This window comes from Fulvivirga sp. M361 (genome assembly GCF_007097395.1).
GTDB lineage: Bacteria > Bacteroidota > Bacteroidia > Cytophagales > Cyclobacteriaceae > Fulvivirga.
The window spans coordinates 1-57,671 of the sequence record NZ_VKDC01000038.1 but is presented as its reverse complement, the minus strand read 5'-3'; the positions used below and the strand labels follow the sequence as shown (position 1 = coordinate 57,671).

Below are 57,671 nucleotides of genomic sequence, written 5' to 3'. Positions count from 1 at the left end.
AATCATGTCCGGCAAATGGGAGGCAAACTACATGCGGACTGTATAGGCCTGAGCCTGAAATTATTTCGGCTTACCCTTACCCTGGACTTTGGCTGCAACGGAAACAGGAGAAAGCCTTCACATAGCGGTTAATATAGTGCCATGCACTTGTCTGTGTCCATTCATCGTTTTTGTAGCATGGCGGCTATTGCCACAAGCAGCAACGCTATACAAAATGGGACAAAGTGCCTTTAGAAGAGTATTATGAAGTCGGATTGGAGTTTTTCATTCTTTAATAATAAAATGACCGTGGTATAACCAGTACCAACGATAATTTGGGTTCAGGAGGGCCTACTACGATAGAAGTCGCTAATTCTGAAGTAGACGTGAGCTACCAGCTAAGAAATGATGCTGATGATTCAACTATTGGCTCAGCAGTGGTTGGTACGGGTGGCACCATATTACTGCCCACAGGGAGTTTAACTTCTACTACAACTTTTAATGTGCCGGGCACCGACACCGACCCTATTACATGCTCAGTTGAGCAATTACAAACAGCTACTGTCAGCGTTGCTCCCCTGCCCGTGGAACTGGTAAGTTTTGAGGCCAAAGTGGCATCGGATAAAAACAGTGTTGAATTGAAATGGGTAACGGCCACCGAACTTTTCAATGACTTTTTTACCATTGAAAAAAGTATGGATGCCGGCGACTTCCAGGCATTGGGAGTTGTCAATGGTGCGGGTACAGCTTTTAAACTATACGTACACAGATCAGTTCCCTGTTCATGGAGTATCTTACTATCGCCTTAAACAAACAGATTTTGATGGTGCTTTTGAATATTCCAAGACTATTGCAGTATCCTATCAAAACTTTATGGCGCAGATGACGGTTCACCCTAATCCTTTCTCTTCTTTTACCACGTTCCGTTTGAATAGTTCCATCGAAGCTAATGAAAGACTACAGGTATTACTTTTTGATGCCCTGGGCAATGAAGTAAGACATCTGGAAGGAACACAAGAAACTATTCTATATCGTAATGACCTGCCTCAGGGCATGTATTGGTACAAAGTATTTGTCAACGCCAGGATGCTCGAAGCGGGGAAGCTATTGATCAGTGACGACTAAAAACCAAAGGAAGTTCGTCATAATCTGATCAATCACAGCCCGGTGATTATGACTCATTGAATGTAAAGATCAATCGCTGGCCAACGTCTTTCCTGACCTTACGGTAGCTACTTCTTCCTTAGTAATGGCTGATGCTTCGTTACCAAAGCTATTTCGAACATAGGTAAGAATGTCAGCCACTTGTTTATCGCTCAGATAGGACATAGGCGGCATAACGCCATTATATAAGGTGCCATTCACTTCTATTTCACCCTGAATGCCGTTAATGACGACCCCTATCAGCCGTTCTTTACCTCCTGTCACCCAATCCGTAGCAGCTAGTGGCGGATAGGTACCCGGAAGCCCTTGTCCTTCCGACTGATGGCATGTCATACAAGCCCGTTTATAGGCAGATTCGCCAACATCTACCGTGGACACGTTAGACTGAACAACGGATTCAGGGGTGCTTTTTGGATTATTGCAACTTTGTGTGTAGGCGATAACGACTGAACTTGCTATCAGGATTAAAGCCTTATTTATATTCTGAAGTTTCAATGTGCGTTTTTTTCACAAAAATAAAGTGTTTTTTTAATTACTCAATTTCTGAACTCATCTTATCTCACAGCAAAATCATGACTTTTAGCAGTTAACCAAATTGGATGAGCGTCTATTGGTTGCTGTTATGATCAACACGCAGACTGATCTATAAACAGGAAGGTAATCCGTTCAATGTGTCGTTATGAATACCCTAGCTCGCGCTTGCCTTTTCGAATGATTTTCTTACTTTCTTTTCCTTTTATTACTCCTAGCTGCTTATCCAGCCAAACAATGGCACCTGTAGGACATCGTTGAATAGGAATTTGTGTCTGATGGTTCAGTGCGTAGTTAACCTCGGGCAAATTATTTTTCATCGTTATAAGATCACCCGGGGCGTCCATCGCGCATTTACCACATGCCGTACAACCTACCTGACAATCTTCCAATATTTCGTCACCTGCCTCGAGGCTTTTGCAAGCTACCCAAAGCTGATGGCTTATGGGTTGTAGTGAGAACAGGTCTTTGGGACATGCTTCCACGCAATCCCCACAAGCAGTACATTTGTCTGCATCAACATGTGGTAGAGCATAGGCATCCATAGTGATCGCATCAAAATCACAGGATACTTCACAATCACCGTGTCCCAGACAACCCCAAAAACACCCTTTGCCTCCTCCGGAAATCAGCGAGGCAGCCTGACATGTGGGTATACCATGGTATTGGGCACGATTCAGCGCTACATTAGTACCACCGGCACAGGCCAAACGGGCCACCTGCTTTTCTTCTGCTCCCAGCGCCACTCCTAAAAAGTTTGCTATAGCTACCTGCCCCTCTTCAGAGCTGACCGTACACTTGCCTGGCAACACACTTCCAGATACCAGCGCTTCAGCAAAAGGGCGACACCCCGGAAAACCACAGGCGCCACAATTCGCATGAGGCAGCAAGTCTTCTACTACATCAATTCGAGGGTCTTCATAGACATAAAGCTTTTTATTCGCCACAATAAGCATTATGGCCAATAAGAGCGTGAGACCACCCAGTGCTGCAAGTGCTATAACGATTGACATCAATAGATAACTTCAGCCCATTTCTTACCCGCTACTAATTCCGCCTTACGCGTTAACCACTTTTCTTTGGAGTCCAGGATATTAGAAAAGGCTTTATCCAACATGTCCCTGATTTTTTCATATCCTGCCACATATACATATACATTCGATTTTGATAACATATCAATAATCTCTGCGGCTCGCTCTTCGATCACCTCATCTAAAGCAATAGGATCAGCCCAGTGAGGGCGCGGACTCAAGGCGTGAAATGCTTCGAAGGTGGTTTCATCATAATAATTGATCAAGTCACCGTCTTTTTCATTCAGATAAAGAAGTTCTAAGCCGCTTCGCGCACCATAAAACAATCTGATCTTACCTTTCCAGTCTTTTTCATGGGTGTAAATGTGCTTTACGAAAGCACGAAAGGGAGCTATACCTGTTCCCATACCTATCAATATAAGGTTGGCATTTTTATCTTCCGGCACGGCAAACGGCAGATCGAAAGGTCCGGTGATGGTGATTTCATCTCCTATTTTCCGGTCACACAGATAATTGGACCCTATACCCGGATATAGTTCTCCGCTAAAACTATCTACATAAGAACATCTTTTCACCAGCATGGTGATCTGTGTTTTTCCACTCGCTTTACCCGGCAGGTCGGCAACACTATAAAGCCGGTGGTGTGTCGTCTTACCAAATTCACCGGAAGTATTCACCAGCACTCCAAAGCTCTGGTCTACCTGGCATTGAAACTCCGGCTGTTTCACTTCCAATAGTATTTCCCGTACTTCTTCCGTATTGGCGGGGGTCAATCGCTCTGTTTTTTTAACAGTAGCCTGGTACTGATGTGCTATATCATAGTCTGCTAAACGTGCCATATGATTATTCTTTAAGTGTGTTTTCTATAGAATCTTGTTCCTGTTTGTTTTTGCAAGAAGTGAGGCAACCACAGTTGCCACAACTACTTCTGCCTGCCAATACATCTTCATCGGTAATGTGGGCTGAAAATATTTTTCGCCAATAGGACTGGACCAGCACCCAAAGAACTATTAAGGTGACCATCCCTCCAATACCCATCATGTAAGTCCCGATCATAATTTTTTCAATCTATTTTTTCTTATCAACTCCCTAATCCTGAAAACCCCATAAATGTCAGAGACAAAATCCCTGCAATCAATAAGGTAAGTGCAGTACCTTTTACTACATTAGGAACCTCGGCAAATTCCAGCTGTTCACGTAAACCCGCGATCAGTACCAGGGCAAGTGTAAATCCCGCACCTGCTCCTAAAGCATATACGAAACTCTGGACAAAACCATACGATTTACTGGTCTGAAAAAGCGCTAAACCTAAGATGGCACAGTTCGTGGTGATCAAGGGTAGAAATATACCCAACGCTCTGAATAAAGCGGGGCTCATTTTCTTAATGAACATTTCTACCAGTTGCACTGTAGAAGCGATCACAACAATGTAGCTGATCAGCTGTAGAAAAGGAGCATTGATAGCCACCAACAATGCGTGAATGCCATAGGCACACATCGAACTGATAAGCATTACAAATGTAACTGCACCTCCCATTTTGGTGGCCGTTTCCATTTTTCCGGACACTCCCAGGAAAGGGCATATACCCAGAAAGTAAGCCAAAACAAAATTATTGACCAGGCTGGCACTGATGAAGATCTGCCAAAGTGATTCCGTATTCATGTTTTTGACCTCCTTTCTTTAGCAATGTTAAAAATCAGTAACCAGAGAGCTAATGTAAAAAAGCCACCTGCCGGCAATATCATGACAATCCATGCCTGAAAACCGCCTGGTAAAAATGGAAACCCGAAAAGCGTTCCATTCCCCAAAAGTTCTCTTACCGCACCCAGACAAAACAGGGCAAAAACAAACCCTGCTCCCATGCCCAGGGCATCGAGTACCGACTTTCCAATAGTATTTTTAGAAGCAAATGCCTCTGCTCTGCTCAGGATCAGACAATTCACTACAATGAGTGAGATAAAGGCGCCAAGACTTTTATGCAGTTCTACACTGATGGCCTGAATAGCATAATCCGTTATGGTGACAAATGTGGCAATGATCAGGATATATGAAGCTATGCGCACCTGCTTGGGAATGAAATTCCGTAAGGAGGACACCAATACATTAGACATTAACAACACAAAGGCAGTTGCCAGCCCCATAGCCAGGGCATTTTCAGCTGTGTTAGACACTGCTAATACAGGGCACATACCTAACACCTGGACAAATACAGGGTTATCACGCCACAAGCCTTTAATGAATTCGTCTGTGGAAGGACTGGCTTTTAAGGATGAAAAAAAGCCTGTGTTGGTCTTATGCTGTACCGGGTTACTCATTTAGATACTTTTTCATTCTTCAATTTTGCGCTATAAATGCTTCCTGGTTTTTATGGATCAAAGGCGCCCAAAATGCTGTACTAATACCCAGGATATTACCAATTGCACGAGAGGAAATGGTAGCGCCTGTAATACCATCTACTTCCCATGGATTTTCCTTTGCTCCTTGTTTCACAGGAACCACCGTGTTTTTAACAGCGCTGCCGTCATCTTCCAAAGAGATATCCAGGGCATCAAAGTTGGCCAGGAAGTCAGGGTCTTTTTCGATTTTATCGCCTAACCCGGGAGTTTCCTTGCTCTCCAACACGTAAAACCCAACGACTTTCTGCGATTTAGGGTCATACCCGTAAAGAATACGTATTACATCTGCATACCCCTGACCGCTGGCCTCTATAGCAACTCCTACCAGCTCTCCACTTTCACTATAGCCGGCATAGACTATCTGCCCGTCTTTATCTTCACTACTTGCCCTGACAAATGTGTTGTTTTGATCAAGTTTGAAAGCGACGGTTTTTGCCGTTCCCGGAAGTACTTTGAAGATAGCTTCTTCCAATGCAGCAGCCTTCAGTCTTTTTATCCTTGGAAGGGTGCCTTCAAAAGTCAATACGATCAACAGGGCGCAAAGTATTCCAATCCCCATCATGGCACGAAGCATTTTCATGCTACTGGTAGGCGTATTCTCAGGCGCTGTTTTAGTTTCGTTCATATCATTTCTTATGGTTAGCGGTTCCATACACCCTGGGCTTGATCATTTTATCAATTTGTGGTGAGAGAGCATTTCCCAATAAAATAGCGTACATCACTCCTTCGGGTAATCCTCCCCATATTCGTATGACCACTACCAGTACACCTATAAAAACACCATAGATCACTACTCCCAAAGAGGTTATAGGTGAGCCTACCATATCGGTGGCCATAAACATAGCGCCAAGCATTAGCCCTCCAGAAAAAATCATAAATACCGGAGATGGGTAAACCTGACTATCAAAAAGATACAATACACCACTGAACACAAAAACACTTCCTAAAATAGCCACCGGTATACGCCAGTTCATCATATTACGGGCTATCAAATAAAGTCCGCCCAGGAAAATAAGCGCTGCACAAGTCTCCCCTGTGGAGCCGCTGACGAGCCCAAGCGCCAGGTCTGAGGTATTGGCAGTGATATGATCAAACTTAAAGGCAGACAATGGAGTTGCTCCGGAGGTACCGTCAAAGGTTGGTTGCATAAAGGGCAAGGCGGTCAGGGAAGTGGCCACACTGGTAAAACGGTTTTCTAAAAAAGCCGGATACCATGTGGTAATAGCTACCGGAAATGCGGCTTGCAGTACAGCCCGGCCTACTAAAGCAGGGTTAAATACATTATATCCCAGTCCTCCAAAAACGAATTTACCCAATGCAATGGCTATCACACCTCCGCAAAAGGTCATCCATAATGGAAAAATAGGTGGTAATGTAAGCCCCAGCAACAGACCTGTGATCACCGCAGACCAATCGGATATGGTGCTTCCTTTTTTGGAAAATTTACATAAAAAATGTTCAGTGAGCACACAAGAAATAACAGAAACCGATATTACCAATACCGCGCTTATGCCAAAAGAATAGGCGGCAAAGAGTGTTGCAGGAACCAATGCCCAAACCACATTTTGCATGATCACATCGGTGCTAATACCCTTAGCGATATGTGGCGATGTGCTGATATTTAAGGTTCTAGTTAACATTTGCAGCGGCCTGTTTTATAGCTTGACGTTTTCTTACAATCGATTTTGACAACCTGAAATATTGCACCAGTGGGATATGGGAAGGACAGACATAAGAGCATGATCCACATTCGAAGCAATCCAGCAAATGATAATCTTCGACCATTTGATCGTAGGCTTCAAATTTTGCCAGAATACCCAATCGGGAGGGGTTAAGTGAGATGGGACAAGCATCTACACAGGCGCCACATTTAATGCATGGATATACTTTAGATGTTTTTTTGACGTCTTTTTCTCCAAAGACCAAAATACCGGAGGTACCTTTCACTATAGATATATCCAGGTTTGAAACAGCCACACCCATCATAGGCCCACCCATATAGACCTCACTAATGTGCTTATCTACTCCCACTTGTTCCAATACATAGCGAAGTGGTGTACCAACAGGTATTAAATAATTACCTTTCTTTTTCACTCCAGGTCCCGTAATGGTCACCACACGTTCCTGAATACCACGCCCATGTGGTAATAACCGACCGATTTCGGCAGTAGTAGCTACATTCACCACTACTGAGTCTACTTCTATGGGTAGTCCCCCGGATGGGACCTCATACCCCAGTAACGACGTAATCAGCATTTTCTCTGAACCCTGGGGATATTTCACAGGAACTACCTTTATCGTAACCGGGAGATCATTAGGAGCCTGCCCTTTCAAGTGTTTGGCCGCATCTTGTTTGTTTGCTTCTATACCAATGATCACCCGTTTTGCACCGGTAGCTTTAAGCAAATAACGAATGCCCATAAAAATATCATCTGCCTGCTCCAGCATCACCCTATGGTCAGTGGTTAAAAAAGGTTCACATTCAATACCGTTAATGATGAGAACCTCACAGCATTTGTCCTCTGGGATCTTTAATTTTACGTGTGTAGGAAATGCAGCGCCACCCAGCCCTACAATTCCTGCGGCCTGAATACCTTGCAATATCTCCTCTCCGGTAGCTGTTTCTATTTCAATAGGAGTACCTTCCATCACTTCCTGGCCAGAGGCGGGAAATGCTTCCAGGTAAATACCAGGCACCATTTTACCTGTAATGGTGGGTACATTGGTAATTTTTCGAATAGTCCCGGAAACAGGTGCATGCACCGGCACAGATACATATCCGCCGGATTTGGCCAGCAGTTGTCCGCGAAGCACCTCCTGCCCTTCACGAACAACAATTTCCGAAGGAGCACCGATATGCTGAACGGTAGGGAGAATTATAACAGGAGCAAAGGGAAATTGACGGATAGGCAAACCCCTGGTTTCATCTTTGTACTCCGGGGGGTGCACACCATGTCTGAATGTATTTTTGTGAAAACTCAACATGTATTAGTTGTATTTTTCACCCCTTTTTATCCATTTATCAGCATCTTTCATTGTTCGATCTGCCGGTAAGCCGGGATGTATCACTCTTGCCGTACACTTTTCTGCCGCCTTTACCAGTTCCTGGTAGGTTCCTGCGTCAGCATTTTTAATGAAGGCTTTTTTGTCCTCATTATACTCAAATACGTTCGGATTGATCTTGATACATTCATCGCATGCCGTACATTCCTCTGTTTCCAGCCATGGGGCCATATAATCACCATTAGAGCTCTTCACTGCTTCCGCAGCTTCAGGCGTACCTTGCCCATTGGATTCAGGCATAGCCAGGTCCATCAGACCACCCTCATCACCTGCCAGCTTCATCAAGCCCTGAGTGATCTTTCCGACCACTTCCGCACGTACCTTACTCTCGATATCTACTGCTTCGGCGTGCTCTGTTTCCACCCCTGCCAAAGCACGGAGCATGATCCAGAAATCACGTCGTTCTTCGCAGGATTCCACAATAGGTTTAGCTACCAATACACGGCTCAAACGTTGTTTTTTATCTACCGCCCAGATATATGGAAATTTCCCTTCACGGTCATCTGCGTCCATTTCAAGAAATTCTTCCAAAACCACCATGTTGTCATTCCAGGTGTCCCGCGGGGCCTGACGAAAATGCTTTCTGAATCGTGCCTCTGTAATAGCAAAGTCAGCAAAAGTCATGGCTACTTCCATTGATTTTTCCCGACCATTCTCAATATATTTTAACTTATAAGTAGGCCATGTTTTATCCATAGCAGGATTACCGTCCAGATTGAAAGCCTCTTCCGCCTTTATACCCTGGTCCGGATCGTATTTAAAAACAGGATAAGCACGTGACTCCACCGCCAGTTTTGCCTGATGGACGCCAAGATCATCCGCTACTCCATGTTCCGGTTGACAGGTGGTGTAAAGGTTAAACAGTGCCGGACGTTTGGCCATCAACCCGTCTATAAACCCTTCGATCATCTGACTGGTATTAGCCAAAGTACCTTGCAGTACATAGGTATTCCGATGCGCCATAGCTATTAAACCGATCTCTTTACGTGGCTCGGATTTACCCTTCCACACCTTGCCATACTGAGCCATATCTGAGACCTGCCCCACGAACCCGGAGGTACAGGCCTGTCCACCGGTATTGGAATAAACCTGGGTATCCACCACTATTGCCTTGATGGGTTTACCGGAAGCCATCATACGCGACAGATTTTGGAATCCTATATCGTACATGGCCCCATCACCTCCCAAAGCAACTACCGGAGGGCAGAGTAACCATTCTTCATCACTGAACTGCTCCCAGTTGAAATATGTAAAGAAATCATCATGCTCAGCCGGATTGTAAGATCCGCTTAATTCGAGTTCTGTTTTCCTTATGGTTTTAAACCCTTCGGCCATTTTCGCCATATGTCCTTCGAAAATGCCCATGGCCATAGAAGTAGAATCCTGAAACAAGTGGTTAGCCCAGGGGAAAGGATATGGATTGAACGGCCAGGTACTACCCCATACGGAAGTACACCCGGTAGCATTGGTCATCCCCATGGACGAACGACCTTTTCCTGTAGCGCCATCGGTATATTTCCATTTCAACTGCTTCAGTTTGGCGAGTAACTGTGTTACCTCCTGCAACCATTCCTGGTCTATGGGCTCACTGCCTTTTTCTGTTTCTAGTCTACCGGCAATACCCGACATGGTTAGATCACTGTCTTTTGTCTCTGCAATGATCTTTGACATCATATCTGCATCACCTACGTTGACAGTATTCATAAGTCTGAGCTGAATATGTTTTTCAAGTTTTTCAGTAAGCTCATCCAGGTAGGCTATATGTTTTTTTATCCGTGGTTGTATCAGTGCTTCCACCGTGGCTACAAACAGATGGACCACTGACTTTTCCGAACACCCTAAGCAAGCGCCATCACCACTAGCAAAATTGAGGTAGGCATCTTTGTTCAATAAAATCGTTTCCAGGGGTCCGATCTTTTCTTCCAGGTCATCAATACGATTATATTTTTGGGGTGTACTGGGTAGATCGGTCCAGAAATCCCACTCTTTTCTAAGTTGAGCGATGGAGCCTTCTGTTTGGATAATGGGTCTAAGGGCATCATCATCACAGACCTCTATACATTCCATACATCCTTTACAGGTGTTAGGATTAATGGTAATGCTAAACAATCCCCCACTATTAGGTTGTTCTTTTTCATGCAGATCATAGTAAGGACGTGTCAGGGCAAACTGAAAATCTCCCAATTCTTCTCGAAACCATTCGAGTTCTTTCGAAAACTCCTCACCTTCTTTACTTTCTTCAATGGTCTGGTCAATAGCGTCCTGAATGAAATTATTTACTGTGGCCCCATTTTTAGGCTCCTGGAACAAAGCCCTGACCTTGCCTTCCATGTGTCTTACCGCCTTCGGGAGATGTTCTACCTTACCATGATTTTTCTTCACCCGTTTCACCACGGTATCCAACACATCTGACAACTCACTTACTAATCCCGGGATGGCAGTATCGGGACAAACTGTATAACAGTTACCACATGCTGTACAGTTATTGGGTATCCACTCCGGATGTTCAAAACGAATACCTGTCATGTCTCTGAAAAGTGAAGTAGCAGCAGGCATGACACTCAGTCCGATAAACGGGTCGGTCAGGTTATCGTTACCCATACCTCTCAGATAGAAATTACCTGTCTGCTCCCAAAACCGATGAATATCACTAAGGTTAGATTCACTTTTGGGAATGCTTTTTATCATCGTGGGGATGGGCAGCGGTGGTTGTCCATTGGTCTTTTCTGATTTCTCAGTCGTCACCACTTTGTTGGTAATTTCATGTACCTCATCAAAGCCACGTTTTACCACCCTCATATTGTCATCGACTACACGCTGGCCTTTTGCTCCGAATTTGCTCTGCAATTGATCTTCAATGGCTTTAAGTAATGCCACCTCTGAAAGGCCTGCACTTTTCATAAGCGGAGAAGCAGCAAAAAATGCTCCCTGAAATGCTATTCCCTGCATCCTCAATTGTAACTCGGGGTCAGTAGCTTCTTCCCGTGCTATTTTAAAACCATCGATATAAAAAATATGAATGTCCTTATCAATAATCAGTTTTTGGTAGTGTTTCGGGATCTCAGCCCATACATCCTCCGGTTTTGTTTTGTCGCTTTGGATGATGAAGCATCCGCCTTCTTTCAATCCGGCCAACGCATTGGTATGCTTAAACACATTAGGGTCTGGTGATAGCACTACATCTACAAAGAAATACTCACAGTTAACACGAATAGGTTCAGGGGCAGCCGCAAGATAGTAGGTGGTCGGCTGCCCTTTTTTCTCTGAACCATACTTAGGGTTTGCTTTGATATCGTATCCCAACAGGTCAAAAAGTGTCATCGCCAGGTTTTTACCTGTGGTGATGGCACCCCAGCCGCCAATGGAGTGAAAGCGAACCGTTATGGCCTCTTTGGGCATCAGATTGGGGTTTTCTGACCCACGTATAGCAAGGTCTTTTACATGTGGGTAGGCATCCTGAATTGTTTCCTGGTAGGCCTTTTGTTTTGGAGTAAAGGCCTGCTCCCGGATAAAGTCAATGGATAAGTAGAACTGTTTCTTATGCTTTCCACCGGGCAACATATTTTCAACCGCGCCAATAATACCTTCTGCCTGCAAGTCACGGCTTCCCATTCCAAAAGAGCCGGAATAGAATGCAGGCATGTCTGAGGGGCCATAATTTATTAGGTCGGGATAAGGCTTCTCCTTTTTGTTAGCCCCATTTTCAATACACTTCGTTAAAACTGCGCGGATTTCTCTGGCAATGGGTGGATCAGCTGCCAAAGGCTGGTCTAACCTTTCCAGGATCACTACTCCCTTTTTACCTTTTAACAACCTGGCGATAAGATCTGCGGGGAAAGGCCTGAACATAACCAGATTGACAACACCAACTTTAACGTTTCTTTTTTCTCTCAGGTAGTCTACCACTGCTTCTGCACTGGGTACTACACTTCCTTGTCCGAGGATCAGGTAGTCTGCATCCTGAGCACGGTAGGACATCACACGCTCATATAGGCGCCCGGTCAGTTTATAGTACTCATCAAAGGCAAGGTCAGTCAATTCTTTGATATGGTCGAAAAAGAAAGGCCGTTGTGCCGCCACACTTTGCATATACGAGTCCTGGTTCTGGACAATTCCCGCCATTAGTGGGTTGTCTACATCCCAGAGCTCCGGAATACGACGACGCGTATCACCATAAATAATTTTTTGAGCAGCAGTAGGTGTTTCAATGATGTCATCCGGCCTACCCAGGTACTCTTTGATCAATTCACGCTCAGGAATAAGTAAGGATTCGATCAGGTGCGTGGTCAAAAACCCGTCCTGGGCGATTACACCGGGAGTTAATGCCAGTTCAGCAATTCTGTGCGAAATAACATTTAAATCAGCTACCGATTGAGCATTCTTAGCAAACAGTTGAAAAAAACCGGTGTCATCGATAGAGTGATAGTCATCATGCCCGGCGTGTACGTTCAGAGTAGATTTGGTCATTGCCCTGGCACCTATGTTCAATACGTAGGTAAGCCTTTTTCCTACCGCAGCATAAAGGGATTCATGCATATAGGCAATTCCCTGCCCGGATGAGAAGTTGGCCGCGCGCTGGCCTGTCATAGAGAGGCCGGCTGTTACTGCAGCCGCGGCATGTTCTCCTTCTGGTTCTATAAAAATAAGGGGTTTATCAGAAATATTCAGATGTCCTTTAGCCGCTTCTTCTGCCCAATACTCTCCCATTTGTGTAGAAGGGGTTATGGGGTACGCACCGGCGGCATCAGATGATTCTCGCTCGCACATAATGGCCGCGGTATTTCCATCCATTGCAACACGTGTTCCTGGGTATTTAAAATTATTCTTTTTACGATCCATAACAGTTTCTTTAGTTCCGGGATAATGGGTTTATTGTTGGTTTTTTTGATCTATGCAGATGAATGGCTATTTACCGGTATTGCCATCAGGAAGGTTTGATCTATTCTTCCTGGCCTACCATTTGCCGGGTTTGTTTGGCCAAGGCTATGTACTCGTTAACCGTACCCATGTCCATCCATACATCCTCCTTTTCACCTGTGCTGTAGAGCAGGTTCAGGTTAAGCTCGTTAAAAGCAGGATCGATCTGCCGGCAAGCGTCTAAAAGAACTTCTAATGACATAGAAGCATGGATATCCATACCATGTTTTAATAGAAATGCAGTCAAATACTTGTTGACTGATTTAAAGGCATTACGACATACCATGTAAGGCACAACATCTTCTTCAGGTTTACACAATTCCTCCTGGGCAATCCGGAAGAGCTCATCAGCCTGATCGAAGGTGGTGTTAACTTTTTGATCGTACATAGATAGAAATTTTGGTTCTTAGATAAATCCTGACACGTTTGTGCCTTGTCATTATCTAATCTATCATGTGCAATTCATGATTGACATGAGAATTGTCAATAATACAAATGACTTAAGTCAAATCAGCTAACAAGTAACGGAGATAACTAGCTGTTTTTTAGGCGTGTATGACTTCAAGACATCTTTATATGGTCTCATAAGTAAGCGGTTATTTTTATGTCAAAATAACACAGAAGAACACTTTATTATTCGGGGAGATCTGTTCAAACCCTATTTTAGCTGAACTACCGTGATACCGGCCCCGCCTCGCTCTACATGCTCGTCTGTTATCGTTTCGGTCAAATTTGACTTTCTCAGATAGTCCCTGATAACAGAACGTAATACCCCATCTCCTTTACCGTGTAAAATGCGTATCTCACTTATATCGAACAGTAATGCATCATCTATAAATCGATCAACAATAGAAAATACCTCTTCCGCTCTTCTTCCGCGCACATCAAGTGTACTACTGAACTGGGCAAACTTCTGGTTTAAGTTAAGTCCATTGTTAGGTTGTGACCGCTGCTTGTTGATCTGTTTGGACTGTCCTTTTGAGATTTTTTCCAGTCGGTTAAGCTTAACGGTTGATTTCAGGTCACCAAATTGTACTTCCGCACCGTTTCCTTTAAGCGATAATACTTCCCCAGCCACTTCCTGCCCAACGATTCGCACGGCATCCCCTATCCCAATAGGGCCGTCTTCTTTCTGCACGACAGCAGGGATCACCTTTTTTTCTTCTTCTACTTTGCCTTTGAGTTGGGTCAGTCGTTCGCGAACTCGTTTTGTCTCTTTCTTCTCAGCCTTATTTTCCTTAATGTGGCGGATAGTTTTTTCTATCTCCCGGTTTGTTTCCTTCAGGATAGAAGCTGCCTCCTGCTTTGCTTTGCTGATAATGGACTTTTTATTGGTCTCCATCTCCTCAAGCAGGCGTTGATATTTCGATTGGAGCTGACTTACTTCCTTTTCTTTACTTTTCAGTGCCCGGTCTCTCTCAATCACTTTTTGCTTTTGCCTTTCCAGTCGAAGCAATAGATTATCTACATCTATGTTCTTGCTGCCTATTGCCTCTTTAGCATATTCAATTACTTTATGCGAAAGACCAATTTTTCTGGCTATTTCCAGTGAAAACGAACTGCCTGGTTTACCCATCTCCAGCTCATAGAGTGGTTCCAGGTTGGCCATATCGTATTTCATAGCACCATTGATCAGTCCGGGCTTCTCTTCTGCATAGTTTTTTATATTGCTATAATGCGTAGTGATCACGCCATTTGCTTCTTTACGTTTCAGATCGTCCAATACCGCTTCGGCTATAGCCCCTCCGAATTGTGGATCAGTACCTGTCCCAAATTCATCAATCAAGCATAGGGATTTGAGTTTGGCATTCCGAATAAAGAATTTCATATTAGACAGGTGAGAACTATAAGTACTCAAGTCATTTTCTATTGACTGCTCATCTCCAATATCAATGAATATATCCTCGAATACTCCAAATTCAGATTCCTCTCCCACGGGAACAAGAAGTCCCGATTGTAACATTAGCTGTAGCAGCCCTACCGTTTTAAGACAAACTGATTTACCTCCGGCATTAGGTCCTGATATGATCAGCAGTCGCTGATCATGGTTCAACTCAATGTTAAGCGGAACTACTTTTTTGTCCGTATTTCGATGGGCCAAAAACAGGAGTGGATGTCGCGCCTCTTTCCATGTTATGGTCTGTTCTTCCTTTACGGCTGGTAACACTGCATCTAATTCAAGCGCCAAACGTGCTTTTGCCTGAATAAAATCAACTACTCCCAAAAATCGATAGGCTCTTTTGAGAGAATCAGTATTGGCACGTAATTCATCAGTAAGTTCTGTCAAAATCTTTATGACTTCACGTTTTTCGGCATACTCTAATTCACGTAGTTCATTATTACCCTCCAAAACAGTAGCCGGTTCAATAAACACTGTCTGTCCGGTAGAAGATTCATCATGTACAAACCCCTTAATACGACGCTTATATTCTGCACTTACCGGTATTACCATACGACCATCACGTACTGTAATGGAAGCTCCATCAGGAATAAAACCTTCTTTTGCCGCTGATTTAAAAGCAGATTCTAATGTCTTCCTTACCTGCTGATATTTCTGAGAAATATTTCTTCTTACATTCTGCAACACCGCCGAGGCATTATCCCTGACTTTTGGATCATCATCGATTTTAGCATCTATTGATTTCACCAAAGCCGCGGAGACTTCCAATCCGTTCGTTAGCTCATAAAGACTAGGATACTCTTCTTTATGCGATTTTAAAAAGCGAACGCAACTGTCAATGGTGGTAAGCGAAAGACTGATATCTCTGAACTGGCGCTCATCTAAAAAAGCGCCCTCAACACGGGCCTTAGCTAATGCCGGCCTGGCATCCAGGTAATAGTTAGACGGAAACGCTCCATCACTTTCGAGAATCTTTTTGAAATCATCCGTTTGCTGAAGGAATTTCCGTATTAGGTCAATATCGGCTGTAAAACGCACTTTTTCGGCTAGTTCAGTCCCCATAGCACTTTTGCATTTTACCGCAAGACGTTCGCGTATTTTGTCGAAACCTAACTTGGATTCTATGTCGTTTGGAAAAAGCATCAACCTGTAATTCCTGTGTTATTAGTACTAAAAGGTTTCAATGATTGATCTGTTGGAATATTATGCATCCAGCTTTTTCTTAAGCAATTCAATTTCTTTAGCTTGCCTTTTCTCTTCATTATCTTCCCCCTCCTTTTCTTTAATTTCCTCTTCTTCTTTTTCCTTATTTTTTTCTTCCAGTCTCTTTTCCATTAGGTTAAGACTATCCAATAAAGTCTCATATATACTTTCCAGCTCATCCGGGTGATCATAGTAATAGGCTACACTCATGCGATAGACTGAGTCTGAAATCTCATATTTTTCAAATATTTTTTGTTCATAGGCGTGGAATAATATCATGGCCGAATCTCGCTTAACCTTGAATTCATTCACCCTGCTTTCTCCTATGTATACATCCAGTAAAATGGGCACCATCTGCTCCTGCGTTAACATACCTTCGGGTATTTTCTTCGAGTTACATGAAAAAAAGGGCAGAAGTATCAATCCTGTCAATACCTTTACTACCGCTCGTCGGCGTATAACGCCCTTAAAAACATAAAAAATCTTTTTCATAATCGGTTATCCTTCAAATTACACCTTCTACAACAATGCTGTTTTTTCAAAACAGGAATATTCTTCAATTTTGTGATAGTTTTACAGCGAAAATTGAGCCAATGAAGGACCTCATAAATAAGTTACGAAAGTACGAAATACAGATTAGAAAGGCCATCAATAGCCAGATGCAGGGAGACTTTCATTCCATTTTCAAGGGGTCGGGGTTAGAATTTGATGATGTAAGGGCCTATCAATATGGTGATGACATTCGGACGATCGACTGGAACGTTAGCGCAAAAGGTCATGGTACGTTCGTAAAAACATTCAAAGAAGAGAAGGAACAAACGATCCTGTTCGTACTGGACGTAAGCGGCTCGCAGGAAATAGGAAGCCCGGGGTCCCAAAAATTAGATATCAGTAAAGAGATATGCGGTGTACTGGCATTATCTGCAGTAAAAGAAAATAGCCAGGTAGGCTTGTTGAGTTTCTCAGATCAACGGGAGAAATATGTGAAACCTTCCAAAGGTGCCAAGCAAGCTTATGAGATTGTTCATAGCCTGGCAAATTTGAAACCTGTATCTCATAAAACAGATCTGGCCAAAGCCATATTGTTCACTTTGAATACCATCCGAAAAAGAAGTGTGATCATATTCATCTCCGATTTTATTGATGAAGATTATTTTCACAATTTGAAAGGGATGGCAAAAAAACATGACCTGGTCATGATCAGAGTGACTGATAAACGTGAAACAAGGCTACCTAAACTCGGGATAGTGCCCGTGTTTGACAAAGAAAGTCGTAAAACCCTATGGGTTAATACTTCGTTTGGTAACTTCAGATCCAAGATCAAAAAGAACTACGAAGAAAATGAGCAGCAGATATCACAGTTTGCAAAAAAGCATCAGATCAATTTTATTTCTGTAGATACTGAAGAAGACTACGTTCCCAAACTTTTGAAATTATTTAAGATCAGAAACAAGACATTGAAAAGTGTATAAGCAGGTAGTTGTCAGTGCGATGATTTTAATGTTGGTAGTTCCTGGCTTTTTGAAAGCCCAGAAGATCGAGGCCAACGGATATTTCCTGGAAGACAGTATCAAAATTGGTATAAGTACTCCGTTTATTTTGACCGCCAGATATCCCAGGAACCAGGACATTGTCTTTCCGGACTCTCTGTATGATTTCAGTCCTTATGAACTTGAAGAGAAGTGGTATACTGCCACGCTTTCCAATGATAGTCTAAGCTATGATAGCGCTGTTTATTACCTCTCTTCATTTGAAATTGACAGTATCCAGTATTATCAAATGCCAGTGTTCTTATTAGCCGGAACAGACAGTATAATACTGAAGACTGAACGCGATTCTATTTTCCTCCAGCACGTGGTAGCTGAAATACCGGATTCTCTGGCTGCTGAGACCCTGCCACTCAAAGAAAATACCACCTATAAACGTGTGGCACTGGAATTCAACTATCCTTATCTTTTCATTGGCGGAGGAATAGTATTAGCTATCATCATTCTCGTAATCATTCTATTTGGAAAACCCATTAGAAAAAAGATCATTTTACGCAGACTGAGCAAAGCCCATCAGAAGTTTCTGGAACGATATGATGCGGCAACCTCTCAAAGCTCCCCGGATGCGGAAAAAGCAGAGCATGTACTTGGCACATGGAAAAAGTACCTGGAAAAGCTCGAAAATCGCCCTTACACTAAATCAACTTCTAAAGAGATTATTCAAAAATATAAATCTGAAGACATAAAAATGGCATTACAAGGGCTGGATAGAGCCATATATGCAGCTCATACCAACAGTGAACTGGCCAAAAGCTTTGAAGATTTGAAAAGGTTTTCTGAAAAGCGGTTTCACGATAAATTAATGGAGGTTAAAAATGGCTGATGAAGTATTGAACTCCGGACTACCCTGGTATTCACCGGACTGGTTTTATCTCTCTACATTTAAAAACTTCACCTGGGAGTTTAAAATAGCTTTATTTGGTTTGATACTTATTCCCATATTCATGATTGTAAGGTGGGTTTTAAGGTTTTACATGAATCAAAAATTGCCCATTGCCCTTACCGAACGTCAAATACGTAACAATCCTACTAATCTGATCAGACTTATTCCTGATGCGTTGTTGGCAGCCGTATTTGCGCTAATGGTAGTGGCACTGGCACGACCACAAAAAACCAACGAAAAAGTGGAGCAATGGACGGAAGGTATTGACATTATGTTAGTAGTGGATATCTCACAATCCATGCAAATTGAAGACTTTAAGCCTAACCGCCTGGAAGCAGCAAAAAAAGTGGCTGAAGAATTCATTGAGGGTCGTTTCCAGGACCGGATTGGTATGGTAATCTTCTCAGGTGATGCCTATTCACTTTCTCCCTTAACTACAGACTATGATCTGCTCAAATCCTACATTGAAGACATAGAATTTGACATGATAGAAAACAGGGGTACCGCCATTGGCAGTGCACTGGCAGTGGCTACTAACCGAATGCGGGAATCTGATTCTAAAACCAAGGTATTGATCCTTTTAAGCGACGGTGACAATACAGCAGGTAATATTGATCCCATTACAGCTGCTAAGCTGGCTACTGCATACGACATAAAAATGTATTCTATAGCCATAGGAAAAGAAGGTAAAGTACCTTTTGGTAAAGATTTTTTTGGGAGACCGCGTATGGTAGAGAATACCATGGATGAGACTACCTTAAGAGAAATCGCCAAAATTGGTGAAGGTGAGTTTTTCAGAGTGGGCGACAACGAGGCCCTGGAAAATGTATTCAAGTTGATTGACCAATATGAAAAGGCAGAAATAAAAGAAACACGCTATAAAGACACAGAAGATTTCTACAGAAACTACCTGTACTGGGCTTTGGTGTTTTTCATGCTTTGGATGCTACTCAAATCCACTTTTCTTACCAATGTATTGCAAGATTAAAATCCTTTCTGATACAGATAGGTACCGACGGTTATCATAAAAAAACGGTTTCTCCATTTTCTATTATCATAGGTCTTTGATAGAGGTTATCTAAGACGGTCGATTCGAGCCTCAGTAACGCATTATCAGGCACATCAACAAATCTCACCGTACGACTTGAATCTGCGGTATGTTGGTCAATACGTTTCCAATATCCATCCCAAATAGAAAGCACATAGTTTACATTCTCTTCAAAAACCCCTTTCAATACCCCATTTTCATCACTGTATAAATGTTTTACCGTAAGCCCTGCCTTTTTTTCAGAGCCTTCCAATACCTTAATAGAATCATCTTTAGAAAAAACGAAAGGCGGCCCGGCCGGTAATAATTGATTTTTCAAAAAGTACATCGGTAAATACAGCACATTGTTATTGTCCATATCTTCAAAAGTGGCTTTACCGTTTTCTATAGCAGACCAATAAACGGGCTTCCAGTTTCCTCCGTTGTACACACATAAGTAAACAAACCTGGTATCAGAAGGGGTTTTTAACTCAGACAGTACAACTTCTCCAACACTGATGTACTCCTTAGTTACATCCTTTATATTAAACTTATTAAGGAAATCCGGCACGACATCCTCCGGCTCCTTAATGGATGCCAGCGCTTCAGGTTGTTTCGAATAGCTATGCCTGAATATTTTACCAGGTTTGAAATGAGGTTCAATGGCCTGATATTCTCCAGGGTTCTTTTCTGCCGAATTAAAGCTTACCATCGATCCATTATTTGACAGTACTACATTCCAGAAATGGCCGGCATTTCTATGCCCCCAGTAAGGGACATAATCAATTGCAACGGGTATCCCCTGCGCGCGCATGGCACAGGTAGCCATCATGACCAGATCTCTGCACTTTCCATATTTGTTTTGGGTCACTTCACTGATACTTTGGCTATTTAGTTCTCTGGAACCTCGCTCCCAATCAAATTTCAGCCATTTGCTCAATGAAGTATTGATCAATTTACAAGCTTCTACAGGATCACCGGCATTACTTATGGAGTCACCTATCCAGTCGTAATGATCAAACAAGCCGTTTCTCCAGTTTTCCAGTGGCTCGTCATAGGCTCTATAAGGCAATATGTATTCACAGAACTGACTGAATGTAGCGTTTTTAGCCCAGGGTTTTGATTCCCAAACAGAAAATGCCATTTCAATGTTGTCTATAATCTCTCTGGCAGACAAGGAATCAACATCCCAGGCTGAAACCCTATATAATCGATATTTCTTCAGATTGATAAGCGAATCAATGGCTTTATCGATTTCTTCAGATGTTTTATATGCATAGACATTAAAATCTACGAAGCCGTTTGTGCTGTCAACAAAAGTAGTTAGCGGATGAAAGTGATATGCTGCGTTCTCAAGAATGAATTTTGCAGCTACATGCTTTAAACTGTCCTTTTCCTCATTAAAATAGGCAAGTACCTGCTCACCTGCCTTGTTAAATTCGACTGAACCTTCAAATTTCATTTCATCATCTGAATGATAAAGTTTAATGGCCACGAAGGCAGTCATGGCAAGAAGCATTACAAAAAGTAAAAGTTGAACTAGTCGTTTTGAGGGCATATTTCTTGGGATTACTCTTCAGAATATTGGTTTCCGTAAGAAATTCAATTAAAGTTGAAGAAAAAGGAAAAGAATAACAAGAAAGACCATTCGATTGGTATAATCATGTAAATCCTCGAGGTTTCAATGATTTTTAAAGAAGAATAATAGCAATAAAATTCGATATTTAATATCCGCTTACAAACGAGAAATGCTAATTCAATTTACTGAGGAATACCTGAAGAAGAATATCTATTGGCTCTTGATCTCAGTAGCCTATATTGTTGTTGTTTTCGTCGCATTTTGGAGGTTGGATAGCGTGATCTATCCTGTAGTGGCCTTTCCTTTTTTATTTTTTATAAAGGCGAAAAACAAAGAAGTGGTCATAAAGCTGCGTCTGGTCGATCTGGCACTTTTCGCCATCTTTATATATGAAATTGCCAATTATCTTTTCTCAAGCTATCCGCCTAATAGTTTTTCTTTTCTCTTAAAAATCAGTGTTGCCATCGTCTTATATATGGTTTGGGCATTGCTTGAAAAACGTCCTGGATTTGCTAAACTTCTTTTACTGTCCTTTGCACTTTATGGTGGTTTACTTTCCATAGTAGCCATCCTTCAATTTATCAACTTCAATTTCAGTCTGAAGGCAGCAGGGTTTCGACAGATACATCAATTTAAAAACATTTATAGCCCCTTTGGCATACCGATCAATGATTGGAGCACAACCATTTGGCTTCTGTTTGTGCCAGGCTACTATTACACCGTTACACTTTGGAGAAATAAATACCTTAGATATCCATTATTACTGAGTTGTATTGCTATGTTCAGCGCAATGACATTGACCTTTTCCAGAGGTATATACATCACGATCTTATTCTTTCTTATCTGCCTTCCATTATTACTCATTACTTCCGGACAGACAAGTATGAAAAAGGTTTTGATACCACTGGTTTTGACACTTTGCCTTGCATTACTTTCATTATTGCCAATTTACCCACCTTTTCTTACTACTGTCAGAATAGTTGAAACGCCCTCACAAGTAAGAAGTGCTACGGGTAGGCTGGAAATATGGGAAAGAGGCCTGATGATGGTAAAGCATAACCCTCTATTAGGTTTGGGCAGTGGTAATTTTGCCATGAGATATCCTGGTAATTATAAGGAGCGTCCCGAAGAGAATACAAAAATCCTCTCCAGAGTTAACAATACTCCTATACAAATATTGATTGATAAAGGTTTTTCAGGACTGTTACTCTATGTTTTATTACTGCTTATTTGGCTATATGGTCTTTTTAAGACGTATAGAAACCCACACCCAAAAAAGGACAAAATGTTGTCCACCTTCCTCTTGGCAGGAGGGATAGGTTTCTTAATCAAGGAATTAACATTTACCTCATTATTGAATAGCGATGGCGTACTACTGACCATTGTATTATGGATAGCAGCAAGCAGAAAACAATCAAAAATAGCCTTTAAGCACACGTTGAAATATCACTGGTTCCTGCTACTATTTATACCCATACTGCTTTATTGGGGGTGGATTATTTCCAGGGATCATTCGGGAGAGTATGCGAAGAACCTGAATGAAAAAGCTCTGGAGGCTGCATCAGAAAACAGATGGGCCGAAGCAGGTGACTTGATAGATCGTGCGATAGATAAAATGCCTGGTCAAGCTGTATACCACCTCAATAAAGGGCTTTTCCTTCTATCAGCAGATCCACCTCCTTTTTCTGTCACCGATATACTAAACAAACTTCCCCTGACTTTTAGTACAACCCGTAAATGGGACCAAACCACTGAAGTATTCAAGCTTGTTCTTCAACTAAACCCTAATGACCCCATTGCCTCTCATAACATGGGTTGGATAGCATTTTATAAGGGAGAATTAATGCAGGCAAAAAAGCATTTTGAAGATGCCTGTTTCATTGACCCTAACGAAGTAATTTATAATTTGAGTAAAGCGCTTCTGCATTATCATTGTAATGAAGACTCTTTAGCAGACTTTCATTTTTATAGAGCCGTTAAAGTTGCTCCCCAACTTCTGGAAAGCCTGTTGTGGGAACAGGTAAGAAAAAAAAACGCCCTGGATTGGGAAAACATCTACGCCAAAGCTGTTGAAGATTTAAAAAAAGAGGTTGACCAATCCAATAGCCCAATATGGAAAGCACGACTGGCAAAGGCACTAATTCAAACGGGTGATATCCATACTTCCAGACATCTATTAGAAAGCGTAACCGATATAATTCCTAATATGAATCGCCCCTGGTTAAATCTGGGAGATATAACAATCAATGATAATGAACGCAAAGCTTATTATACGAAATCAGAGTTTTTAGACCAGCAGGATTATTTACCCAAACTGAAACTGGCCGGTTATTATAATGATATGGCCCAACATGAAGAAGCATTATTCTATTACATAAAGTCGTTACCCGGATTATTTCAAATCCAATATGGCTTGATCAATGAGAAATTAAGAAGAAGTTACAATACTCAAAAGATTTTACACCCTCTTCCCCCTCGTGAGCTCTTTTACACAATAACACCATCCAGTGATCCTGCTAATTATTGTCTGAAAGTAAGTGAGCTTTTCGGTAAAATGGGTAACAGTAATCGTATGAGAAAATTCAAGAAACTTTCAAATACCTCCCCTATCACGCAGTCTGATATTACCAGGCTTTATAAATAATCACCATTACATAAACATTTTGCACGATTTTGCACGATTTAAAAAGAGATAACTATTATTTGTGTGAAATGAAAAATATTTTTCTCATAATTAATTGATTAATAACATATTAACTTAAAAAAGTAATTAATTAAGGAAGAGCAAACTCCATTTTCCGTTCAAAAAATTGCAATTTCATGCTTGATAATGCATTTTTATATAGTATAAAATGCCAGTTTATGCACTTTTCATAGATGATTAAGCAATGAATCAATCTTTAATAATGATAAGCAAGCTTCTATCGGTTAAAAAAAGTTCTTTCTTAGATACCCGCATATTATTTATCCTGGTCTGTTTACTGAATTTCATCGTTGTTCTAATCGGAGATACCTACGTTTTCACAGAGGGGTTTTATCTGGACTTAATGAAAAGGGAATATTTCCCAACACCTTTAATGGAAAGTATCCGTGACTTTAATAAAGGGTTGGGATGGGTTTTCGATCTCTTCATGCCGATTATACTACTGGTTAAGTTCTTTTTGATAGCCGCTGCCATTTACATTACATCGTATCTCCACGATACTTCATTTTCCTTTGGAAAAATCTTAAAAGGTGTTATTCTGGCCGAAGTAGTATTTATCCTTGGGGCTGCTGTCAGAATAATATGGATAGGATGGGTTATGACAGAAATGAATATGATACGATATCTGTCTTTCTATCCTTTGTCATTAACCGGTTTAATGGATATCACTTTTTTGAATCAATATGCCTGGCTAATCAGCCCACTCAAAAATATTAATTTCTTTCAATTGGCTTACATGATGGTATTGTCATATATACTCACCTTCCTATTTCATAAAAGATTTACAACCATGGTGAAACTGGTTGTACCATCGTATGTAGTTCTATTTATCCTGTACGTAGGCGGCTTTATGTTCCTCGGAATAATCAATTCATAATGACGAAAAAGTTTATACAGCGCATGCCGAAAAGCTTTAAATAGAGTAGGCAAAACTAAACTAAATCAAAAATGAAAAGCTTAGCAATTGAGCAAATGCAAAACGTCGTTGGCGGAGGTGAGTGGGTATGGAGACCTAACTTATCCAACATTCCAATCAGTATGGGTGACACCTGTCAGGATGTCTACAACTACTATGGTGGAAATGCGAGTTATGCAGCATCACAGTTGAGTGGAACTTATGTACTGTCCATTTGCATGATGTATGTCGGAGGAGGAGGAGGAGAATAATCTCTCCTAAAATTTATATTTAATTCTTGAGCATTAAGTTCAGAATAAAGAGATCGGTCTAAAATCAGAGATCGGTCTCTTTTAATGAGTTCAACTTATTTTAATTAAGCATACATCAACAACCATTGCTAGCACACAGTCTCAATACTTTTGATAATCGATTTAAGTATGAAGAAACCGATTTACATATCACTGGTGATCATCTTAGCAGGATTCTGTTATCTTGGTTTTATCGCTATTTCCAAGCAGATAACAAAAAATCAACATTATGAAGAGGCCCTGAAAATACCATCTTTTAGCTTTTATAAACTGGAAGGCGGATTTTTTAGTAATGACGATCTAACGAATAATGGGAAAGTATTAATTGTATATGCAAGTCCGGAATGCGTCCATTGCGAAGAAGGGGCAAAACTCCTGGCAAATCACAAAGAAGCTATTCAATCCCTTCAGGTGGTAATAGTATTTCCTTTTGAAGCTGCAGAAGTACAGGCCTTTTGTGACAGAGTAAAAGGCTTACGAAGTATTAAGAACGTTAGCTTTTTATTAGATCCTTTTGAGGAATTTCGTGAGTTATTCGGCTATTCTAATTTCCCTTCATTTTTTGTCTATGATGAAAAAAAGTTGTTGATAAAAAAAATAGAAGGCATCTCAGATATTCACCAAATAACAGATCTCATTGATTCCTAGGTTAAACAAGAAAAAAATTAAACAGGCTTTCGTAGCACAGCACGACAGTGCAGACTGTGGCGCGGCCTGCCTGCTATCTCTGATCCGATACTACAATGGGGACGCAAGCCTGCAAAAGTTAAAAGAAAACGCAGGAACAGGTAAAGACGGTACCACTTTACTTGGATTGCACCAGGCTGCCATCCAATCCGGGTTTGATTCACAGGGTTATGAAGCTGACATCACAGACTTGATCAAGCATCAGGACCCAATGATCTTACATGTGGTGATTGATGAAAGACTGCAGCACTATGTCATTTGTTATGGTTATGAAGATGGAAAGTTTATAATAGGTGATCCTGCTGTAGGGGTGCGAATGTTACCTAAAAAAGAATTAGATACTATTTGGGTTTCACGAAACTGCCTGGCCTTGAAACCCAACAAACACTTTGTTCAAAAAGAAACAATCAATCGTGCTAAAACGCAATGGATCCTTCGGATAATCAGAGAAGATTACCTGGTACTACTGTTTAGCGCTATCATTGGATTATTTATTGCTACCCTCGGTATCGTAATGTCAGTTTTCTCTCAAAAACTTATTGATGACATATTACCTTCAAACGACCCGACTCGTCTGATCCCCGTGGTACTATTGGTCGCAACACTTTTGATGTTCAGAGTCGGTCTATCAGCGGCAAGGCAGCTATTACTATTACATCAGAGCAGGGCCTTTAATAACAGGATCATCAATGCATTTTACAATACGTTACTATACCTGCCTAAGTCATTTTATGACAATAAAAAGATCGGTGAATTAGTGGCCAGACTTAATGATACAGGAAGGATACAACGGGTGATAACGAATGTACTGGGTGGAATAGTGATAGACAGCCTGACCATTCTGGTAACTTTATCATTCATTTTCTTCTATTCCTGGCCAGCAGCTGCCATGGCCAGTATTAGTCTCCCGATCTATTTTCTATTGGTATTTCGCTTTAACGATAAAATTGTTTCTGCTCAGCAAGGTGTAATGCAGAATTATGCAAAAAGCGAAAGTAACTTTATTAATACCATACAAGGTGTTACCACGATCAAAAACCGGGGAAAGGAAGCGTTTTTTTCAAAAATCAATCAGATCATATATGGAGAGTTACAGAATAAGACAGTCCACCTGGGCAAAATCAATGTTAAACTAGGAGCATTTTCCGGCCTCTTTGGTGTGGTATTTTTGATTAGTATTCTAACCTACATGTCATTTGAAGTATTTCAGGGCCAAATGTTGATAGGAAAAATGATGGCGGTACTTGGAATGCTGGGCAATTTACTTCCGGCCGTATCTAACCTGGCATTGGTCTCTGTAGTGATAAATGAAGCAAGGGTAGCCTTTGACAGAATGTTTGAATTCATCAATGAACCTGCTCAGGAACTTACGGATAAACACAAAGAAGACATCACTTTTGAGTACTTACATGTTAGTGCATTATCATTTCGTTTTCCCGGAAGAAAACCAATTTTAAAGGATATCTCACTTGAAGTTAATAAAGGTGAAGTAATTAGCATTGTTGGAGAAAGTGGTTCGGGTAAGAGTACTTTAATTCAGTTACTTCAAAACTTCTATTCTCCGGAAGAAGGGAGAATTATAATTAATGGTCAATCAGATCTGAAAAACATTAAAAACGAGTCGTGGAAAAAGGTGATAGGAGTTGTACCCCAGGATATCCATCTTTTTAATGGTACTGTCTTAAATAACATATGCTTTTCTGCTTCCCGACAAGACATCACTCATGCACTGGATTATTGCAAAACCCTTGGTTTTGACCATTTCATAAACGCTCTCCCTCAAGGTTATGGCACTTTGGTAGGTGAAGAGGGCATCAACTTATCCGGGGGGCAAAAACAAATCATTGCTCTTGCCAGGGCACTTTTACATAGGCCCTCCTTACTTATTTTGGATGAAGCAACCGCATCAATGGATAGAATAACTGAAAAATTTGTACTGGACCTGCTCCACAAGGTGAAAGGTGAAATGGCTGTTATCTTTGTCTCACACCGGCTACACTTACTTCCAGGCATTAGTGAAAGGATATACGTTATAAATGAAGGAACCATTGAGAATTCCGGGAGTCACCAGGAACTTATGCTTGAAGAAAACTTTTACAGCTCTTATTGGAATGATATCCAACTGACTCACACCGATCCTTCTTTCAACAAGTCGGGTTAGGGTGTTCGTTTGAAAAGTTGTGCATTGAAAATCAGGAATAAAATAACATCCGAAATCCAAATAGTATTAGTGCAATTCCGGCCAAAATATTAATAATACGCATAAATCGCGTGGTGACAAGTTTTCGGAGTTTGTTAGCCAGGTAAGCCTTGCCACAATCTGAAATAAAAACCATTACAGTGGTGGCGAGAAAAAATACGATCAGCTCATATCCTGAATAGCTGTATTCCACCGTAGCCAGGCTCAACGCGCCCAACCAGAACACCAATACAAAAGGACTCATTCCGTTGATAAAAAAGCCTTGGAAAATAAATCGAAAAAAACCCTTTATTTCAGATTTAGAGGCTTGTTGCGGGTTGATTTGAGGTTTTTTTATAAAGTTATAGCACCCAAACAAAATAAGTATTGTACCACCTACATAGGCGATATACTCATCGTAACCTGATTGTTGAACAAACGTGGCCAGCCCTAAATAGCCAACAGTAATGTAAAGTATATCACTTAAACTAATACCTACAGCTACCAGTACCGCCTTTTTGAATCCTTTTTCAATACTGGTTTGAATTAGTGTAAAAAACACAGGCCCTATGAGCAACATAAGCACCAGACCAAGCAATAGTCCATGTATTACATACATCAAGCAGTCGGGTTTAGAAAGGATCTCCAATCTTGCAACTGAGTGTCCTTTATTACCCGGGGAAATTTATTTTGGCCGCCCACCTTACCCTTCGACTCCATATACTTATAAAAGGTGGCTACGGGTAAAACACTTACAAATACTTCTTTGAGTGCAGCCTCACGCTCTACGGCATAATCATCGTTTAGCTGTTTTATAACATTATCCAGCTTTAATCCTAGTTCCGCTTCATTGACGGTATCATCCGTACCAATATACCAGTGGTGGGCAAAAAGAGACTGATGGGGTATTCCTGCAACGGTGAATTCAGGAATGTTAATATTCAGATCATCCGCCACCACTTCAATTGCTTTGTTCATATTATCCACAGACAGATGTTCTCCACAAAGGCTGAGGAAGTGCTTTGTACGACCTGTAATAATAATTTCTGCTTCAGCCTTATTAGATATCTTTACCACATCACCTATCAAATAACGCCAGGCACCTGCACAGGTAGAAATTAACGGGGCATACTCCCTGCCTTCTTCTACCTGATCAATCATTACGGTAGGTGCGTCAGGCAGTAATTGCCCGTCTTCATCAAAATAGCTCCTTTCAAACGGTACAAATTCATAGAAAATACCGTTGTTCAATACCAGTCTCATTGATTTTTGGTTTGGCCTATTTTGAAAGCCAATAAAACCCTCTGATGCCAGGTAAGTCTCAATATAATGGATATCCCTGCCCAGCAACTTACCAAAACCCTTACGGTACGGATCAAACGACACGCCACCATGGACATAAACAGAAAGGTTAGGCCATATTTCATGAATATTTGATACGTTGTGATAGTCCAGTATCTTCTCCATTAGGATCTGTATCCAGGCAGGTACTCCCACAATGATATTGATGTTCCACGACCTGGCTTTGCGTGCTATTTCATTCAGCTTTTCTTCCCAGTCCCTGGTTTTTGCAATCCTCTTTCCAGGTTTGTAAAAATGTTGAAACCAAAAGGGAAGCTGAGCTGCCTGGATGCCACTAAGATCTCCTTCAAAGTAACTCCCTCGATTATTAAGCTGAGTAGAACCTCCCAGCATCAGTATTCCCCCCTGAAAAAACTCTGAAGGCAAATCATATTTTGACAAAGTAAGTATCTGACGGATACTGGTCTTTTGAATGGCCTTTTTCATGTCTTTGGTAATAGGAATATACTTTGATGAAGCTTCGGATGTTCCTGAGCTTAATGCAAAATATTTCACCTTCCCCGGCCAACAGATATTAGATTTGCCTTGTTTAGACTGCGCCCACCATTCACCATACATCTTATCATAATCATGAATGGGCACATTTTTTTTGAATCTTTCAAAAAATTCCTTGTCAAAATATCGGTACCCCGCCAGGATATGATCAAAACTATATGTTTTGCCAAACGCAGTTTGACTGGCTGTTATCAGCAACTTTTTTAACTCATTTTTCTGTAGGTCCAGGGGATTAGAGTATTCTTGTTCCAAGCTCTCCCTGATACGGATCCCTTTCTTTAATAAAGTACCGAGAATAGGCATATCCTATGGGTTAAAATATTTTATTTTACGTAAGCGCTAATAACTATCGTAAATATCAAATGGATATCTCAAACAATATTAAGGAATTCCTCAGTTATTTATCTCCAAATTCTTGCCGATTGGTAGCTGTGAGTAAGACAAAACCTCCTGCTGACATACAAGAAGCTTATGAAGCCGGTCAAAGGATATTCGGGGAAAATAAGGCGCAGGAAATGACGGAGAAAAGTGAATTATTACCTAAAGATATCGAGTGGCATATGATAGGCCATCTGCAACGCAACAAGGTCAAATACATCGCCCCCTATGTATCACTCATACACGCAGTGGACAGTATCAGACTACTTTCAGAAATTAACAAGCAGGGATCAAAAATTGACAGGCTGATCCCTTGTCTGTTACAAATACATATCGCCGAAGAGGAAACCAAGTTCGGCCTTTCCGAAGAAGAATTAATACTATTACTTAATAGTGATGAAGTAAAGGAGATGGAAAATGTCAAAATAGCCGGACTGATGGGAATGGCCACCAATACGGATGACGAAATACAGGTGAGAAAAGAGTTTAAAGGATTAAAGCGTCTGTTTGATCAGGTAGATGCTATGGAATTGCCCGGACATGTAGATATGAAAGAACTTAGTATGGGCATGAGTGGTGACTACACGATTGCCATAGAGGAGGGTAGTACGCTCATCCGGGTAGGTAGTGCAATCTTTGGAGCCAGAAATTATACCGGATGAGTAAAAATATTATAAAGATCGCAGCCGTATTAGGCACAATGGCAGTGGGAATAGGCGCATTCGGCGCACATGGGCTAGAGGAAATACTCGTGACCAACGGACGTGTGGGGACTTTCCAAACAGCGGTAAATTATCATTTCTACCATGTGTTGGCATTGTTAGCGGTAGGTATTCTGGCAAATTACAAACCCAGTAAACTATTATCTTACTGTTCCCTTTTATTTACATTGGGCATTGTGATTTTCAGCGGCTCGCTCTACATACTTTCATTAACAAACATCACTCTTTTAGGGGCCATTACTCCTTTGGGAGGGGTATGTTTTATTGCCGGATGGATACTTTTATTTTGGGCAATGAAAAAGGCTTCTTAAGCAGACCGTCATAAAGCCCTTCGAAAACTCCGGATTACGTTTAGGCAAAAAAATAAGGCCATCTCATATGAGGTGACCTTTATGATAGATTTTAAAGCGTTCTGATCAATTCGAATCGTCTTTCTTTGGTAAGACATTGGTTACAATGGTGACCCGATTCATAGGACTGACCGCATTACTTACTATTGTGATCACTTTATTCTGTCTGCCCATCTTACCTGTACTATTGAAAACAACTTTGATCTCACTTTCCTGTCCGGGGGTAACCGGGTCACGAGGCCATGCTGGCGCTGTACAACCACAGGTAGTCTGTACATTTGTTATGATCAACGGCTCAGTGCCGGTATTTTCAAATTTAAAGACATGTTCTACCTTGTCTCCCTGGTAGATATCACCAAAATCATGTTTATCTTCTTCGAAAGTTATCACTGCACCATTTGCAGCCGCCTCGGTAGTGGCTGATTCCTGAGCTATCGCTCCATAGATCATGAATACACCAAAGACAAATACTATAAAAGTTTTCATATCATTACTTTTGTTACGTTACAAATATAATTCTATTCTAAGTTAATCAACAATCTTACCAGCTTTAATATCAAACGAACATGGTAGAAGTAAAGTTTACCAAAAATAGCTGGTGAGTAGCACGTGTAACAGCGGTATAAAGCCATCTTACATATTCAGTGTCCAGATCATCTTCCTTGTAATATCCCTGGTCCACAAAAACCGCCTGCCACTGCCCGCCTTGTGCCTTATGGCAAGTGACTGCATAGGCAAACTTTATCTGTAACGCATTGAGAAACGGGTCTGTTTTTAACGCCTCTTTTTGCTCTTTTTGGGAAGCCAGGTCTGCATAGTCTTCTCTGACTTGCTCGTATAAAGTCTTGTTCTGTTCCATGGTCAATGCGGGACTCTCAGAATACAAAGTATCCAGAATAACCTTTGCTTCAAAAGCTTCCGCCTGAGGATAATCAATCATTCGCAGGCTCAGTGTAGCAAACCTGAACCCATACATCTCTTCAAAATTAACGATCTTCATTACCTCGACAAAGTCGCCATTTGCCAGGAATCCACCGGCTGCACCTTCAGGGGAAAACAAATAATTATTACGGACAATCATCAATATTTCCCCTACTTCGAGTTCGGACTCATAGAAATGGATCTGTTGCCGTATGTATTGATTATAAGCATTGGCATTTTTGTTAGACCGGCATATTATAATGGTATTCTCTATTCCAAAATTATCATAGGTATAACGAATGCCATCTTCCATACGCTCTCCGGTCATCTTAAAAAGGTCGTCAAACCCCTGAGTTTTAAATTTGATGATCGGTTTTTTATTGGCAAGCTCTTCTCTAAGCTTTGTAGCATTCCAAAGCACCCCGGATTCGGAACTTTGACGCATCACTTCTGTAAGTGTAACGCTGCTCACCGATAATTTGAAAGAATGGGCCAGCATATCTCTATCCAAAGCCGGGCTCAGTAGCTGACCCACAGGTGGTAACTGTGCATCATCGCCAATAAGGACCAGCCTATTGCTACTATCCGAAAAAACGAAGTCAACAAGATCTGACAGTAAACCCCTGGCACCAAAACCGCTATCTTCATTGATCATCGAAGCCTCATCAACAATAAAAACCGTATCCTTTGCATAGTTCTTTTGCCTGGTAAACGTTAATGTCCCTGATTCTGACTGGACCTTCTTGTATATCTTTTTATGAATGGTAAAGGCCATTTTCCGGGTATAAGAAGACATCACCTTGGCAGCTCTTCCAGTGGGTGCAATCAGTACATATTTATAGTTAAAAAGGGGTAAAACCTGTACTAAAGCACTTAGAATGGTTGTTTTTCCTGTACCGGCATAACCTTTGATCAGTAATGTCCTCCATTCATTGTCTTTTTCCAGTAACCAGTCTACTCTTTTAAATAATGATCGTTGCCCTTCTGTGGGATCAAAAGGAAATTTACTTGCCAATATCTCTGACGGTACTGACATTATCTTTTGGTATCCTCCGCGGAAATATTAACCATGGTAGATGTAGCCTTGGCAATCAATGTCATGCTGTCATCACGCTTACACCATACTTCAGACTCGCAAAAGCTCATTTTCCTGCCTTGCTTCAGCACCCAGCCTTTCGCCCTCAATTCCTGTCCAACACCTGGGTTAAGATAAGATATTTTGATCTCGCCGGTGACAACATTAAACCCCTCAGGTACTAATGTATAAGCCGCAAAACCAGCTGTAATATCAGCCAAAGTAGCTACTAACCCTCCGTGAGCAAAGCCTTTCTGCTGTTGATGGATCTGATCAAGTTTGAGCCAGCCTTCCGTTCTACCCACTTCAATCACATCTAACTGGAAGCCAATGTGCTTCATAAAATATTGTCGATCAAGATGTTGTTTGATTCGTGTTTTAAAATCAGGATTGTAAACGTTCATTGTCTATTTTTAAAAAGACAAATATAAAGGTAACCTCACTATTCCTATGGATGAAATAGTAAAAGCAATGTACAGCCACAAAGTTCGTGTAAGGGTTTGCGGATTATGTTTTGAGGGAGCGAGCCTTCTGATGGTGAAACATATAGGATTAGGTGAAAAAGGCATACTGTGGTCACCGCCCGGAGGAGGAATGGAGTTTGGCGAGACGGCCGAACAGTGTTTAATGAGAGAATTCGAGGAAGAAACAGGCCTGATCATTGAGCCTGTCGAGTTTCTTTTCGTCAACGAATTCAAAAATGAAAACCTACATGCGATTGAACTATTTTTTTCAGTTCGCCGGACCGGGGGCTACCTGAAAAAAGGGAATGATCCCGAATTACCATCCCATCATCAATTGATAAAAGCCGTTAAGTTTGTGACTTTCGACGAACTAAAGGTTATGCCCGTAGAAAATAAACATAACGTTTTCCGAAAAATTGACGATATTTCGGACGTGTTAAATATGCGGGGCTATTTTAAATTCTGGCAATAATTGTATTACTTAGCACCCTGAATATCCATGTAATATTGGTTTAAATCACTATTTTTGCATATACAAAATTTTAAAAAATGAACGTGACCAAAATTGTTTCCATCATTCTGTTACTTGGTAGTCTTGGCTTGGGTTGGCGCCTTGTGAATACTGTAAAATCGACTATTGACGAAAGAGCACTCATAACAGATAGAGAAGCTGCAATTATAGATAAGTTAATGTTGATCCGGGAAGCAGAAACTGTTTACCAGGAAGTAAATGGAAATTACACCAGTGACTGGGACAAACTCATAGACTTCATAAAGAATGGTCAGTTCCCAATTATACAGAAAAAGGAGATTGTTGTTACGCTAAGCTACGGTGCTGACAGTTCCATTATTCGAATAGATACGTTGGAGATTATTCCCGCAAAAGAGCGCATTTTTAAAGAGGTTTATAATGTTAATGCCGCAAATAATGGAATTTTCAAAGGATTCAAAGGGTCATTAGGGACTTATGCAACACAAGGTAGCGGAGCATATACTTTACATCAGAATGGTAAAGATGTAACTCACAAATATCGTGAAAGCGGCATCATCACCAATATTCAAGATATATTTGAAGGATCTCAGGTGTCAAAAGGTGACTTATTAATGACACTGGAAGACAACAAATTTGACCCCAATGTTGACCTTGACCGACTGGCTTATGTGCCCGGATATGCTAATGTCAAGTTTGAGATTTATGCGGCAGAAATAGATAAAAATGGTTCATTCGTGGATGTGATAGAGGTAAAGAATCCGAAACCATTTGATCCTACTCGTTCAGAAGAAAACGAAGCAAAAAACAAGAAACCGTTGCGTTTTGGCTCGAAAACAGATGTAACAACATCAGGAAACTGGGAATAATAATTTGAACACGACAACATCAGCTTATAAACTGATAAAAAAGATCAAGAATGATAAATTTGATGTAGATAGCCTGCATCACTATAATCTTCTTGTCCAGATTGGAACACGTGATCTACAGGTATGTGTAATAGATTCACGATCAAGTCAGTGCCTGTTATTAGAAGACTTTGCACTGGCTGGTGCGAAAACGCATAATGAACTCCAGGATATTCTAGTATCCCTATTTGCTGACCATGATCTGTTAATGGCAGGTTTTTGGAGAAAAGTTCGTATAAGCATTAAAAACAGTAAATTTTGTCTGGTACCCTCTTCTCTTTTTGTAAGTGATGCAAGCCTGGATTATTTAAAACTCAATTGTCAGGTCAATGAAAGCACTGAAAAGGTACTTTCCTACAAACATATTAAGTCAGACGCAGTTTGTGTTTTTGCCATGAAAACAGTCCTGATAGATTGGATTGAAAGCCTTTACCCAAATGCAGAGGTGGAATTCATTCATCAGGCCAGTGCCCTTATAGAAGGAACTATTCATAATGCTCAAATTCATAGGAAAGACAGCTTATACCTGTATATAGATCGTTTTAAGTTGCATTTGATTACGCTAAAAAATGGCAAACTGGAGTATTACAATCAATTCAGTATCAAACAATTTAGTGACTATATCCGCTATATTATGCTGGTGATGAATGGCCTCAACAGAAATCAAAAAACAACAGACCTCGTATTATGGGGGTACATTGGAAAACAATCCCCTCACTACAATGAGTTTTACAAATACATCAAAAACATTTCCTTCGGGGATCGACCTGATTATTTAAAATACAATTACATGTTTGATGAAATTCAGGATCATCATTTCTTTGATTTATACAGCACTCATCTCTGCGATTAATGAAAAAGATCGCCATCTTCCCGGGGTCTTTCGATCCTTTTACGAAGGGACATGAAGACATCGTACTCCGTGGCCTTGGACTCTTTGACGAAGTTATAGTAGCAATAGGTTATAACAGCCAAAAACATAAGAGGTATTTCGATATCGATGTGATGGTAGCCTATATTAATCAAACTTTTGTCGGTTATGACAATATCAAAGTAGCTGTATATAACGAACTCACGGCCGAACTCGCCAAGAAATATGATGCGAAATTTTTGCTTAGAGGATTGAGGAATACCACAGACTTCGAATACGAGAACAGTATTGCACAAGTGAATAATTACCTCAATGACGATCTAGAGTCCGTTTTTTTAATTACATCACCCAGATTTGCTGCCATCAGTTCATCTATTATACGTGAAGTCCACCGGTATGGGGGGGACACAAGAGAATTCCTTCCTTATGAACTGTGATCAGGCTTCTGTTGCCTTTTCCTTTTTGAAGTAACTATCGACAACAAAAGCGATAGACTTATAAGAATGCTGTAGCGCATGAAATACTTCCTTGGGTGTCATCCAACGTAGTTCCTCGATATCTTCTTCCAGTTGTGGCTTCATGTCAGCGTGGTATATCGTACTCATCGTATACCAGACCGTTCTTTTAAGGATTTTCTTCCTGTTCATGGTATAAGTATGCCAGGTAGTGCACAGCTTTTTTTTCACCTTAACCTCTACATTACATTCTTCTTCCACCTCTCTCTTAGCCGCGTCCTTATTTTTTTCCCGTGGGTCTAACTTTCCTTTTGGAAGGTCCCATTTCTTCATTCGGTATATCATCAGGAATTTACCTCCTTTTTGTACCAAACCTCCCGCTGCTTTCACCACTTTAAACTTTTTCTTTACAAAAGCCTTTACGCCCTGATAATCATCTACCGTCAGAGTAAGGGAAATGACTCCGTGAGGCGTAGCCGTATCTAAGACATCCAATAACTTATCTACGTCTTCCTCGCGAGCATGCTTGATCCATGTCCGATGAAGTAGTTTAGCCAACGTAATAGGTTCATGTTCAGCATTTATTATTGTGTTAAATGAATGCTTATCAAGCTTTTGGCCAGATTTCAGAATGATGACTTGAATGTCATTGATGAATAGATTCATCTACTTGTTTAGGGTAAGAAACTGTTTACAAATGAATAAAAATATTATGAGCACGCAAATAGAAATTGATTTTTTTAATAGATAACTTCGCCATTATGACGAAATCAAATGATCCACAAACGTTAGGTCTGCGAATTGCATCTTTACTACTGGACATAGAAGCGATCAAACTTAATATCAGGAACCCTTTTACCTGGAGTTCGGGGTGGCTGTCTCCTATTTACTGCGATAACCGATTGTCATTGTCTTATCCCGAAGCAAGAAGTAGCATCAAAAATGCTTTAGCAGAAGCAATAAAAGAACATTATCCTAGTGCCGAGGCTATCGCCGGTGTAGCTACAGCAGGTATTCCACAAGGTGCATTAGTAGCGGACTTACTGGGACTACCTTTTATCTATGTTCGTTCTAAGCCCAAAGGGCATGGAATGGGAAATATGATAGAAGGCAAGGTAACTCCTGGTCAAAAGGTAGTGATCATTGAAGACCTGGTATCAACCGGAGGAAGTTCTTTGAAAGCGGCTGATGCACTGAAATCAGTTAATTTCGAAGTATTAGGTATGGCAGCTATTTTCACCTACGGTTTCCATCTGGCTGACGAGAACTTTCGCGAGGCAGGAATTCCTTTAGTATGTTTAAGTAACTATCAATACCTGTTGGAAGAAGCGCTGAAAAGAAAATACATTGAACATGGTCAGTTAGAAACATTAAAATCCTGGAGAGAAGATCCTGGTAGCTGGGGAAAGTAAGGTTTTGATGCTTTGCATATTTTGTACTATTTCCATTTTTCCTCTATCCCCAGGCCGAAAAGTGCAAAATCATATTTGACCGGATCATTGGGGTCAAGACTTCGAAGATTTTTAGTAAGCTCAAGCGCTGTAAGCCAATCGGTTTGCTTTCGGGTAATGAGGCCGAGTGACCTTGCCACGCGGTCCACATGCAAATCACAAGGGCAAACGAGTTGAGCGCTACTTATTTTTTTCCAGCAGCCAAAGTCGACTCCATTATTGTCCTGTCTCACCATCCATCTCAAAAACATGTTGATCCGTTTGCAGGCAGCCTTGCGCTCTGGTGTAGCAATATGTTTTTTTGTTCTTCCGGGAAAATCAGGTAGCGAAAAAAACAAATGATGAAAATGGACCAAACTACTCTCAATGGTATCTGCACCTTTTTTCAGCCCTTCAACAAAAGCCTCTTCCAACGATTCATGATGCTTATAAAACCATCTAAAGAAATGAATGAAGTATAATGTATCCGTACCATTGAACGTTCGATGTTTGAAGTCTTCAAATGGACGTAATTCCTGTTCTGAATGGTTTAAGATAAAATCATATGGAGCGTTATCCATGAGTTTGAATAACTCATGACACTTATTAATGATAGTTTTACGCTGACCCCAGGCCAGCATGGCTGCCCAAAAAGCTGTGATCTCGATATCCTGTTTAGCACTGTATTCATGAGGGATAGAGATCGGATCGTTTTTGATAAAGCCTGGTTTGTTGTACTCTCTTACTTTAGCCTCCAGGAAGGGTTTAATTTCTAAAAAATGCAATTGAATGGGATTTATTTTAGCCAAAAATAAGCAAAAGAGGCCGGTCAGAAAATGAGAAAAGTTTTAATCATCACGTTGCAGAAAACCAGCTTAATTATTAAGAACGGGATATCGGCGAAAGGCCAAACAGTTCATTCACGGATGAGGTGAAAATCCGCTTTGACCAGAATTGCTTTTCGAATTTAGCCCTTGAATTCTCAATTCGTATAATCCTGACTTTAAACGGGTCTGTATTTGCCATAAAATAAATGAGTTCTCTGATGTCATGATAGCAAAATAAAAAAGGTGCTCCCAGTTGTAATTGGGGCACCTTTCAACATTAATTGTCTCTTTTAGATATTGTTTATATCATCTATCAACACATTAAATTTCAACCTCATCAAGGTTAATAAATTCAATTTCACCGTTATCCCTCACGTCAACTCCTACCAGTGACTCTTTATTCACTCTACCTGCAAGTATTTCCTTGGAAAATTCATTTAATATCTCTCGCTGTATGACTCTTTTGAGTGGTCTTGCGCCGAATTGTGGGTCAAAGCCTATTTCAGCCAGATGGTCCAAAGCCTTATCTGATATCTCTATTTTGACTCCAGCTTCCATCAATCGTTGCTTAATCAATCTGAACTGGATGTCAACAACTTTTCGTATATCAGTACGGCTTAATGGCCTGAACATAATGGTTTCATCCACGCGGTTTAAAAATTCCGGTCTTACCGATCTCTTCAGCAATTCATAAACATCTTGCTTGGTGGCTGAAAGTATTTCTTCTACATTATCTTCCGTAAGCCTCTCAAATTTCTCCTGTATCACATGTGACCCAATGTTAGTGGTCATAATAATGATCGTGTTCTTAAAATTCGCTACCCGTCCTTTATTATCGGTCAACCTTCCGTCATCAAGCACCTGCAAAAGAACGTTGAATACATCCGGGTGTGCCTTTTCTATTTCATCCAATAGTATCACAGAATATGGTTTTCTACGTACCGCCTCAGTCAGCTGTCCCCCCTCATCATAACCTACATAACCCGGAGGCGCTCCCACCAATCGACTAACTGCATGACGCTCCTGGTATTCCGACATATCGATCCGCACCATGGCATTCTCATCATTAAAGAGATATTCAGCCAGTGCTTTAGAAAGTTCTGTTTTTCCGACACCTGTAGTACCCAGAAAGATAAATGAGCCAATCGGCCGTCTGGGATCTTGTAAACCTGCTCTACTCCTTCGCACAGCATCTGACAAAGCCATTATAGCTTCTTCTTGTCCGGCTATTCGCTTGCCTAATTCCACTTCCAGATGTAACAGTTTTTCCCGATCACTTTGCAGCATTTTGGACACCGGTATACCTGTCCATTTAGCCACTACTTCCGCAATATCTTCATTGTCCACCTCTTCCTTTAATAAGGAGTCTTCACCCTGTGTTTCTTTCACATGATTTTGAAGTTCCTCCAGTTTCTTCTCTGCTTCTACAAGCTTACCGTAACGAATTTCTGCTACACTGCCAAAATCACCGGCTTTTTCAGCCTGTTCAGCTTCAAATTTGAGCTTATCAATGTTTTCTTTCTCATCACGAATACCCTGTACGATCGTTTTTTCATTTTCCCAGCGTGCCTTCAGATCATTTCGTTCGCTGGCAAGCTCAGCGATATCCTTGGTGAGTATTCTCTCTTTATCTTTATTCTTTTCTCTACGGATCGCCTCTCGCTCTATTTCCAATTGCATGATCTTCCTGTTCAGCTCGTCCAGCTCTTCAGGTAGTGAATCCATTTCAAGCCTCAGCTTAGCTGCTGCCTCGTCCATCAGGTCAATGGCCTTATCCGGAAGGTAACGATCTGAAATATAACGACTGGATAATTCTACAGCAGCAATCACAGCATCATCTTTGATGCGCACACCATGATGAAGTTCATACTTGTCTTTAATACCACGTAAAATAGAGATAGCATCAGGTCCGGAAGGTTCGTCAACTGTTACTGACTGAAACCTCCTCTCAAGTGCCTTGTCTTTTTCAACGTACTTCTGGTATTCTTTCAGCGTAGTGGCGCCGATAGCATGAAGCTCTCCCCTTGCCAGCGCCGGTTTTAACAGGTTAGCAGCATCCATCGCTCCCTCTCCGCCACCTGCACCGATCAACGTATGGATTTCATCAATGAACAATATGATCTGCCCTTCAGAATCGGTCACCTCTTTGATCACTGACTTTAGGCGTTCTTCAAACTCGCCTTTGTACTTGGCACCAGCTACTAAAAGACCCATATCTAACGAAATGAGTATCTTATCCTTCAGGTTTTCAGGCACATCTCCATCTACTATACGCTGCGCCATTCCTTCTACAATAGCCGTCTTACCTACGCCCGGTTCACCAAGTAGTATCGGATTATTTTTTGTCCTGCGCGAAAGTATCTGAAGCACACGCCTGATTTCGTCATCACGACCTATGACCGGATCTATTTTACCTGATTTAGCCTGCTCATTAAGGTTGATAGAATAGCGTTCCAGTGACCGGTATTTAGATTCCGCATTTTGATCTTTCACCGTATCACCTCCTCTCAGTTCTTTTATCCCTGCAATCAGGCTTTTCTTATTGAAACCGACATCTTTCATAATGCCGGCCACTTTGTCTCCTCCCTCCAACAATCCTAATAGAATGTGTTCTATGGCAATGTATTCATCTCCAAATTCTTTTAGTTGCTTTTCTGCCTTCTGTAAAGCGCCTGCAGCAGCATTGGACAGATACGGTTGTTGGCCACTCACTTTAGGATAGCCTTGAATAATTTCTTCCAGTTTAGTATCAAGTAATCCACTGTTTATGTCAAGTTTTTTGACCAGAAAAGAAATTACATTTTCATCCGTTTTCAATACGGCAACCAGTAAGTGTCCTGTTTCTATAGCTTGTTGCCCATTCCCGGAAGCTACCTCCGCTGCTTTTTGAAGCGCCTCCTGTGACTTTATAGTATATTTATCAAAATTCATAGCTTAATTCCTCCAATCCAGAGATTATCAAATAGTAATCCATTCAAAAAACAAGATTAATAACGGAAATAATGTCAGTTATTTTTTGCTGAAATATTAAAAATACCGCCATTTTGTCATGTTAAATGTACTACACTGTACCGGACAAGTCTTCAGACGACAATTTCGTGTATTGAGATGTGGTGATTTGAAAAGGGTAAAGACGTCATCACTAACACACCAAACGGTAACCACAAAACCCACCGGTACAATTTACAAACAAAAAGAGCGTATGAATCAAATGATGATTTTGCAGAAGCTTATTAAATATACTTCTCTACATCACTGAAGTTAATCGTTTGCCCCTCACTCACTATCTTCAGCCAGGAGGCTACATGATCCAGTAAATCACTTTGTCCTTTTGATCGGATATATTCGGTCATGAGTTTGACATGCATTATGATCCACATAGAGCTCATCATCTGCTTGGAGATGGCATATCTCGCTTCACCTTCCATATTTATATTGAGGCATAATCCAATCCGGGCCAGCTCTTTGTACACCTCCTGCAGGGTAGTATACTCTATCTCCTTTGAGCTATACGTCATGCTATCCATAAACTTAACAAATGCCTTGGCGGTCAGCTTAGGTCCCTGCTCAGAGAGAAATGATTCAATCTTATCACAAGCCTCTCCACATTCAATCTTTTCATTGTCAGTCTCTAACAGTATAGGGTATTCCATAGTATCCGGTTAATCCATTCACTCCAGTTCTACAATGATAATTTTTAATTGTTAATTTACCTGTGATTTGAAACCATTAATACTACGAATGTCCTTTGCAGTCATTCTACTATCTTTGCACTATGGCAGATACTGTGGTAAAGCAAGATATCAGGCAACTAAGTCTGGAAAAAATACAGGAATACTTCGTTTCTATAGGAGATAAGGCCTTTAGGGCAAAGCAGGTATATGAGTGGTTATGGAGAAAATCTGCCAAAGATTTCGACCAGATGACTAATATTTCACTTGCTACAAGGGAAAAACTGAAGGAGGTCTTTGTCATTAATCATATCGCCGTGGATAAGATGCAACGTAGCAATGACGGTACGATCAAAAATGCTGTAAAGCTACATGACAGCATGATTGTGGAATCTGTATTGATCCCTACAGATACACGTATAACTGCTTGTATTTCTTCTCAGGTAGGTTGTAGCCTGGATTGCTACTTCTGTGCCACGGCACGCCTCAAACGTATGCGAAACCTTAACCCTGATGAGATCTACGACCAGGTAGTAGCGATCAAAGAACAAAGTGAAACGTTTTTCGATCGCCCACTGACCAATATTGTTTTCATGGGCATGGGCGAACCTTTGCTGAATTACAGCAATGTTCTTGATGCCATCGACAAGATCACCAGTCCAAAAGGTTTGGGTATGTCTCCCAAAAGAATAACACTTTCTACCGTAGGCATTCCGAAGATGATACAAAAAATGGCTGATGATGATGTAAAATTCAACCTGGCCATTTCACTCCATAGCGCCATCGACAGTACCCGGTCTGAAGTAATGCCGATCAACTTAAAAAACCCGTTAAAAGATCTGGCTGATGCGTTAAAATACTGGTATCAAAAAACAAAGAAAATGGTGACCTATGAGTACGTTATATGGAAAGGTATCAATGACAAAGAAGAAGATGCCAGAGCCCTGGTAAAGTTCTGTCGCATTATTCCATCAAAAGTCAACCTGATCGAATACAACTCTATTGACGACGAACAATTTCAACAAGCTTCAGAAAATGCGCTCAGTATGTATATTAATTTGCTGGAGAAGAATGATATTGTAGTGAACGTAAGAAGAAGTCGCGGAAAGGATATTGATGCGGCCTGCGGACAATTGGCGAATAAAGAGTGAGGGACAGTGGTGAGCCCCTGCTTATTTCTTACTCGCATTAAAAAGCTTTTGTTTCTCCTCTTTCGTAAGGCTCTCATAACCTCGTTCGGAGATCTTATCTAAAATAGCATCAATCTCATCCTGAGAAGCATCTGAAGCTGAATTACCCCCGGCTGATTTGGATGCAGTCTTTTTTTGCGTTTTGCCGGTGTGGGCAGACTGTCTTTTGTAGCTTACTTTTATATTGGAACGCTTTACAAAGAAACTTTTCACAAAGTCCATTACAGAGATCACCCACCTACCCCAGTCCGTACCACCTTGAAGCTGTTTTATATAAATGAACCCCATGAGGGCCCCACCCAGGTGAGCGACATTACCACCGGCGTTGGCGCCCACTGATCCCAAGAAGGAAAGAACGATATAAAATGCTGCAATATATTTTATTTTGACGGGGCCTAAAAAGAGTAAAAAGAAGGTGTAGTTGGGCATCAATGTAGCTGCAGCTACTACTACGGCATAAACTGCTGCAGAAGCCCCCACCATACCGGAGAAGTCTGATCTTTCTACATAAAACGGCACCAGGTTATATACTAACAAATAGGCTATACCGCCTGCAAGTGCTCCAAGCACATACAATGAAATGACTTTATCACTCCCCAGGTACTCAATCACCAGCTTAGCAAACCAGTAAAAGATCAGCATATTGAACAGAATGTGAAATATGCCTTCCAGGCTATGCGCAAAAGCATAGGTAAAAAGTGTCCAGGGTCGTGTAACGAATTCAGCAAATGATGGTGGAATGGTAAACTGGTCGTAGATAAAACTAAAAGCTTCAGGAAAACCAAACCACGAAGAAAACACCCAGGTAATCGCCAAAAATAAGAACACTACCACATTGATAATGATCAATTGAGTGTGCGCGCTATTAGGTCTCTTAAAAGCGTTCTTAAAATCTTCCTTAATTCCTCCTCCGTACATACTGCAAATTAATAAAAACTATCTCTTCCTTTTTGCCAAATTTTAATCATTATGAAGGCAAATATCATCCCCCCCAGGTGGGCAAAGTGGGCCGTCATATCATCCGGACTGCGGTTAAACCCTGAATAAAGCGCAATACCTCCCAGAATAAGCACCAGATATTTGGCTTTAATTGGTATTGGCGGTATTAACAACATCAATTCCGTGTTAGGAAATAACAATCCAAAGGCCATTAGTATTCCATAGATGGCTCCTGAAGCGCCAAGCATAGAACCATAGTTTAACTTGATATCCAGCAGCTGTCGGGCAAACTGTACACTTCGTAAGCGCACCTGTTCATTATCAGGGTTTTCCGCATAACGATCAATGAATTCGTAAATTTCAGGATTTAGCCCGTTATCGTTATTGGCAATCAATCGATTAAAAGCTTCAGGGTCCGGGGCCGCTATGTAAGCTTCCACTTCGCTTTTTACCTTACTTACCTGAACATACTCAATACCATTGTATAAAATACCGGCACCAATACCTGTGACGAGATAAAAAATAAGGAATTTTTTTGGTCCCCAGAACTGCTCCAGCAATGGTCCCAGAAAGATCAGTCCGAGCATATTAAATAATATATGGCCGAATCCTCCATGAGCAAACATGTAAGTAAAAAACTGATAGGGAGCGAAATTATCAGAGCCAAATTTCCACAATGACATCATCATCGTGAAATTAACACCTGACATTACTTGCTGGAGTATAAAAACAATAACATTGGCGATCAGAATGTTTCTGACCACAGGACTGAGTCTAACCATACTTAATTAAAATAATCCTCAATTTTAGTCAATTCTAAAATAAAAAAAGTTGTTTTTCCATGAGGGGCGTAATTAGGATTGGCACAGGCAAAAAGTTGATCTATCAGTGAGCGCATCTCTTCTTCCGAGAGTCTTTCTCCTGATTTGATCGATGTTCTTCTGGCCAATGAACGCGCCAAATTCTCGCGTTTTGGTATGGATAGTTCTGATTTATTCTTCTTAAACTGTTCCATTAACCCTTCAAAAACTCCCCGCTCTCCCAAATGTGCAATATCTGCCGGCATACCTTTTACTAGGATATCGCTCTTCCCAAAGGGTTCTATCATAAATCCCAGCGCCTTTATTTCCTCTTCCATGTCCATAACGAGGGAATAGTCTCCCGGGTTTAGTGTAATGGCCTGCGGAAACAAAGATTGTTGGGAAGCTCCAATTTTTTGATCGAGGTAAGACAGATATTTCTCGAAAAGAATACGTTCATGAGCAGCCTCCTGGCCTATTAACATCATGCCTGACTTTACCTGGGTCACGATAAATTTCTTATGTAACTGAAAAATAGCATGACTCAATTCGGCCTCAAGAACATCCTCCTGTTTGTTTAGGTCGCTGCCAAATGTGAGTACCAGATTTTCTTCCTCCTCTTTAAAATCATCGAATGATACCTTCCCTTTATTCTCATCAAAAAGTTTTTCCCAGTTTTCAAGGTTAGACTGTTGTTGCGGAGTTTGCGGCGTATTCCTGAATTGGCTGTAATTCTTGTCCTTAATTGTTTCCCTACCCGCTGTTAGTTTTTGGCTTAGGTTAATATCTGCAGAGAAATCCAGTGCAGGAGTAAAATTATGTGAAGACAGAGATTGCCTGACAGCTGCTCTAACCACAGAATACACAGAACGTTCATCGTCAAACTTTACCTCCGTTTTGGTGGGGTGTACGTTCACATCGACGCGCCTGGGGTCTATATCAATGAACAACACATAAAATGGGAAACACCCCTCCTGCATAAGCCCTTCGTAGGCATTAAGTATGGCATGGTTTAGATAGTTATTTTTTATGAAGCGATGATTGACAAAGAAAAATTGTTCCCCTCTTGTCTTTTTCGCAAACTCAGGTTTGCCGATATAACCATGAATTTTGATATCCCCGATCTCTTCCGCACAACTGGCCAGTTGCTCTTTATAATTCTTCCCAAAAAGATGAATAATGCGTTGACTTAGTTTACCTCCCGAAGTATTGTAGCTCTCCAGGTCGTTTTGGTACAAGCTGAAGGCTATGTCAGGATTTGACAGGGCTACTCGCTGAAACTCGTCTATGATGTGTTTCATCTCCACTCCATTGGACTTTAAAAAATTCCTACGGGCAGGCACATTGTAGAAAAGGTTTTTAACGGCTATACTGGTACCTTCTTCACAGGCTATCAGTTCTTGTTTTTTTACTTCAGAAGCTTCAACAATAATCTGTGTACCTAACTCCTGCCCGATTGGCCTTGTCCTTATTTCAACTTGTGCTATTGCTGCAATAGAGGCCAAAGCCTCCCCTCTGAACCCCATCGTTTTAATAGAAAACAGGTCTTCGGATCGTGTAATCTTTGAAGTAGCATGTCGCTCCAGACTCATGCGAGCATCTGTTTCAGACATTCCTTTTCCATCGTCTATCACACGTATCAGCTCCTTACCGGCATCTTTTATAATTACTGTGATCTTTTTAGCTCCGGCATCCACTGCATTTTCCAACAACTCTTTTACAGCAGATGCCGGGCGCTGCACTACTTCACCGGCGGCTATCTGATTGGCAATGGAATCGGGGAGTAGACGAATGATATCAGGCATGCAGTGCTAAAGAGTGTTTATAAGATCCGTTTCATTTTAAGGTAGACCAATACCGATGAAACAAGGGCAAATATATATAATGCCGTGTTGCCAAGGTATAAATAGCCAAAAATCACAGCAATTAGTAACGCCATAATTACCAACTGCATGATAGTGGCTGACCCTGTAGAGGCTGATTTTTTAGTGCGGAATGAGCCCGATATTCTGGAAGAATACCCAGGCCTGTTAATTTCCTGAGCTCCGGAGTTTAATTCACTACGTATGGCTTCAGTTCGCTTATCCATTTCTTCTTTTATCGGGTCGTAATAACGTGGCTCGATATGAAATTTTTGATATTTAGGTGTACGGAATAACGTAGGTAATTTCATAATTGAAAGTCATTTAACACTATAAGCCAAATATGCTTAAATGACACATTTAGTCGGCCAATTTTTGCTAACTTAGACAAGTACAAACATAGGCATTATCCATTAGTTCATATGTAATCGTAACAACGGCTGCATGATAAAAATAGTTTTTTGCGCCAGTCTTGCTTTTTTTTTGGCGTTTTATTCAGTTTCAGCTCAACCATTCTCTACTGACGACCAGGCCATTCATTGGGTTGACAGCGTTTATAATTCACTGAATCTGGAAGAAAGAATAGGCCAGCTTTTCGTCGTACAGGTATACCCGGATGGCAACGAACAACATCACCAGATCATCCAGCAACTTATTGTAAAACAGCACGTTGGCGGGCTGATATTTATGAAAGGAAATGCAGAAAATCTGGTAAATCTCAATAATCGATTTCAATACCAGGCTCGAATACCGCTGTTAGCAGGGATAACGCTGACACCCCATTTGAAACTACCTTTAAATGACATTTCCCCTACCCCCATGCCATTGACTTTAGGGGCTGTCCGGGATAATAAGTTACTCTATCAATTGGGCCAAACTACTGCCTTTAAAATGAAACGATTAGGCATTCATTTTGGCCTGGTTTCCATAGGCAAAGAAAGCGAGGTGTTTTTTGGAGAGATAGAGCAAAATGTTCAAAAAAAAACGTCAGCTTATATGAGAGGTTTGCAAAATAATGGTGTTATGATGGTAGCAGAAAATTTTCCAGGTTACCAGGGAAATGCCGCTTTAGACACCTGGCAAACGTCTATCCCGGATAATGACCAAATTACATTTTTTCAGTCCCTGATAAATGAAAGTCTCATGGGGGTGAAAACCAGTGGTACTTATCAGGTGAGTACATCGCAGCAAGATCGACTTAACCCGGCAACCTTATCTTCTGCAATAATCACCGATATACTACAGGATAAGTTAGGGTATGAAGGACTGATTTTCTCCGACCGGCTCAACCAACATGATGTCTTGGATCAAGAACCAAAAAAACTCGAAAAAGCTGCTTTTCTGGCTGGTAATAATATATTACTTTTTTCCGCTCAGATACCTCAAGCTACGAAACTGATCAAAAAAGAGATTAAAAAAAATGCTTCGGCTGCGGCGCTGTTAGAAAAAAATGTAAAACGCATTCTACTCGCAAAGTACACTTTAGGGGCAAACAGTTGGCAGCCAAAACTGATTGACAATTTACTATCTGACCTAAATACGGCATCAGATGAGGCATTGGAGTATACACTTTATCAACATGCAATAGTCGCAGTACGTAATGACGGAGATTTGCTGCCACTTAATACCTATGACAAGCAGTATTTCGCATCTCTCACTTTAGGAAAGAGCAAAGAATTTCAGCGCACCCTGGATAGTTACGCCTTTTTTCATCATTACAAGAAATCAGAAAATAATGAAAAAAGACTCTTAAGTGTACTTCGAAATTATGATGCAGTGGTTATAGGAGTATTTGACCAACCTACCCAAGATGATCTGTTTTTTTTAAAAGATCTGGCAGCTATCGTTCCATTAGTTATCAGTTATGCCGGACCAATATCAGGTCTAAACGCTTTTAAATCGTTCAAACATCTCCTTTACATAAATGAAGCCACTGAACTGACTGCGAATCTGTTGGCTGAGGCTTGTTTTGGGAGTTTTGACCTTACCGGACGTTTACCTGTCCATGTTTCGGACAAACTACGTCTGGGTTCCGGGAAGGATTTAAAACAGGCCGACAGGTTAGGGTATGCTCCGCCAGAATATGTAAAAATGGATCGGCAGGTACTGTCCAGAATCGATAATATCGTGGAAGAAGCAATTGAGGATCAGGCTACTCCAGGGGCCCAGGTAGTAGTGGCAAAAGATGGTAAAATAGTATTTGAAAGGTCATACGGGCATTATACCTACGATAGTTTGAAGCCAGTAAGTCGGGAAACAATATATGATATAGCCTCAATTACAAAAGTGGCAGCAACCTTACAGGTAATAATGCTTCTTTATGAAAGAGAGGTCATAGACCTGGACAAGAAAATATCAGTTTATCTGCCCGAACTAAAGGGTACGAACAAAGAGAATATGATTATAAGAGACATTTTAACTCATCAGGCAGGTCTCTGGCCTTATGTCCCTTTTTGGAAACAGACACTGGAGGACGATGAATATCTTCCTCTTTACTACAGTATGAACGGCGAGCTCGGTTTTAACTACCAGGTGTCACCAGGTTTGTACAGTTCTCAAACGATAAAAGACAGTGTGTGGAACTGGGTAGCAGCATCAAGGTTGGTCGTGAAAAAGCCGCGTGAGCCTTACCCTTATCGCTACAGCGATATTGGATATTATCTTATGCAACGTCTCATACAAAAATATATTAATCAACCTATGGAAGAGTTTTTACAACAAAACCTATACGATCCCATGGGCTTGACTTCGCTAAGTTATCTTCCTTTGTGCAGATTTCCTCTTTCCAGAATAGCTCCTACTGAAAATGATGAATATTTTAGAAATACCCTGGTCTATGGCTTAGTACATGATCAGGGTGCTGCGCTCTTCGGAGGTGTGGCAGGTCATGCCGGTCTGTTCAGTAATGCTACAGACCTTGCGAAGCTCATGCAAATGCATCTTCAAGGTGGTAAATATGGAGGACAAAGGTTTTTACTGTCGGGAACATTAGGCACTTTTACAGCACAGCAATATGAAAGTAATCGAAGAGGTATGGGATGGGACAAACCAGCAATAGCACAATGGCAAGGACCCACCTCACGCTATGCATCAGGTAAAACCTTCGGGCATACCGGATTTACAGGTACCGCTGTATGGGCTGACCCTGAGTTTAACCTCGTATACGTTTTTCTATCGAATCGAATTCATCCTGATGCTGAAAACAGAAAACTTATAAAGAACAATATTCGTACACGCATCCAAGAAGTGATCTATGAAGCCATTTGGAGTTATACTCAATACGGTTGCACGGATTAAATAAGAAGTTTATGAAAATCGGAATTGTATGCTATCCTACTTTCGGAGGTAGCGGAGTTGTAGCAACGGAACTTGGCAAAGCACTTGCTAAAGCGGGGCACCAAATTCATTTTATTACCTATTCTCAACCTACGCGTCTTGACTTTTTTAATGAAAATTTATTTTATCATGAAGTAGATATACGGACCTATCCATTATTTGAATATCCACCTTACGAACTGGCATTAGCCAGTAAAATGGTAGACGTTGCAAAATATGAAAAACTAGATATTTTGCATGTACATTATGCTATTCCACACGCGTCAGCAGCCTATATGGCCAAACAAATTTTGTTGACCGAAAATATCCATATACCGGTGGTAACTACTTTGCATGGCACTGATATTACGCTAGTAGGAAAAGATGCGTCGTACGAACCTGTAGTTACATTTAGTATCAATGCATCTGATGGCATTACGGCAGTCTCTGAAGACCTTAAAAAGGACACCTACGAACACTTTAAGATCATTAAGGACATAGCAGTAATTCCAAATTTCATTGACCTGGAAAGATTTAAGAAGCAGAAAAAAGAACATTTCAAAAAGGCCATCTGTCCCGATGATGAAAAGCTTCTCGTTCACACTTCCAACTTCAGAAAAGTGAAAAGGGTGGATGATGTAGTAAAAACCTTTTATAAGTTACGAAAGGAAATACCTGCAAAGTTGCTGCTTGTCGGGGATGGCCCGGAAAGGAATAATATTGAAGCCTTATGCAGAGAGTTAGGTCGATGTGAAGACATCCGATTCCTGGGTAAGTTGGAAGCAGTAGAAGAAGTGTTATCCGTAGCAGACCTTTTTATTATGCCTTCAGAAAAAGAGAGTTTTGGTCTGGCCGCACTAGAAGCTATGGCATGTGAAGTGCCTATAATATCAACTAACGCAGGTGGGCTTCCAGAATTAAATATCAATGGAAAAACCGGGTATTTATGTCAAGTAGGTGACGTTGAAGATATGACCAGAAAAGCATTACATATTTTGGATAAGGATAATCTGCCAAAATTCAAAGCCGCTGCCTTAGCGAGAGCAAAAGAGTTTGAGGTTAGTAAGATCATGCCTCTTTACGAAAATGTATATCTCAACGTTCTCGATTCCATAAAAAAGATCAGGGCTTAACCCTGTGAACTTTTTTTAATATAAGTATTGTTTATCTAGAATTTCATAAAGTATTTTGTCAAAACCAATTAACATAACATGGCCGAAGTAGCAGTTAAAAACATGCCGAGGAACAAGGGGTCAAAAAAGATGTTCAAAAGCCCCCTGATAGAAAGACTATCTAGGACACACATTTCTATACCTATTACTATATTCGTATTATATGCCGGTGGACTGATTTACTGGAGTATCGTTAATACCAGTCTTAGCCCAATGATTACGGTTACTTTATTTTTAACGGGTTTATTCGTATTTACCTTTGTAGAATATTTGATGCACAGGTACCTTTTCCATATGGAAACCTACACTAAACTCCGTAAAAAATTACAGTATGCATTCCATGGTGTACACCATGATTACCCAAGAGATAAAGACCGCTTAGCCATGCCTCCTCCTATGAGTATCACTGTTGCCACAGTTTTGCTTATCTTATTAAGGTTCGTAATGGGGGATTTTGTTTTTGCCTTTCTTCCTGGGTTTCTGATGGGCTATGCCGCGTATCTATTTGTACACTACATTGTACATGCGTATCAACCACCGAAAAATATTTTCAAAACACTTTGGGTCCATCATGGCATACATCATTATAAAAATGATGAAAAAGCATTTGGCGTATCATCTCCACTCTGGGATTATATATTTCGCACAATGCCTTAAAAAAACAAGACCTACGAAAAAGGCTATACCTATTGGGGGTATAGCCTTTACTATTTAATATATTTTAGTTTTTTATATTCTTTCTTCAGAGAACTCTTCGTCAATATCTTCTACAGGTGCTTTCGAGTAAGTAGGACACGTGTATTGAGCACATGACGACAATAGCATTGCACCGAAAAATAAAACCAGAATAGACTTTTTCATAACCTAACGATTTACGTTTATAATACAAATAAAATAAAATAATTAGAGAAGTCTCACTAAATGCAACTAAAAAACATGTATTTACAGTTATATATAAGTTAATGCTCAGACAATTATTTAATTTTAATTTAATTAAACACAATTGATAATTTAAAGGTTCTAATCATAAGTAAATATTCAACAATAGTTCATGCTAGGTCACCGTTTCACCGACTACATTCCTAACCCATCAGAGGCTTCATCTGACTTCGATAAATTGTTGGATGTATTCCTGCAATTACTTGTAATAACGGCTGGTGACGTATCAGAAGCTTTGAATTGGTTAAACAATGTAGATCGTCAATATAACTTAACAAGTGACGACTATGGTATGGGTAACTTTATTGACGACTTAAAGGATAATGGTTACATAACAGAAGAAAACCGGAAGGGCTCATTCAAAATCACTCCCAAAAGTGAGCAAAAGATACGGACCAGTGCACTGGAAGAAATCTTCGGAAAATTAAAAAAGTCTAAAGCAGGGGATCATAAAACACATTTTGGAGGCTTGGGTGACGAGCCAAGCACTGATAAAAGAGATTATCAATTTGGTGATACACTGGAACAAATATCTGTAACAGACTCTTTGAGAAATGCCCAAATAAATCATGGACTGGAAGGATTCATGATGACAGAAGGTGACCTGGAAGTGATGGAAAATGAGTATAAAACACAAACTTCCACGGTATTAATGATAGATATCTCTCACAGTATGATCTTATACGGTGAGGACAGAATCACACCTGCTAAAAAGGTGGCTATGGCATTAGCTGAATTGATCACCAAAAAGTACGTTAAAGACACGTTAGATATAATTGTCTTTGGTAACGATGCCTGGCAAATAGAAATCAAAGATTTGCCTTACCTGGAAGTGGGTCCCTACCACACCAATACGGTCGCAGGACTGGAGTTAGCATTAGATTTACTGCGCCGAAGGAAAAACCCTAATAAGCAAATCTTTATGATCACAGATGGTAAACCCACCTGTCTTAAACAAGGAATAAAATATTATAAAAATAGCTTTGGACTGGATAGTAAAATTCTCAATCGTACATTGAATCTTGCCAAGCAATGTAGAAAGATCAACATTCCTGTTACTACGTTTATGATCGCCTCAGATCCCTATCTCAAAGAATTTGTACGTGAATTCACCAAAGTTAACAATGGGAATGCTTACTACAGCAGCTTAAAAGGTCTTGGCCATTTAATTTTTGAAGATTACAGAAGAAATAGAAGGAAGAAATTTAATTGATTAATTGAATGGATATCAGTGCGATAAAAACACTCGGCGACCTACGTGCCGCGGGTTATGAAAGAAGATCGGTTAAGCAAGAGCTACGCGGTAACCTGATCAAAAACCTAAAAGCGAAGGTAAACGTGTTTGAAGGCATTTGGGGATATGAAGAAACCGTAATTCCTGATATAGAACGTGCCATCCTGTCTATGCACGATATTAACCTCCTAGGTCTTCGTGGTCAGGCGAAAACACGTATTGCACGTATGATGGTGCACCTACTGGATGAGTATATTCCTATGATAGCCGGATCCGAGATTAATGATGACCCTTTTCATCCTATATCGAGGTATGGGCATGATCTTATCACTGAAAAAGGAGATAATACTCCCATCGAATGGCTTCATCGGAACAATCGCTACACAGAAAAACTGGCTACACCGGATGTTAGCATAGCCGACCTGATAGGTGACGTGGATCCTATCAAAGCAGCTACGTTAAAATTGCCGTATTCTGATGAGCGTGTGATCCATTTTGGGCTAATACCCAGATCACACAGAGGAATTTTTGTTATCAATGAACTTCCTGATCTGCAAGCCAGAATACAGGTGGCTCTTTTCAATATACTGCAAGAGGGTGACATTCAAATCCGTGGCTTCAAGATCAGGATGCCTTTGGAGATACAATTCGTATTTACAGCAAACCCGGAAGATTACACTAACAGAGGAAGCATAGTAACTCCTTTAAAAGATAGAATTGGTAGCCAGATTATCACACATTACCCACCTGATATACCCACTGCGCGTAAGATTACCGAACAGGAAGCCATTGTCAAAGAGGACCAGAAAAAACACATTCAGGTAAGTGAGGTATCCAAAGACCTCATAGAACAAATTGCCTTTGAAGCACGCGATAGTGAATATGTAGACGGCAAAAGTGGCGTTTCCGCACGTTTAACAATATCAGCCTATGAAAATCTTATGAGTGCTGCTGAACGTAGGGCACTCATACATGGTGAAAATGTAGCTGTGCGTATTTCAGATCTATATGGAGTGGTACCTGCTATCACCGGTAAGGTAGAACTTGTTTATGAAGGTGAACAAGAAGGGCCTGGCATAGTAGCTCATAACCTGGTAGGAAAAGCCATACGAACTCAGTTTATACAGTATTTTCCCGATCCGGAAAAAGTAAGAAAACAAAAGGACCCTAATCCATACAGAAGAATTACGGACTGGTTTGGTAATGAAAAAAAGATAGATATTCTGAATGACTTCAGCAATAAAGAATATGAAAATGCACTGACCACTGTTCCTGGTCTTCAGGAAGTAGTAGAAAAATATCATCCAAAAATTGACCCTGGACTGCAGCTATTTTTCATGGAATTTGCCCTTCACGGGCTGGCTGAATATAGTATGTTAAGTAAGCACCGACTGTCTAAAGGGTTACAGTTTAAAGACCTTCTGAGCAGCATGTTTACTATGCCCGGCCCGGATGATCATGACGACTCAAATGAAGATGAATACTAGCCTTTTTTCTTATGGACCTACAACGTGCGAAACAATTAGTAGCACAGGGTGAGTCAAAAACGATAGAGTTTAAGAGAAAAGTTGCTCACCCTGACAAAATAGTGAAAGAATTGGTGGCATTTGCGAATACGGCCGGAGGTTACCTTTTTATCGGAGTAGACGATGACGGCTCTATACCTGGCTTGAAATTTCCCGAAGATGAGGTTTTTGCCATGGATGAGGCCATAAAAAAATACTGCCATCCTATTCCCAAATATAAACAAGAAATTGTTCCGATATCCAGCAAAAAATCATTGGTAGTTTATCACATTCCATCGGGTCAAAACAAACTTCATTACCTCCGACAAAACCAGCATATGAAACATGGTATGGCCTTTGTACGTGTGGACGATGAAAGTGTAAAAGCTAGTAAAGAGGTGAAGGAAATATTTAGGCGAAGGTGGACTAACAGAAATATCCAATTCAACTTTGGGGATAAAGAGAAGTTTTTGATGGAATACCTACAGGAACATGATAACATAACATTGAAAGAGTTTCGCAAACTGGCACAACTCAATTACTATAAAGCTTCAAAAACACTAATTATCCTTGTTTTAGCAAACATATTGACCGTTACACCCAGCGGAAAAAGAGATATATATCGTCTGAAAAATAATTATTGAAAATCTGATTATCTTCTTTCTGCTTAGTAGCCAGTTAACTATTTTTGACAAATTCCTCATTAACTAATTTTTTCCAGAGTATGGCCAAGGCGCAGCGTAAAGAGAAGAAGATTTTTGTACTGGATACTTCTGTAATTATCTACGAACACAACTCCATCATGAACTTTGAGGAACATGATGTGGGCATTCCTATTACCGTTCTTGAAGAACTGGATCAATTCAAAAAAGGGAACGATACAAAGAATTTTGAAGCTCGTGAATTCACACGTTTGCTAGACAAGCTGGCGCAAGGGCAGATGCTACAAAACTGGAACCCTTTGAACGGTAGGACCAAGGGAAACTTCAAGGTCCTGATGTATTCCAGAAGTAAAGTAGATGCCAATGAAGTCTTTGATGAAGATAAGGCGGATCATCGAATTTTGAATGCAGCCTTACAGCTTCAGCAAGAGTCTGCAGATAAAAAGGTAGTGCTGGTGTCTAAGGACATCAACCTCCGTCTAAAAGCTAAATCTCTGGGACTGCCGGCAGAAGACTATTATACCGGTCAGGTCAAAAACGTGAATTCCCTGTACAAAGGAAAAGCCGTACAGGACAAAACCTCACCGGAACAAATCAATTTGCTTTATGAGAAAGGTAGCTGTGAGGCAAGTGACATATTAGGAGATAAAACCGCTGTAAAGAATAGCTATTATATTTTTAAGAATGGAAAGAAGTCCATTCTGGCATATTATAATCCATTTAATCAGCATATTGAGCACGTAGAAAAGAAACCTGTCTATGGCATCAAACCCAGAAACGCTGAGCAGACTTTTGCTATACATGCCATTTTAAACCCGGACATTAAGTTAGTAACGATGCAGGGCGTAGCAGGAACAGGCAAGACGCTTATAGCGCTGGCCGCTGCCTTAGAACAGAAACGTGATTTTAAACAAATTTACCTGGCAAGACCGATTGTCCCTTTAAGTAACAAAGATATTGGATACCTGCCTGGTGATATTAAATCCAAGCTTAACCCTTATATGGAGCCACTTTGGGATAACTTGAAATTTATCCAGAATCAATACCACGAGACAGATAAAGAATACTCGAAACTGACAGAAATGGTAAACCAGGAAAAGCTGGTGATCACCCCATTAGCCTATATCCGGGGACGGAGTTTATCTAATATATGTTTTATCGTCGACGAGGCCCAAAACCTGACCCCCCATGAAGTAAAAACGATTATCACACGTGCCGGTGAAAACACAAAGATCATCTTTACAGGGGACGTCTACCAAATAGACACTCCTTACCTGGATTCGCAATCAAATGGACTGTCCTACCTGATAGATAGAGTGAAAGATCAGGATATTTACTCACATATTACGTTGGAAAAAGGCGAAAGATCAGAACTGGCCAACCTTGCTAATGAATTACTTTAAAAAGCAGATATAAAACTGCGACAGAGTATTTACGCAGTACACAGAATATTGCATTAAAAAAGGCAGCTACTTCTGTTAAAATAGCTGCCTTTTTCCTGAGTTTGACACGTTTTTGAGATAATAGATTGATATTGAGTCATTTATAAAATGGCTTTCGATATACAAATTATCTTAAGTACTTGATTATCTGATTTTTAGGCAGAAGGTCTGGTAGGGGTTTCTCGGCTACTGCAG

The 57,671-nt window shown here is 40.8% G+C and carries 54 protein-coding genes (1 of these 54 running past the window's edge); 26 read left to right on the top strand and 28 right to left on the bottom strand.

All coding sequences use genetic code 11. The features are described from left to right. From FNH22_RS26580 to FNH22_RS32145, 3 genes are all read left to right on the top strand, one after another. A protein-coding gene (locus FNH22_RS26580; RefSeq protein WP_143401555.1) for a hypothetical protein crosses the window boundary here: on the top strand, positions 1-132 show its end. Its footprint begins 498 nt before the window's first position; 132 of the gene's 630 nt are visible here — the last part of the coding sequence; its start codon lies beyond the left edge, outside the window; it ends in the stop codon at positions 130-132. 182 nt (positions 133-314) lie between these two features. Then, on the top strand, positions 315-788 hold the full coding sequence (locus tag FNH22_RS32150) for a hypothetical protein (RefSeq protein ID WP_185154426.1): 474 nt from the start codon (positions 315-317) through the stop codon (positions 786-788). A gap of 64 nt (positions 789-852) precedes the next feature. Further along, positions 853-1,104, top strand: a complete 252-nt coding sequence (locus tag FNH22_RS32145; RefSeq protein WP_185154425.1) for a T9SS type A sorting domain-containing protein — start codon at positions 853-855, stop codon at positions 1,102-1,104. Between the two features lie 69 nt (positions 1,105-1,173). Here FNH22_RS32145 and FNH22_RS26570 read toward each other — a convergent pair whose 3' ends face one another. From FNH22_RS26570 to FNH22_RS26510, 13 genes are all read right to left on the bottom strand, one after another. Then, positions 1,174-1,638 carry a cytochrome c gene (locus FNH22_RS26570; RefSeq protein ID WP_143401553.1) on the bottom strand — a complete coding sequence of 155 codons (465 nt, stop codon included), beginning with the start codon at positions 1,636-1,638 and terminating at the stop codon, positions 1,174-1,176. A 182-nt stretch (positions 1,639-1,820) separates the two neighbouring features. Continuing rightward, positions 1,821-2,687, bottom strand: coding sequence for an RnfABCDGE type electron transport complex subunit B (locus tag FNH22_RS26565; protein WP_143401552.1), 867 nt, complete (start codon positions 2,685-2,687; stop codon positions 1,821-1,823). Further along, a complete protein-coding gene (locus FNH22_RS26560) occupies positions 2,687-3,544 on the bottom strand; it encodes a ferredoxin-NADP reductase (RefSeq protein ID WP_143401551.1) in 858 nt (285 codons plus the stop codon). Before FNH22_RS26560 ends, FNH22_RS26565 begins: the two co-directional genes overlap by 1 nt. A 4-nt stretch (positions 3,545-3,548) precedes the next feature. Then, on the bottom strand, positions 3,549-3,761 hold the full coding sequence (locus FNH22_RS26555) for a hypothetical protein (RefSeq protein ID WP_143401550.1): 213 nt from the start codon (positions 3,759-3,761) through the stop codon (positions 3,549-3,551). Between the two features lie 25 nt (positions 3,762-3,786). After that, a complete protein-coding gene (locus FNH22_RS26550; RefSeq protein ID WP_143401549.1) occupies positions 3,787-4,368 on the bottom strand; it encodes an electron transport complex protein RnfA in 582 nt (193 codons plus the stop codon). Further along, complete coding sequence (gene rsxE / locus FNH22_RS26545) at positions 4,365-5,021, bottom strand: electron transport complex subunit RsxE (protein ID WP_143401548.1); 657 nt, start codon at positions 5,019-5,021, stop codon at positions 4,365-4,367. The genes FNH22_RS26550 and rsxE overlap by 4 nt, the downstream gene beginning before the upstream one ends. Before the next feature lie 19 nt (positions 5,022-5,040). After that, on the bottom strand, positions 5,041-5,727 hold the full coding sequence (locus FNH22_RS26540; RefSeq protein WP_143401547.1) for an FMN-binding protein: 687 nt from the start codon (positions 5,725-5,727) through the stop codon (positions 5,041-5,043). Position 5,728: 1 nt separating this feature from the next. Beyond that, entirely contained in the window at positions 5,729-6,742 is a 1,014-nt protein-coding gene (locus tag FNH22_RS26535) for an RnfABCDGE type electron transport complex subunit D (RefSeq protein WP_143401546.1), read from the bottom strand. After that, positions 6,732-8,087 (bottom strand): electron transport complex subunit RsxC, encoded by a 1,356-nt coding sequence (rsxC, locus tag FNH22_RS26530; RefSeq protein ID WP_143401545.1) that lies wholly within the window; start codon positions 8,085-8,087, stop codon positions 6,732-6,734. The genes FNH22_RS26535 and rsxC overlap by 11 nt, the downstream gene beginning before the upstream one ends. Positions 8,088-8,090: 3 nt before the next feature. Continuing rightward, positions 8,091-13,004, bottom strand: coding sequence for a 2-oxoacid:acceptor oxidoreductase family protein (locus FNH22_RS26525; RefSeq protein WP_143401544.1), 4,914 nt, complete (start codon positions 13,002-13,004; stop codon positions 8,091-8,093). A 100-nt stretch (positions 13,005-13,104) separates the two neighbouring features. Beyond that, entirely contained in the window at positions 13,105-13,470 is a 366-nt protein-coding gene (locus tag FNH22_RS26520) for a hypothetical protein (protein ID WP_143401543.1), read from the bottom strand. 270 nt (positions 13,471-13,740) lie between these two features. Continuing rightward, positions 13,741-16,125, bottom strand: coding sequence for an endonuclease MutS2 (locus tag FNH22_RS26515; protein WP_143401542.1), 2,385 nt, complete (start codon positions 16,123-16,125; stop codon positions 13,741-13,743). Between the two features lie 60 nt (positions 16,126-16,185). Beyond that, positions 16,186-16,677: a DUF4296 domain-containing protein gene (locus FNH22_RS26510; protein WP_143401541.1), complete on the bottom strand. Its 492-nt coding sequence runs from the start codon at positions 16,675-16,677 to the stop codon at positions 16,186-16,188. A gap of 101 nt (positions 16,678-16,778) precedes the next feature. Here FNH22_RS26510 and FNH22_RS26505 point away from each other — a divergent pair, with 101 nt between their 5' ends. Genes FNH22_RS26505 through FNH22_RS26495 form a run of 3 tightly spaced genes read left to right on the top strand, consistent with a single transcriptional unit; the run spans position 16,779 to position 19,603 of the window. Then, positions 16,779-17,657: a DUF58 domain-containing protein gene (locus FNH22_RS26505; protein WP_143401540.1), complete on the top strand. Its 879-nt coding sequence runs from the start codon at positions 16,779-16,781 to the stop codon at positions 17,655-17,657. After that, positions 17,650-18,555, top strand: a complete 906-nt coding sequence (locus FNH22_RS26500) for a hypothetical protein (protein WP_143401539.1) — start codon at positions 17,650-17,652, stop codon at positions 18,553-18,555. Before FNH22_RS26505 ends, FNH22_RS26500 begins: the two co-directional genes overlap by 8 nt. Next, positions 18,548-19,603, top strand: a complete 1,056-nt coding sequence (locus tag FNH22_RS26495; RefSeq protein ID WP_143401538.1) for a VWA domain-containing protein — start codon at positions 18,548-18,550, stop codon at positions 19,601-19,603. The genes FNH22_RS26500 and FNH22_RS26495 overlap by 8 nt, the downstream gene beginning before the upstream one ends. Positions 19,604-19,637: 34 nt before the next feature. Here the strand turns inward: FNH22_RS26495 and FNH22_RS26490 are convergent, their stop codons facing one another. After that, positions 19,638-21,161, bottom strand: coding sequence for a transglutaminase-like domain-containing protein (locus tag FNH22_RS26490; RefSeq protein ID WP_185154424.1), 1,524 nt, complete (start codon positions 21,159-21,161; stop codon positions 19,638-19,640). A gap of 229 nt (positions 21,162-21,390) precedes the next feature. Here FNH22_RS26490 and FNH22_RS26485 point away from each other — a divergent pair, with 229 nt between their 5' ends. The 5 genes from FNH22_RS26485 (at position 21,391) to FNH22_RS26465 (ending at position 27,979) form a co-directional block, all read left to right on the top strand. Continuing rightward, entirely contained in the window at positions 21,391-23,865 is a 2,475-nt protein-coding gene (locus tag FNH22_RS26485; RefSeq protein ID WP_143401536.1) for an O-antigen ligase family protein, read from the top strand. Positions 23,866-24,268: 403 nt separating this feature from the next. Beyond that, complete coding sequence (locus FNH22_RS26480; protein ID WP_143401535.1) at positions 24,269-24,802, top strand: hypothetical protein; 534 nt, start codon at positions 24,269-24,271, stop codon at positions 24,800-24,802. A gap of 71 nt (positions 24,803-24,873) precedes the next feature. Further along, entirely contained in the window at positions 24,874-25,092 is a 219-nt protein-coding gene (locus FNH22_RS26475) for a hypothetical protein (RefSeq protein ID WP_143401534.1), read from the top strand. Between the two features lie 168 nt (positions 25,093-25,260). Next, the gene (locus FNH22_RS26470; RefSeq protein WP_143401533.1) at positions 25,261-25,779 is read left to right on the top strand and encodes a redoxin domain-containing protein; all 519 of its coding nucleotides are present in this window, start codon (positions 25,261-25,263) and stop codon (positions 25,777-25,779) included. Beyond that, complete coding sequence (locus tag FNH22_RS26465; protein ID WP_221420358.1) at positions 25,769-27,979, top strand: peptidase domain-containing ABC transporter; 2,211 nt, start codon at positions 25,769-25,771, stop codon at positions 27,977-27,979. The genes FNH22_RS26470 and FNH22_RS26465 overlap by 11 nt, the downstream gene beginning before the upstream one ends. A 31-nt stretch (positions 27,980-28,010) precedes the next feature. Here the strand turns inward: FNH22_RS26465 and FNH22_RS26460 are convergent, their stop codons facing one another. Both FNH22_RS26460 and FNH22_RS26455 read right to left on the bottom strand, forming a co-directional pair. After that, entirely contained in the window at positions 28,011-28,616 is a 606-nt protein-coding gene (locus tag FNH22_RS26460) for a LysE family translocator (RefSeq protein ID WP_143401531.1), read from the bottom strand. Next, positions 28,616-30,157 carry a GH3 auxin-responsive promoter family protein gene (locus tag FNH22_RS26455; protein WP_143401530.1) on the bottom strand — a complete coding sequence of 514 codons (1,542 nt, stop codon included), beginning with the start codon at positions 30,155-30,157 and terminating at the stop codon, positions 28,616-28,618. Before FNH22_RS26455 ends, FNH22_RS26460 begins: the two co-directional genes overlap by 1 nt. A 59-nt stretch (positions 30,158-30,216) precedes the next feature. Between FNH22_RS26455 and FNH22_RS26450 the strand changes: the two genes are divergently transcribed. Together FNH22_RS26450 and FNH22_RS26445 are read left to right on the top strand one after the other, a co-directional pair. Beyond that, positions 30,217-30,894 carry a YggS family pyridoxal phosphate-dependent enzyme gene (locus FNH22_RS26450; RefSeq protein ID WP_143401529.1) on the top strand — a complete coding sequence of 226 codons (678 nt, stop codon included), beginning with the start codon at positions 30,217-30,219 and terminating at the stop codon, positions 30,892-30,894. After that, on the top strand, positions 30,891-31,265 hold the full coding sequence (locus FNH22_RS26445) for a DUF423 domain-containing protein (protein WP_143401528.1): 375 nt from the start codon (positions 30,891-30,893) through the stop codon (positions 31,263-31,265). The genes FNH22_RS26450 and FNH22_RS26445 overlap by 4 nt, the downstream gene beginning before the upstream one ends. Before the next feature lie 105 nt (positions 31,266-31,370). Here the strand turns inward: FNH22_RS26445 and FNH22_RS26440 are convergent, their stop codons facing one another. The 3 genes from FNH22_RS26440 to FNH22_RS26430 all read right to left on the bottom strand — a co-directional run bounded on the left by FNH22_RS26440 (position 31,371) and on the right by FNH22_RS26430 (position 33,704). Beyond that, entirely contained in the window at positions 31,371-31,790 is a 420-nt protein-coding gene (locus FNH22_RS26440; protein ID WP_143401527.1) for a DUF1573 domain-containing protein, read from the bottom strand. A gap of 70 nt (positions 31,791-31,860) precedes the next feature. Beyond that, complete coding sequence (locus FNH22_RS26435; protein ID WP_143401526.1) at positions 31,861-33,261, bottom strand: ATP-dependent RecD-like DNA helicase; 1,401 nt, start codon at positions 33,259-33,261, stop codon at positions 31,861-31,863. Further along, a complete protein-coding gene (locus FNH22_RS26430) occupies positions 33,261-33,704 on the bottom strand; it encodes a PaaI family thioesterase (RefSeq protein ID WP_143401525.1) in 444 nt (147 codons plus the stop codon). Before FNH22_RS26430 ends, FNH22_RS26435 begins: the two co-directional genes overlap by 1 nt. A gap of 46 nt (positions 33,705-33,750) precedes the next feature. Between FNH22_RS26430 and FNH22_RS26425 the strand changes: the two genes are divergently transcribed. The 4 genes from FNH22_RS26425 to coaD all read left to right on the top strand — a co-directional run bounded on the left by FNH22_RS26425 (position 33,751) and on the right by coaD (position 36,470). Next, positions 33,751-34,236 (top strand): NUDIX domain-containing protein, encoded by a 486-nt coding sequence (locus tag FNH22_RS26425; protein ID WP_143401524.1) that lies wholly within the window; start codon positions 33,751-33,753, stop codon positions 34,234-34,236. A 77-nt stretch (positions 34,237-34,313) separates the two neighbouring features. Beyond that, positions 34,314-35,123, top strand: a complete 810-nt coding sequence (locus FNH22_RS26420) for a hypothetical protein (protein ID WP_143401523.1) — start codon at positions 34,314-34,316, stop codon at positions 35,121-35,123. Positions 35,124-35,127: 4 nt separating this feature from the next. Continuing rightward, positions 35,128-36,015 carry a DUF3822 family protein gene (locus FNH22_RS26415; RefSeq protein WP_143401522.1) on the top strand — a complete coding sequence of 296 codons (888 nt, stop codon included), beginning with the start codon at positions 35,128-35,130 and terminating at the stop codon, positions 36,013-36,015. Beyond that, positions 36,015-36,470: a pantetheine-phosphate adenylyltransferase gene (gene coaD, locus FNH22_RS26410; protein ID WP_143401521.1), complete on the top strand. Its 456-nt coding sequence runs from the start codon at positions 36,015-36,017 to the stop codon at positions 36,468-36,470. The genes FNH22_RS26415 and coaD overlap by 1 nt, the downstream gene beginning before the upstream one ends. On the opposite strand, the gene FNH22_RS26405 is transcribed toward coaD, so the two are convergent. After that, positions 36,471-37,154 (bottom strand): NUDIX domain-containing protein, encoded by a 684-nt coding sequence (locus FNH22_RS26405; protein ID WP_143401520.1) that lies wholly within the window; start codon positions 37,152-37,154, stop codon positions 36,471-36,473. Positions 37,155-37,249: 95 nt separating this feature from the next. Between FNH22_RS26405 and pyrE the strand changes: the two genes are divergently transcribed. Next, on the top strand, positions 37,250-37,900 hold the full coding sequence (gene pyrE / locus FNH22_RS26400; protein WP_143401519.1) for an orotate phosphoribosyltransferase: 651 nt from the start codon (positions 37,250-37,252) through the stop codon (positions 37,898-37,900). A 26-nt stretch (positions 37,901-37,926) separates the two neighbouring features. On the opposite strand, the gene FNH22_RS26395 is transcribed toward pyrE, so the two are convergent. The 3 genes from FNH22_RS26395 to FNH22_RS26385 form a co-directional block, all read right to left on the bottom strand. After that, entirely contained in the window at positions 37,927-38,703 is a 777-nt protein-coding gene (locus tag FNH22_RS26395; RefSeq protein ID WP_143401518.1) for a TIGR02757 family protein, read from the bottom strand. A 363-nt stretch (positions 38,704-39,066) separates the two neighbouring features. Continuing rightward, positions 39,067-41,676 (bottom strand): ATP-dependent chaperone ClpB, encoded by a 2,610-nt coding sequence (gene clpB, locus FNH22_RS26390; RefSeq protein WP_143401517.1) that lies wholly within the window; start codon positions 41,674-41,676, stop codon positions 39,067-39,069. A gap of 302 nt (positions 41,677-41,978) precedes the next feature. Continuing rightward, the gene (locus FNH22_RS26385) at positions 41,979-42,398 is read right to left on the bottom strand and encodes a hypothetical protein (RefSeq protein WP_143401516.1); all 420 of its coding nucleotides are present in this window, start codon (positions 42,396-42,398) and stop codon (positions 41,979-41,981) included. Positions 42,399-42,520: 122 nt separating this feature from the next. Between FNH22_RS26385 and rlmN the strand changes: the two genes are divergently transcribed. Then, positions 42,521-43,567: a 23S rRNA (adenine(2503)-C(2))-methyltransferase RlmN gene (gene rlmN / locus FNH22_RS26380; protein WP_143401515.1), complete on the top strand. Its 1,047-nt coding sequence runs from the start codon at positions 42,521-42,523 to the stop codon at positions 43,565-43,567. 21 nt (positions 43,568-43,588) lie between these two features. Here the strand turns inward: rlmN and FNH22_RS26375 are convergent, their stop codons facing one another. Genes FNH22_RS26375 through FNH22_RS26360 form a run of 4 tightly spaced genes read right to left on the bottom strand, consistent with a single transcriptional unit; the run spans position 43,589 to position 47,518 of the window. Beyond that, positions 43,589-44,524, bottom strand: a complete 936-nt coding sequence (locus FNH22_RS26375; protein WP_143401514.1) for a rhomboid family intramembrane serine protease — start codon at positions 44,522-44,524, stop codon at positions 43,589-43,591. Between the two features lie 8 nt (positions 44,525-44,532). Next, the gene (locus FNH22_RS26370) at positions 44,533-45,327 is read right to left on the bottom strand and encodes a rhomboid family intramembrane serine protease (RefSeq protein ID WP_143401513.1); all 795 of its coding nucleotides are present in this window, start codon (positions 45,325-45,327) and stop codon (positions 44,533-44,535) included. Between the two features lie 2 nt (positions 45,328-45,329). Beyond that, entirely contained in the window at positions 45,330-47,150 is a 1,821-nt protein-coding gene (gene mutL, locus FNH22_RS26365) for a DNA mismatch repair endonuclease MutL (protein ID WP_143401512.1), read from the bottom strand. Between the two features lie 17 nt (positions 47,151-47,167). Then, the gene (locus tag FNH22_RS26360; RefSeq protein ID WP_143401511.1) at positions 47,168-47,518 is read right to left on the bottom strand and encodes an RnfABCDGE type electron transport complex subunit D; all 351 of its coding nucleotides are present in this window, start codon (positions 47,516-47,518) and stop codon (positions 47,168-47,170) included. A 133-nt stretch (positions 47,519-47,651) separates the two neighbouring features. On the opposite strand from FNH22_RS26360, the gene FNH22_RS26355 reads away from it, so the two are divergent. The 3 genes from FNH22_RS26355 (at position 47,652) to FNH22_RS26345 (ending at position 52,351) form a co-directional block, all read left to right on the top strand. After that, complete coding sequence (locus tag FNH22_RS26355; protein WP_143401510.1) at positions 47,652-50,504, top strand: serine hydrolase; 2,853 nt, start codon at positions 47,652-47,654, stop codon at positions 50,502-50,504. An 11-nt stretch (positions 50,505-50,515) separates the two neighbouring features. After that, positions 50,516-51,655 carry an N-acetyl-alpha-D-glucosaminyl L-malate synthase BshA gene (bshA, locus tag FNH22_RS26350; protein ID WP_143401509.1) on the top strand — a complete coding sequence of 380 codons (1,140 nt, stop codon included), beginning with the start codon at positions 50,516-50,518 and terminating at the stop codon, positions 51,653-51,655. A gap of 78 nt (positions 51,656-51,733) precedes the next feature. Continuing rightward, positions 51,734-52,351: a sterol desaturase family protein gene (locus FNH22_RS26345; protein WP_143401508.1), complete on the top strand. Its 618-nt coding sequence runs from the start codon at positions 51,734-51,736 to the stop codon at positions 52,349-52,351. A 72-nt stretch (positions 52,352-52,423) separates the two neighbouring features. Here the strand turns inward: FNH22_RS26345 and FNH22_RS32740 are convergent, their stop codons facing one another. Beyond that, entirely contained in the window at positions 52,424-52,555 is a 132-nt protein-coding gene (locus FNH22_RS32740; protein WP_255518164.1) for a hypothetical protein, read from the bottom strand. 190 nt (positions 52,556-52,745) lie between these two features. Between FNH22_RS32740 and FNH22_RS26340 the strand changes: the two genes are divergently transcribed. From FNH22_RS26340 to FNH22_RS26325, 4 genes are all read left to right on the top strand, one after another. Then, a complete protein-coding gene (locus tag FNH22_RS26340) occupies positions 52,746-53,846 on the top strand; it encodes a VWA domain-containing protein (RefSeq protein WP_143401507.1) in 1,101 nt (366 codons plus the stop codon). Between the two features lie 8 nt (positions 53,847-53,854). Beyond that, the gene (locus FNH22_RS26335; protein WP_143401506.1) at positions 53,855-55,354 is read left to right on the top strand and encodes a magnesium chelatase; all 1,500 of its coding nucleotides are present in this window, start codon (positions 53,855-53,857) and stop codon (positions 55,352-55,354) included. An 11-nt stretch (positions 55,355-55,365) separates the two neighbouring features. Next, positions 55,366-56,016 carry a helix-turn-helix domain-containing protein gene (locus tag FNH22_RS26330; protein WP_143401505.1) on the top strand — a complete coding sequence of 217 codons (651 nt, stop codon included), beginning with the start codon at positions 55,366-55,368 and terminating at the stop codon, positions 56,014-56,016. A gap of 80 nt (positions 56,017-56,096) precedes the next feature. Continuing rightward, complete coding sequence (locus FNH22_RS26325) at positions 56,097-57,437, top strand: PhoH family protein (RefSeq protein WP_143401504.1); 1,341 nt, start codon at positions 56,097-56,099, stop codon at positions 57,435-57,437. The last annotated feature ends 234 nt before the right edge of the window (positions 57,438-57,671 follow it).

Coding starts and splice junctions, on each gene's coding strand:
- FNH22_RS26375 (WP_143401514.1), bottom strand. CDS start 44,524: ATGTACGGAGGAGGAATTAAGGAAGATTTTAAGAACGCTTTTAAGAGA.
- FNH22_RS26505 (WP_143401540.1), top strand. CDS start 16,779: ATGAAGGACCTCATAAATAAGTTACGAAAGTACGAAATACAGATTAGA.
- FNH22_RS26355 (WP_143401510.1), top strand. CDS start 47,652: ATGATAAAAATAGTTTTTTGCGCCAGTCTTGCTTTTTTTTTGGCGTTT.
- rsxE (WP_143401548.1), bottom strand. CDS start 5,021: ATGAGTAACCCGGTACAGCATAAGACCAACACAGGCTTTTTTTCATCC.
- FNH22_RS26460 (WP_143401531.1), bottom strand. CDS start 28,616: ATGTATGTAATACATGGACTATTGCTTGGTCTGGTGCTTATGTTGCTC.
- FNH22_RS26405 (WP_143401520.1), bottom strand. CDS start 37,154: ATGAATCTATTCATCAATGACATTCAAGTCATCATTCTGAAATCTGGC.
- FNH22_RS26360 (WP_143401511.1), bottom strand. CDS start 47,518: ATGAAATTACCTACGTTATTCCGTACACCTAAATATCAAAAATTTCAT.
- FNH22_RS26430 (WP_143401525.1), bottom strand. CDS start 33,704: ATGAACGTTTACAATCCTGATTTTAAAACACGAATCAAACAACATCTT.
- rsxC (WP_143401545.1), bottom strand. CDS start 8,087: ATGTTGAGTTTTCACAAAAATACATTCAGACATGGTGTGCACCCCCCG.
- FNH22_RS26385 (WP_143401516.1), bottom strand. CDS start 42,398: ATGGAATACCCTATACTGTTAGAGACTGACAATGAAAAGATTGAATGT.
- FNH22_RS26325 (WP_143401504.1), top strand. CDS start 56,097: ATGGCCAAGGCGCAGCGTAAAGAGAAGAAGATTTTTGTACTGGATACT.
- FNH22_RS26555 (WP_143401550.1), bottom strand. CDS start 3,761: ATGATCGGGACTTACATGATGGGTATTGGAGGGATGGTCACCTTAATA.
- FNH22_RS26475 (WP_143401534.1), top strand. CDS start 24,874: ATGAAAAGCTTAGCAATTGAGCAAATGCAAAACGTCGTTGGCGGAGGT.
- rlmN (WP_143401515.1), top strand. CDS start 42,521: ATGGCAGATACTGTGGTAAAGCAAGATATCAGGCAACTAAGTCTGGAA.
- FNH22_RS26440 (WP_143401527.1), bottom strand. CDS start 31,790: ATGAAAACTTTTATAGTATTTGTCTTTGGTGTATTCATGATCTATGGA.
- bshA (WP_143401509.1), top strand. CDS start 50,516: ATGAAAATCGGAATTGTATGCTATCCTACTTTCGGAGGTAGCGGAGTT.
- FNH22_RS26370 (WP_143401513.1), bottom strand. CDS start 45,327: ATGGTTAGACTCAGTCCTGTGGTCAGAAACATTCTGATCGCCAATGTT.
- mutL (WP_143401512.1), bottom strand. CDS start 47,150: ATGCCTGATATCATTCGTCTACTCCCCGATTCCATTGCCAATCAGATA.
- FNH22_RS26420 (WP_143401523.1), top strand. CDS start 34,314: ATGAACGTGACCAAAATTGTTTCCATCATTCTGTTACTTGGTAGTCTT.
- FNH22_RS26560 (WP_143401551.1), bottom strand. CDS start 3,544: ATGGCACGTTTAGCAGACTATGATATAGCACATCAGTACCAGGCTACT.
- clpB (WP_143401517.1), bottom strand. CDS start 41,676: ATGAATTTTGATAAATATACTATAAAGTCACAGGAGGCGCTTCAAAAA.
- FNH22_RS26495 (WP_143401538.1), top strand. CDS start 18,548: ATGGCTGATGAAGTATTGAACTCCGGACTACCCTGGTATTCACCGGAC.
- FNH22_RS26435 (WP_143401526.1), bottom strand. CDS start 33,261: ATGTCAGTACCGTCAGAGATATTGGCAAGTAAATTTCCTTTTGATCCC.
- FNH22_RS26525 (WP_143401544.1), bottom strand. CDS start 13,004: ATGGATCGTAAAAAGAATAATTTTAAATACCCAGGAACACGTGTTGCA.
- FNH22_RS26520 (WP_143401543.1), bottom strand. CDS start 13,470: ATGTACGATCAAAAAGTTAACACCACCTTCGATCAGGCTGATGAGCTC.
- FNH22_RS32740 (WP_255518164.1), bottom strand. CDS start 52,555: ATGAAAAAGTCTATTCTGGTTTTATTTTTCGGTGCAATGCTATTGTCG.
- FNH22_RS26485 (WP_143401536.1), top strand. CDS start 21,391: ATGCTAATTCAATTTACTGAGGAATACCTGAAGAAGAATATCTATTGG.
- pyrE (WP_143401519.1), top strand. CDS start 37,250: ATGACGAAATCAAATGATCCACAAACGTTAGGTCTGCGAATTGCATCT.
- FNH22_RS26480 (WP_143401535.1), top strand. CDS start 24,269: ATGAAAAGGGAATATTTCCCAACACCTTTAATGGAAAGTATCCGTGAC.
- FNH22_RS26515 (WP_143401542.1), bottom strand. CDS start 16,125: ATGCTTTTTCCAAACGACATAGAATCCAAGTTAGGTTTCGACAAAATA.
- FNH22_RS26510 (WP_143401541.1), bottom strand. CDS start 16,677: ATGAAAAAGATTTTTTATGTTTTTAAGGGCGTTATACGCCGACGAGCG.
- FNH22_RS26450 (WP_143401529.1), top strand. CDS start 30,217: ATGGATATCTCAAACAATATTAAGGAATTCCTCAGTTATTTATCTCCA.
- FNH22_RS32145 (WP_185154425.1), top strand. CDS start 853: ATGGCGCAGATGACGGTTCACCCTAATCCTTTCTCTTCTTTTACCACG.
- FNH22_RS26490 (WP_185154424.1), bottom strand. CDS start 21,161: ATGCTTCTTGCCATGACTGCCTTCGTGGCCATTAAACTTTATCATTCA.
- FNH22_RS26340 (WP_143401507.1), top strand. CDS start 52,746: ATGCTAGGTCACCGTTTCACCGACTACATTCCTAACCCATCAGAGGCT.
- FNH22_RS26455 (WP_143401530.1), bottom strand. CDS start 30,157: ATGCCTATTCTCGGTACTTTATTAAAGAAAGGGATCCGTATCAGGGAG.
- FNH22_RS26330 (WP_143401505.1), top strand. CDS start 55,366: ATGGACCTACAACGTGCGAAACAATTAGTAGCACAGGGTGAGTCAAAA.
- FNH22_RS26335 (WP_143401506.1), top strand. CDS start 53,855: ATGGATATCAGTGCGATAAAAACACTCGGCGACCTACGTGCCGCGGGT.
- FNH22_RS26540 (WP_143401547.1), bottom strand. CDS start 5,727: ATGAACGAAACTAAAACAGCGCCTGAGAATACGCCTACCAGTAGCATG.
- FNH22_RS26425 (WP_143401524.1), top strand. CDS start 33,751: ATGGATGAAATAGTAAAAGCAATGTACAGCCACAAAGTTCGTGTAAGG.
- FNH22_RS26550 (WP_143401549.1), bottom strand. CDS start 4,368: ATGAATACGGAATCACTTTGGCAGATCTTCATCAGTGCCAGCCTGGTC.
- FNH22_RS26445 (WP_143401528.1), top strand. CDS start 30,891: ATGAGTAAAAATATTATAAAGATCGCAGCCGTATTAGGCACAATGGCA.
- FNH22_RS26535 (WP_143401546.1), bottom strand. CDS start 6,742: ATGTTAACTAGAACCTTAAATATCAGCACATCGCCACATATCGCTAAG.
- coaD (WP_143401521.1), top strand. CDS start 36,015: ATGAAAAAGATCGCCATCTTCCCGGGGTCTTTCGATCCTTTTACGAAG.
- FNH22_RS26470 (WP_143401533.1), top strand. CDS start 25,261: ATGAAGAAACCGATTTACATATCACTGGTGATCATCTTAGCAGGATTC.
- FNH22_RS26345 (WP_143401508.1), top strand. CDS start 51,734: ATGGCCGAAGTAGCAGTTAAAAACATGCCGAGGAACAAGGGGTCAAAA.
- FNH22_RS26565 (WP_143401552.1), bottom strand. CDS start 2,687: ATGTCAATCGTTATAGCACTTGCAGCACTGGGTGGTCTCACGCTCTTA.